Raw genomic sequence first — 55070 nt, 5'->3', positions numbered from 1 at the left:
CGGCCGGTGCCGGCCTCTCCGCGGAGCAGGCCCGCTCCGCCCTCGGGGCGGTGCACCGACTCTCCCCGCACGGGCTCGTCCGGGAGCCGCTCACCGACCCGGCTCCGGTCGTCGGGGTGTCGCCCGGCACCGGTGGCGTCTTCTTCGGCCGGGTGGCTCTCGGCACCCGCCGCATCCCTGTTCCGGGCCATGGTCAGGCTCCCCTCGGGTGGCTCTTGCCGAACATCCCCGGCTTGCCGGACGACCGGTGCCGGGTGTCGTCGCCCGTCCCGGTGGCGATGTCGGAGCGGTGGCCGGTCGCCGGGGCGGAGTCGTTCATCAGGTCGTCGAAGAGGGCACGCGCGTCCATCAGTGCGGTGCGCAGCTCCTCGGTCCCGGCGGCGGACTCGCCCGCCCCGCCCGGGCCGGCCTGGCTCACCCGGTGCACCCGCCGGTAGCCCTCGACGTGTTGGGCGTGGTGCACGGACAGCGCGGCGAGCTGCTCCTCGTAGCGCCCGCCCTCCGGGTAGCCGCGGAAGGCGGCGAGATCCGACAGCAGCCGGTCGGCCTCGGCCACCGCCTCTCGGGGCGCCTCGACGAACCGCTCCTGCACGGCCGTCCAGCGAGCGCCGTACTGTTCGCGCTCGGCGGGCTCCAGGGGGCGTTCACGCAGCTTGCCGTGGCGCTCCAGACGCTCGGTCAGCTCGCGCTCGGCGGCCTTGGTGTCGCCGTCGTGCCGGGCCACGGTCCGCTGGTACTCGGGCCCGAAGCGCCGCTTCAGGTCCGGTCCGCCCTGCCGGCCGCGGCCGCGCGTTATCAGGATGGCGGCGAGGACCAGGGCCGCCACGACCACGATCACAGCGATGATCATGCCTGTTGACATGGTTGCCTTCCGGAATCGGACCGGCCCCGCTGGCCGGCTCTCCTTTCGTGTGACCCGGAAGTCGGCCCACAAACGGTGGCCCACCGGCGAAGCGGCGCACGCATATCCGGTTGCGCCCGCCACCCGCCGGCGGCGCACAATCCCCGGCATGACGTGGACGATCGCCCCGGAACCGTACGACTCCCCGGCCGCCGCCGCCCTGTGGCGGGCGTACTACACGGAGGTCAGCGACCGCTGGTACCTGCTGCACGAGGGACGCCGCACCGCGCCGGAGGAGCTGGAACGGGAGATCGCGGCCCGTACCGGCGCCGAACTGGCCTTGCCCACCGGGCGGTTGCTGCTCGGCCGGTACGACGGCGAGCCGGCCGGTTCGGCGGGCGTACGGCTGCTCGGCCCGGACACCGCCGAACTCACCCGGGTGTTCGTCGTCGAGGGCATGCGCGGCCGGGGCGGGGCGGCGCTCCTGGTCGCCGCCGCCGAGGAGGCCGCCCGCGCCCTCGGCGCCACGGCGCTGGTCCTCGACACCCGCGGCGACCTCGTCGAGGCACGTGCCCTGTACGCCCGGCTCGGCTACACGGAGACGGCACCCCACAACGACGACCCGTACGCCGAGCACTGGTTCCGCAAGGAGCTGCTGGAACCCGTCAACCGGCCTTGATCACCGTGCCGTTGTGCGGCCGCTCGCGTTCCGAGCCGCACAGTTCGCCGGTCAGCTCCTTCACCAGCCGGGTGAGGTCGGTGGACCGGCCGGGGCCCCACCAGTCGCCGAGCAGTTCGGCCAGGGACTCCTCGCGGGCCGTGGCGAGCCGTTCGGCCACCTCGCGGCCGGACGCGGTCAGCACCAGGTCCAGACCCTCCCGCTCGGCCAGGCGCCGCTCCTCGACCTGGCGGGCGGCGGCCAGGACGGCCTGCAGCGGCACCGGACAGCGCTCGGCGAGCACACCGGGCTCCACCGAGCCGTACCGGCGGATGCGCAGCAGCAGCCAGCTCGCGGCGGGCAGCAGGTCGTACCCGGCCCGCTCGGTGATGTCCCGGTAGATCTCGCGGCGCCCCTCGCGGGTGCCGAGCACGGACAGCGCGCGGCTCACCTCGTCGTGGGAGGAGCGTTCGACCGGGTTCGGCGGGATGGTCTCGGAGACGTCCGGCGCGGTGACCGAGCCGCGCAGCCGGTCCTCCTTCAGGAACCAGGCCAGGACGAAACCCAGGAGGGCGACCGGGGCGGCGTACAGGAACACGTCGGTGATGGCGGACGCGTACGCGTGCAGCGCCGCCGGGCGCAGCGGGGGCGGCAGGGCGGCGATGCCGCGCGGGTCGGCCTTCAGGGCGTCGGGCGAGGCGCCGGGCGGCAGCCGGAAGCCGCGGAAGGCGTCGGTGAGCTTGTCGGCCAGGCGGCCGGCGAAGACGGTGCCGAAGATGGCGACGCCGAAGGAGGCGCCGATGGAGCGGAAGAAGGTGACGCCGGAGGTGGCGACGCCCAGGTCCTCGTACGTCACCGCGTTCTGCACGATGAGGACCAGGACCTGCATGACCAGGCCGAGGCCCAGGCCGAAGACGAAGAAGTAGGCGCTCATCTCGGCGGTCGGGCTGTGCTCGTCGAGCCGGTGCAGCAGAAGCAGGCCGATGCCGGTCACGGCGGTGCCGGCGATCGGGAACACCTTCCAGCGGCCGGTGCGGCTGACGATCTGCCCGGAGACGGTGGAGGACAGCAGCAGGCCGATCACCATCGGCAGCATGTGGACACCGGACATGGTCGGGGAGATCCCGTGCACGACCTGGAGGAAGGTCGGCAGGTAGGTCATCGCGCCGAACATGGCGAAGCCGACGATGAAGCTGATGACGGCGGCCAGGGTGAAGGTGCGCAGGCGGAACAGCTTGAGCGGCAGGACCGGTTCGGCGGCCCGGCGTTCCACCACGACGAAGGCGACGGCGAGCACGGCACCGAGCACGGCGAGCCCGATGATCTGCGGCGAAGCCCAGTCCCATGTCGTGCCGCCGAGGGAGGCGACCAGCACCAGGCAGGTGGCGACCGAGGCGATCAGGACGGTGCCGAGGTAGTCGATGACGTGGTGGGCGGCCCGGCGCGGGATGTGCAGGGCGGTGGCGATCACGGCGAGGGCGACGACGCCGACGGGCAGGTTGACGTAGAACACCCAGCGCCAGCTCAGGTGCTCCGTGAACAGGCCGCCGAGCAGCGGCCCGAGCACGCTCGTGGCGCCGAACACCGCGCCGAACAGGCCCTGGTACCGCCCGCGTTCCCGGGGCGGCACGATGTCGCCGACGATCGCCATCGACAGCACCATCAATCCGCCGCCGCCCAGCCCCTGCAGCGCCCGGAACCCGATCAGCTGCGGCATGTTCTGCGCCATTCCGCACAGCGCGGATCCGATGAGGAAGATGACGATCGCGGCCTGGAACAGCTTCTTGCGCCCGTACTGGTCGCCGAGTTTGCCCCACAGCGGGGTCGCGGCGGTGGAGGCCAGCAGGTAGGCGGTGACGACCCAGGAAAGGTGCTCGAGCCCGCCCAGGTCACTGACGATCGTGGGCAGCGCGGTCGCCACGATGGTCTGGTCGAGTGCGGCCAGCAGGAGCCCGAGCAGCAGGGCGCCGATCGAGACCAGCGCGTTTGCGGATACGTGCTCGGCCGCCGTCGCGTCCTTCGCCGCGCCGTGCGTGTCCAGGGCCATGGAGACCTCCCGGGGCTCGATGCGCCTCTTCCATCCTGAGTGGTGTCACCACTTATGGCCCGTTGAGTCCCGCGGTTGTCCATTGAGTCCCTTGAGTCCCTGCGGTTGTGAAGGAAGTCTGCATATCCTCTGAAGTTCGCGAGGGGACGGGGCGAGAACATGACGGAGTCGAGCGGCCACACCTGCCCGGAGTGCGGCGCCCCCAGGGGGCCGGACAACACGCCGTCGTGCGACTGCACGCGGCGGGCGTCCGAGGCGCTGCGCGAGACGCGCACGGCCGAGGCGGCCGCGGCGGAGGACTTCGACCCGCTGCGCATACGGCCGTACGTGGAGGTGGGGGGCCGGGACGGGGACGGCCCGGCGGAGAAGGCGCCGGCCGAGGAGACGGCCCGGCCGGGCGAGGAGGCCTCGGCGGTCAGGGCGGCCCTCGCGGACGAAACGGCCGCGGCGGAGGCCATCCGGGTGAGCGGGCCTGCGGCGCGGGGCGCCGCTTCGCACGGGCCCGGCACGAGGGGCTTACAGCCGTTCGGGGATTCCGGCGCGGAGCCGTTCCCGGCGCCTTCGAGACCCGTCGGCCGGATCCGCCGACGCCGTACCGCCCTGCTGTGCGTGGCGGGCGCCGGTGTGGTGGTGGCCGCCGTGGGCCTCGCGAGCGGGGTGTTCTCCTACCAGGAACCGTCCCGGGCCCGGTCGGCGCCGGAAGTGCGGGAGAGCGTGCCGGACGAGGCGCCGGCATCGCCGGGCTCCGCCTTCTCGTCCGGGCCCGCGTCCCCGTCGGCCGCCCGTCTGCCGGCGCCCGCACCCTCCTCGCATGTGACGACGACCCCCTCGGCGTCCGTCAGCGCCTCCCCTCCGGCCCCCTCGGAAACGGCGTCGGGCAGTCCCGGCCCGACCGCCACGGCGCTGGTCCTGCGCCGCGGCGACCAGGGCCTGGAGGTCATCGACCTGCAGACCCGGCTGAGCGCGCTGAACCTCTACCCCGACCACATCGACGGCGTGTACACGCGCCCGGTCGAGGACGCCGTACGCACGTACCAACTGGCCCGCGGCATCCGCGGCGACACACTCGGGGTCTACGGCACGGCGACCCGCGCGAAGCTGGAGTCGGAGACGTGGTAGCCGCGGCCCCTTGAGGCGGCCGCGTCCACAAGGGGGCGCCTCGGGTCGTGGGTGGCTCGGGTCAGGGGTGGCTGCTCGGAGCCGGGGCGGCTCGGAGCGGGCACGGCTGGGAACAGCGATGGCTCGGAGCGGGCACGGCTAGGGGCAGCGGTGGCTCGAACAGGCTCGCTCGGAGCGGGTGCGGCTCAGCCCAGGTGCAGCCGGATCGTTCCGTCCCCGGTGGGTTCCACCCGCACTCCGGTCAGATCCGGCACCACGACGTCGGGCCCGTGCGAAGCGGCCCGCGTCCCCACGCCGACGACCCGCATCCCCGCGGCCCGTCCGGCCGCGATACCGGCCCCGGAGTCCTCGAAGACGACGCAGTCCGCCGGGTCCACGCCCAGCTCCGCCGCGCCCTTGAGGAACCCCTCGGGGTCGGGCTTGCTCGCCCCCACCGACTCGGCGGTGACGCGCACCTCGGGCAGCGGCAGCCCCGCGGCGGCCATACGGGCGGTGGACAGGGCGACATCGGCGGAGGTCACCAGGGCGTGCGGGACGCCGTGCAGCGAGGCGAGGAAGGCGGCGGCGCCGGGCACCTCGACCACGCCGTCCATGTCGGCGGTCTCCTCGGCGAGCATGCGGGCGTTGTCGGCGAGGTTCCGCTCCACCGGCCGCTCGGGCAGCAGCACCGCCATCGAGGCGTGGCCCTGCCTCCCGTGCACGACCTTCATCACCTCGTCGCCGTCCAGCCCGTGCCGCCCGGCCCAGCGCCGCCAGATGCGCTCGACCACGGCGTCGGAGTCGACGAGGGTGCCGTCCATGTCGAGCAGGAGGGCACGGGCGGTGAGGACGGTGGGCGTGGCGGTGGCCGGCATCGGCGGCTCCTCCTTGGGGCTCCCCGGGGACGGGCGTGAAGGGGCGGGGCTGGGTGGAGTGGGGCTGGAGACAAAACGGCCCCGCCCGCCGGTCAGGGGAAACGGGCGGGAGCCACTTTGTTTCTCCACGGTACAAAACATGTCGCGGTACCGCCACCACCACCGGCGAGGGTTCACCGTCCGTTCGCTCAGCCGGCGATGGCCTCGTACAGGCTCCACACGCCCAGACCCAGCATCAGCAGCGCCGCGATCTGGGTGATCAGCCGCAGCGGCACCCGCTTCATCAGGGCCTTTCCGCCGACGATGCCGAGCCCGGCCACGGCCCACAGACCGAGGACCGCGCCGAGGCCGACGGAGACCGGGTCGTCGTAGCGGGCGGCGAGGTTGGCGGTCATGATCTGGGTGAGGTCGCCGAACTCGGCGACCAGGATGAGCATGAAGCCGGTGCCGGCGACCTTCCAGAAGGACTGGTCGGCGGGCTTCTTGATCTCCTCCTCGCCCTCGTCCTTCTTCAGCAGCAGCACCGCCGCGCCGCCGAGGAAGAGCACACCGGTGAGCGCGTGCACGATCTGCTGCGGGAGCAGGGTCAGCACGCTGCCGGCCGCGACGGCGAGCACGACGTGGAGCAGGAAGGCGGCGGCGACGCCCGCGAAGACGTACGAGGCGCGGTAGCGGGTGCCGAGGACGAGGCCGGCGAGCGCGGTCTTGTCCGGCAGTTCGGCGAGGAAGACGACGCCGAAGACGATCGCCGTCACGGTGATGCTGATCAAGGTCCCTCAATCGGTCGGGGCTGCCCCACCGAGAGCGTTGTACCTCACAAAGGACACCTCGGCACGGCAGCGCACTAGGCGCCCGCGCCTGTGGGGCACGGGCGTGCACTGCTTGCCGAAGGTCTCGCTGGGCGGTCCGCACGGGATCCGCCTCCGGGCGCCGGCTCAGGCTCGCTGAGCAGTATGTCGACGGTCCGGCGAAGAGCTACTCCCCTTCTGCGCCACCCATCCTACGTGACCGAAAGTTCGGCTCTGAACCTTGTCGTGTCATGCACACGACACTAACTTCTAACCGAGCGCTCACCAACCGGCAATACGGCAGCGCGAGCATTCCCACGCCCGCGCTCCAACACCCCCACCCCACAAGGGAGTTCGCATGTCCCGGTTCTACGCGCGTCGACGACTGAGCATACTCGCCACCCTCAGCGCACTGGTAGCCTCCGTCGCCCTATTCAACGCCCCGAGCGCCTCCGCCGCCCTGCCCACGCCGGTCAGCGGCGCCACCGCCCGCGGCTACCTCTCCCAGCTGACCGTGGCCACCGAGAACCGCACCGGCTACAGCCGCGACCTGTTCCCGCTCTGGATCACCATCAGCGGTGCCTGCAACACCCGCGAGACGGTCCTGAAGCGGGACGGCTCGAACGTCGTCACCGACTCCGCCTGCGCCGCCACCAGCGGCAGCTGGTACTCGCAGTACGACGGCGCCACCTGGACCGCCGCCTCCGACCTCGACATCGACCACCTCGTGCCGCTGGCCGAGGCCTGGGACTCCGGCGCGAGCAAGTGGACCACCGCCCAACGGCAGGCCTTCGCCAACGACCTGACCCGCCCGCAGCTCATCGCCGTCACCGACAACGTCAACCAGGCCAAGGGCGACCAGGACCCGGCCACCTGGATGCCGTCCCGCACCGCGTACCGCTGCACGTACGTCCGTGCCTGGGTGCAGGTGAAGTACTACTACAACCTGTCGGTCGACACGGCGGAGAAGTCCGCGCTGACGAACTACCTGGCGAGCTGCTGACCGCCCTCCCCCCACAGCCCTCTCCGGCCGCCGCGAACAGGCGTCCGGGGAGGGCGGCGCCGTACCCGGACCGGGACCGCGCGACCCCGCGCCAGGACCGCTACGCCGGCCGCCGCCGCACCAGGAACCCGGCCGCCGCACCCGCGCCGACCAGTGCGGCCACCGAGACGCCGGTGGCCAGCCAGGTGGCGCCCAGCCAGCGGGCACCGAAGTAGCCGAGGGCGACGCTGTAGGCGGCCCAGGACAGGCCGGCCAGCGCGGACCAGGGCACGAAGTCACGGGCCCGGCGGTGCGCCGCGCCCGCGCAGAAGGAGACCACCGAGCGGCCCGCCGGTGCGAACCGGGCCAGCACCACCAGGGCCCCGCCACCCCGGGACAGCGCCTCGCCGAGACGTTCCTGCGCGACGGTCAGCCGACGGGAGCGGCCTATCGCCCGGTCCAGACGCTCCCCGCCCCGCCAGGCCAGCCGGTAGGCGGCGAAGTCACCGAGGAGCGAGGCGGTCGCGGCGGAGAGGATCAGCGCGAGGATGTCCGGCACCTCGTGCGGGACCTGTCCCGTGGCGGCACCCGAGCCGGCGGCCGCCGCCGTGGCCGCCGTGATGACGAGGACACCGCTCGGCAGCACCGGCAGAAAGACGTCGAGCAGCACCGACAGGGCCACCATGACGTAGATCCATGGGCCGGCGGCCAACGACCCCAGGCTCTCCCACACGACTACTCCCCGTTCCCCCGTGACTCCCCCCGATGACAGCCATACAGCGTACGCCGCGGGTGTGACAGGAGGTTCTCAGGGGGCGCACGTGATCGTCACCCCGTTTTTCACGCCCTCCACACCGAGCGGGCCCGACAGCGCCCCACCCCGCGCGAGAGCGGGATGGGGCGCCGTGTCCGTATGCCCGGGGCGAGGCACCTTGATGCAGTGCCCCGGTGAGCGGGTCAGACCGCGATCGGAGCCTGCTCGGCGGAGGGCTGCCGCGTCGCGGCCGTACGCCGGGTGACCAGCCGGTCCAGGCCGAAGGCGCCGGAACCGGTGAAGACGAGCAGCAGGAACGACCAGCAGAACAGGACCGGCAGCTCGCCGCCGTTCTGGATGGGCCACAGCGCGGCCTGCTGGTGGACGTCGAAGTACGCGAACGCCATCGAGCCCGAGGCGATCAGCGCGGCGCCACGGGTGCCGAGGCCGAGCAGGACGAGGCCGCCGGCGACGAGCTGGATCACCGCCGCGTACCAGCCGGGCCAGGTGCCGGCCTCGATCGTCCCGCCGTGGGTGCCCATGGCACCGCCGAGGACGCCGAACAGCGAGGCGGCGCCGTGCACGGTGAACAACAGGCCGACGACCACGCGGAACAGCCCGATGACGTACGGCTGAGCGGAGTTGAGGCGTGCGGACATGAGGGGGTCTCCTCTTCGGTTCGGTCGGGCCGGCCGGGGACGGGCCGGTCGTGGGGGCGGCGGTACCGAATGGAGACCCAGGTTAGGTGCACCTAAGCAATGCTTGCAAGTTCAACATTTAGCCATGGTTCCGTGTCCGCTCGCGGCGCCCTTCCGGGCGCGAGCGCACGTGGCGGGGCCCGCGCCGCCGCGACGCGGGCCGAAAGTGTGACCGAATCCACTCCCTGCACAACTACCCGCCACCGCCACTCGGCGCACGCCGGTCACTGGCGAACTCGACGACAACTGCCGCACGAACAACGACATGTGACTGCCCATCGAGGTTTCGCTTCCGGCAGGATCCGGCTTCCGATGCGGGCAGCGCCACGCACCCGAGCGGCGGCCGACCTGCCGCCCGGGACACCCTGGCGCTCGGGACACCCTGGCGCTCGGGAGAGCGCCCTACTCCGCCGCCGTCCGCACGGCCCGCCCCCGTACCTCCAGCCCCCCGAGCAGCTCCGCCGTGGCCTGCGCCACGGCCTCCACGGCCCGTTCGAACACCTCGCGGTTGTGAGCGGCGGGCGCCCGGAACCCCGAGACCTTCCGCACGTACTGCAGTGCGGCGGCGTGGATGTCGTCCTCGGTGGCCTCGTCGGGCAGCACGGGCGGACGCAGCGTCTTGATACTCCGGCACATGCCCCCAGTCTCACGCACCGCTCACATCCCTGCGAGGATCACGCCGAAGGCGGCCACCGACCCACGGGGCCGACCGGCGAGAGGAACTCCCTCATGACGACGAAGCAGACCGGAAGGGCCGGACAGGCCGAGAAGACGGAGCGGACGAGGCGGACCGTGGCCGTGCTGGGCCCCGGCGGCGTCGGCGGTCTCCTCGCCGCGCTACTGTCCCGCTCCGGCCACCGCGTCATCTGCCTGGCCCGCGAGGACACGGCCGACGCCCTGCGCACCGGCGGAATCCAGGTCCGAAGCCGCCAGTTCGGCGACTTCACCGCACCCGTGGAGGCCGACACCGAGCTGCGCGAACCGGTGGACGCCTGCCTCATCACCGTCAAGCACACCGGCCTGGACGACGCCCTCACCCGCGTCCCGCCCGCCGCGCTCGGCGACGCCCTCCTCGTACCGCTCCTCAACGGCGTCGAACACCCCGCGGCCCTGCGCACCCGTTACCGCCCCGCTCTCGTGGCCCCGGCGGTGATCCGGGTGGAGACGACCCGGACCGCGCCGGGCGTGCTCGAGCACGACAGCCCCTTCACGGAGATCGACCTGGCGAGCGACACCGCACCCCGGCCGCGCCTGGACGCGCTCGCCGCGGCCCTGGCCGGCGCCGGCCCCGCCACCCGGGTCGTCGAGGACGAGACGGCGGCGCTGTGGGCCAAGATGGCGTTCCTCGCCCCCCTCGCCCTGCTCACCACGCGGTACGGCCTCCCCCTCGGCGAGGTGCGCACCCGGCACGACGAGGAACTGCGGTCGCTGGTCGCCGAGACGGCCGCGGTCAGCCGCGCCTGCGGCGCCCCCGCCGACCCGGCCGGGGCCCTCGCCCGGTACGCCGCCTTCCCGGCCGCCACCAAGTCCTCCATGCAACGCGACGCCGAGGCCGGGCGCCCGCTCGAACTCGACGCCATCGGCGGGGCGCTGCTGCGCGCGGCGGACCGGCACGGGGTACCGGTGCCGGTGGCGGCCCGCCTCGTCGGGGAGCTGCGCGAGAGCGGCCACTGAGCCGATCACCCGTTCGACTGAACCTCGCGAATCACCTCGCTACTCGAAATCGAACAGACGTATCATTGCCGCGTGGGTACGTCCTATGACTTTCCGAGTGACCTGCTCGCCGGTCAGGAGGAGCTGCACCAGATACGGGCCGAGCTGTCGGCCCTGCTCAGGCGGCTCCCCTGGTCGGTCGAGCCGCTGGACGGCTTCAGCGACGACAGCGGGTGGCGCAGGACCGAGCGGTCCGCGTCCCCCGGGTGGACGGAGGACGAACAGGCGGAGGTGGAGAAGCTGCGGCAGCGCGAGCACGAGCTCGCGGTGTTCGTCAGCACCCACCGCTACTGGTCGGATCTCACCGGCCCGGACCGTGTGGACGCCCGCAGCAGGCTGAAGCACGCACCCGAGACGCCCGAGAAGGAGCGGACGGAGCAGGGCTGACACGCGCCCCGGGCAGCGGGTGCGCACGGGAGGAACCCGGCGGTCGTACCGCCGGGTTCCTCTCGTCCCATGCCCGGGAAGGGCCGGAGCCGCACCGGCTCCGCCGGGCCTGCACGGGCGTCGGCGGGTGCCTAGACGAACACGACCAGATAGCCGTTGCCGCCATTGCCGCCACTGGTGCCCGCGCTGCTCGCCGGGACACCGCCGTTGCCGCCGTCGCCGCCGCTGCCGTCCCTCGCGGGGGGCGCGACGATGCCGTCCACCGCGGCCCCGCCCGCACCGCCGGCCGCACCGGAGCCGGGCTGCCCGTTCGCGCCGGTCCGGTTCACCGCGACGGCGCTGGTGCAGTAACCAGTGCCGCCGGGACCTCCGGCACCCGGTGTGCCGGGGGCGGTGGTGGCGGCCCCGCCCGCACCGCCGCCGCCACCGCCGGTGGCGGTGAGCAGGGTGGTGTGACTCGGGGACGTGAAGGTCGTCGCACCGCCGGCGGCGCCGTTGGTGCCGTTCTGGGTGGCGCCGCCCCCGTAGCCGCGTGCACCACCGGCACCCAGGGTCACCCGGTACTGCTGGCCGGGGGTGACGTTGAGGACGCACCAGGTGAAGCCGCCGGCACCGCCTCCTCCGCCACCGCCACCGTCCCGCGTCCTGCCGGCACCGCCGCCGCCACCGCCGCCACCGCCGGCCCCCCAGGCCTGGACATGGATCTGGGTCACCCCGCGGGGCGGGGTGAAGGTGCCGTTCGCGGTGTACTCCCGCACCCCGTGGATGACCTCGGGCAGCACCGGCCCGGCACTCGGCGTCGGCCCGCCGGCCGCGTGCGCGACGGGCGAGAGGGCCAGCATCTGACCGGTGAGCGCGGCCGCCAGCGCGGCGGAGCCGAAAAGGACCCGGCGCCGTACACAGGACCGCCGGGCAATGACGTTCCGACCGTTCACGTGTTGTGTTCCTTCCCCGCGGCGGGCCCCACAGCTGTCGCGAAGCATGAGAGGGGAGAACTGGTAGGCACTACAGAACGGCCCGCAGGCCCATCGCACTTCCCCCGGGCAGCCCCCGCACCCCGGCAGGGCGCCGATTGACCCGCGCAGGTGATCACCGAGGTCCGGCCGGGCGACAGACCCGCCCCGAAGCAGAAGGCCCAGCCCCCCGGCGGGGGCTGGGCCTTCTCACGTCCTCATGGTGGGCGCGGACGGTTTCGAACCGCCGACATCCTGCTTGTAAGGCAGGCGCTCTACCCCTGAGCTACGCACCCTGGAACAGGTCGACAGCCTACATTGTCCCCGCCTCGGCCCTGCAAGCCCGAGCGGGAGTACGGGCGGGCGAGCCGGGCTTTCCGACCGGTGTGCGTTCCGGGTGCGGTCGGTTAAAGTCCCGCACCCCGCGGCGAACTGATCGGCTCGTGTGTTCGTCTTCAACAGGTGGGAGAATGACACCAGGCAGGGCGGATCACAGCACGGGAGAGGGATGTGAGGGCGACACCGGGCACGCCATCCACGCAGTCGTACCCGCCGTCGCCGACCGTACGGACCCGGCGTGGGTCCGCGGGGGTGCGTGACGTCCTGACGCTGATGAGCGTGCCGTTGGTGGTGGCACTGGTGCTGCCGGCCGCCTTCGCCGGGGGCGGTACCCGGCGGTGGTTCGGCGGGCGTGCGGAGGGTCAGCGGGCCGAGGCGCAGGCGGCGAAGGACGCCGCGGCCGCCGCGTTCTACGAACTGGACACCGCCCAGCGGGATCTGCGGATCTCGGTGGAGACCATCACGGCCGTCGACGACTCCCCCGCCGCCCGGCGCGCGGTCGCCGACTTCGAGGCGCTGGGCGCGCGCATCGACGAGGTCAGTCAGCGGTACATCCAGGCCGTCGACGCCCATGACCTCGACCGCGACGGTCTGGAGGCCGCCACGGCCGCCCGGGCGCGGAGCGAGCTGACCGCCGCCAAGGACGAGCTGGTCGGGGTCAAGCAGGAGCTGGACCGTTTCGGCAGCTCGCTGGGGCCGTTGCTGGGCAAGGCCGAGACCCAGCTGGCCCGGCTCGCGCCGGCCGTGGAGCGGGCCCGGCAGGCGCTGCTGGGGGCGAGCAACGCGCTGGACGCCGTGCGGGGGAAGGGTCTGGCGGCGGACGACCTCGCCGCCCGGCTCGCCGCGCTGTCTCCGGAGCTGACGAGGCTGAACCAGGGTGCCGGGCAGCACGGGGTGCCGCAGACGCTGGAGCGGGCCGAGCGGGTGCAGCGGGAGGCCGCCGCGATCCGGGCCGAGGCCGAGCGGTTGCCGGAGCGGGCCGCGGAGATCGATCACCGGCTGGTCAGTCTGCGCACCCGCGCACAGGCGCTGACCACCCGGGCGGGGCAGGTCGACCCGGTGCTGAGTGAGCTGCGGCGGCGGTTCACGGCGGCGTGCTGGCAGGATCTGCAGCAGGTGCCGGCGCAGGCCGCGGAGAACGTACGGCAGGCCGAGCTGAAGCTGCGTGAGGCGCAGGCGGCGCGGGAGGCGCAGCGGTGGCCGGACGCCACGTCGCTGCTGTCGACAGTGCGGGCACTGCTGAACAGCACCGACGAGGCCGTGTCGGCCGCCGGTGACCGGCTCGCCCGGCTGAACGCCGTGCAGAAGGATCCGCACGCGGAGACGGAGCGGACCCGGTTCGCGATCCGGGATGCGCAGCGGCTGGCCATGACGGGGCGTACGACGCCCGATCCGCGGCATGCGCGTCCGCTGGACGACGCGGTGGGCCGGCTGGAGCGGGCGGTCGGGTCGCTGGAGGGGCGGCACCCGGACTACTGGCACTTCCTGACGGAGACGGAGGCGGTGCGGCAGGCGGTGGCCGGTGTGGTGTCGCGGATCCGCGAGGAGCGCGGGGGCGGCGCGGGCCGCTGAGCCGCCGGGGGCCCCGGTGTGGTTCCGGGGGGCCGATGCGTGTGGTGGCGGTTCGGGGTGGGCGGGCGGATGCTGGATGGACGGATGGCCTCCGCTAGCGCCCGACAGGAGGCGGACATGGCCACACACTCAGTGCATACGAGGCCTGGACGGCAGATCCAGTTCGACAAGCATCTGCCCGTCGACCACCGGCTGAACACGGTCTACCGCATCGGGGCCGGCCTGATCGGCGCGTTTTTGCTCGTCTTCGGAATTCTGGGTCTGATCGACCAGATCGGTTTCTTCAACACCGGCGGTGACAGGGTCATCGGGCTGAACACCAACGGCACGCTGAGTGTGCTGTCCATCGTCGTCGGGGTGATCCTGCTGGCGGGCATGGTGATCGGCGGGAACGTGGCGTCCACGCTGAACATGGTGTTCGGGGTGCTGTTCCTGCTGAACGGTTTCCTGAACCTGGCTCTGCTGGACGGCGACTACAACTTCCTGGCGTTCCGGATCCAGAACGTGATCTTCAGCTTCATCGTGGGTCTGCTGCTGATGACGTTCGGCATGTACGGCCGGGTCGGTTCGACCCTGCCGCCCGACAATCCGTACTACCGGGCCCGTCATCCCGGTCCGGCCGCCGAACCTCCGGGCCGTGAGCACGAGACCGGTACTCCACCGGTGACGATGCCGCTGCCGGGCAAGGAGGAGGGCGGCTCCGGCCGTCCCGGTCTGCGGTGAGTCGGGAGCGGGTGCCGGTTACTCTGGGCCCATGCCTCGCTATGAGTACCGTTGCCGCACCTGCGGTGACACTTTCGAACTGAGCCGTCCGATGGCGGAGTCCGCCGCCCCCGCCGCCTGCCCGGCGGGCCATGACGACACGGTGAAGCTGCTGTCGACGGTGGCCGTGGGCGGTACGGCCGGCGCCCCGGCCGCCGCACCGGGCGCGGGCGGCGGTGGCGGCGGCTGCTGCGGCGGGGGCTGCTGCGGCTGATCAGCGGGACGGGCCGGCCGGTGTTTCGCCCCGGGCGGCCCGCAGGAACTCCCGGGTGATCCGTTCGCCGGCGAGCACGCCCCGCTCGGGCAGGGCGGTGATGGCCGGTGCGGTCCACTGGCTGTCGGCCAGTTCGCCGTGTCCGGGCCGCCAGCCCCGGTCGGCGGCGAGGAGGAGGTCGGCGTCGAGGAGGGAGTCCCCGGCGGCCAGGGTCAGCTCCGCTCCGGTGCGGCGGGCGACCTCGTGTACGGCCGCGCTCTTGGTGAGCGGCTTGGGGACGGCGTAGATCTTGCGGCCCTGGAGGGAGACCGTCCAGCCGCGGGGCTCCGCCCAGGCCGCCAGTTCCTTCATCCAGTCGTCGGGGAGCAGTTCGCGCTCGACGACGAGGTAGGCGAAGAGGTCCTCGGCGATCCGGTGCTTGCGGACCCAGACGGGGTCGGCGGTCCGCATCAGGTGCTCGCGGATCTCGTCCAGCGGCGCGCACTCGTCGGCGAGGCGTGCCAGTACGCGCGCGTGCCAGTCGTGGTCGGTGGCCCCGTCGACCAGCAGGTGTCCGCCGTTGGCGCAGATCGCGTAGGCCGGCTGGGGGCCGGGCAGGTTGATGCGCTGGTACTGCTTGCGGGTCCGGGTCGTGGTGGGCACGAAGACGGCCGCGTCGCCGAGGTCGGTGAGCAGCTGGGCCGCCGTCTCGGTCATGTAGGACAGGGGTCTGCTCTCGTGGACCTCGACGCAGAGCAGGCGGGGGGCCCGTGCGTCGGGCATGGTCAGGGCCAGGGCGGCGGCGGAGTAGATCAGGGTGCGGTCGAGGTCGCTCGCCACGAGTACCGGCATCAGACGTTCACCGCCCGGCCGTCGGCGCCGGTGGCGCCCCGGGTGTACTGGGGGTGGATGAGGCCGACGCAGGTGTAGGGCAGTTCGCCGACCTCCTCGACCGGTACGCCGCGTTGTTCGGCGAGCAGGCGTACGTGGTCGAGGTCTGGGCCGGCGCCGGCCTTGGCGAGGATCTTCCAGGGCACGCGGCGCAGCAGTACCCGGGTGGTCTCGCCGACGCCGGGCTTGACGAGGTTGACGTCGTGGATGCCGTACTCCTCGCTGATCCGCTCGACGGCCCGCCAGCCGGCCCAGGTGGGGGTGCGGTCCCCGGTCATGAGTTCCTTGACGGCGCTGTCGACGGTGCCGGTGACCTCCTGGAAGCGGGCGCCGACGGCGTCCAGGAAGATCATGGAGAGGTCGGCGCCGGCGAGTTCGCGGTAGAACTTCGCGCCGTGGAAGTCGCCGGGGCCGACCAGGTCGGCGCGCAGGACGGTGCGGGAGATCAGGCCGGAGACGGTGGAGTTGAGGCAGGCGGAGGGGATGAGGAAGTCCTCGCGGGTGCCGTAGGTGCGTACGCAGGAGCCGGGGTCGGCGAGTACGGCGATCTCCGGGTCGAAGCCGGTGATGCCCTCGGTTTTCTCGAACTCCTCTATCGCCTGGGTGAGTTCGCGGGTGATGGCGCCCTTGCCGGTCCAGCCGTCGACGAAGACGACGTCCCGGGGGTCGTGGTGGCCGGCCAGCCAGCGCAGCGCGTTGGCGTCGATGCCGCGGCCGCGGACGATGGAGACGGCGTAGTGCGGGAGGTCAAGGCCGTGCCGGAACTGGGCCCAGCGGCGCATCAGGATGCCGACGGGGGTGCCGGCGCGGGCGAGCGACACCAGTACGGGGCGGGGTGAGCCCTCGTTGAGGACGGTCTCGGTGACGACTCCGACGGCGTGTGCGATCCGGGCCGCCGAGGCGTCCAGGGCGGCGTGGAACAGCTGCTGGTACTGCTCGCTGGGCTGGTATTCCACGGGGAGTGATTCGGCGTAGTGGGCCCCGCCGCTCTGGATGGCCTCCTCCCGCTCCTCGGTCGGCGCCTCGAGGGTGACGTCCGAGAGGTCCCGCAGCAGCCAGCCGACCTCGTCGGGCGGGTACGAGGAGAAGGCGGGGCCGCGGAGGGGCTCGGACAGCATGGCCGGCCTTTCGGGGGTGGTGGAGGGGGGCGTGGGGACGTGGGAGGGGACGACGGCGAGCAGGACGTGCGGGGTGTGGGCGGCGAGGCGGGCCGGCAGGCCGTCGCGGGCGTGCAGTGCGGGGGTGTCGGCGACCGAGTCGACCACGGCGACGACGGCGTCGAAGCCGGCGCCCGCGACGTTGTAGGCGTATCGCTCGCCGGGGCCGTCGGCTGGGTCGTCGTGGGCGGGGAAGACCAGGCGGGTGCGGATCGCGTAGCCGGGGTCGTCGACGGCGAGGACGGGTGAGCGGGTGGTGGTGGAGAAGCGCACCTCGGTGTCCGGGACGATCTGCTCCAGTTCGCGGGCGAGGCGCAGCGGGGCGTACATCAGCTCCTCGAAGCCGAGCACGAGGACGTGCCGGGCGCCGGTGGGCAGTGCTTCGGCGATCCGGGCCGCCATGGCGGGCAGGGCGGCTTCCAGGCGGGCGCGGTGCGCGGGTGTGAAGCCGTGCCGGCCGCCGTCGGGCAGGCCGTGGGGCCAGCGCAGGTCGACGCGGGTGATCCGGCCGCGGGGCGGTTCGGGTGTCTCGTCGGGCCGGGCGGTCTCGTGCTGTGCGACGAGCTCGCGGCCCCGGTCGAGGACGTCGTCGGGCAGCCGTACGGTGCCGGAGGCGGCGGCGATCAGGTCGACGCGGGCGCCGATGCCGTCCGCGAACCGGTGCAGGCGTGCGGTGTCCTCGGGTGAGCGCATGTCGACCAGGGCGACCACCACGTACCGCTCGCGCGGGTGGCGGGCGTGCAGGTCGCGGATGGTGTTGAGGACCGTGTTGCCGGTGGAGAACTCGTCGTCGACCAGGACCAGCGGGCCGTCGCCGGCCAGCAGGGCGGGGTCCTCGGGGAGCAGCAGGTGGGAGGTGGCGTGGCTGTGGGACTCCTCGAAGCCGCCGGCGGGGGCGATGCCGGTCACGGGGCGGCGGGTGGAGTGCAGGTACGGGGCGAGGCCCAGGCCGTCGGCGACCGCGTGGCCGAGGCCGGTGGCGGTCTCCGCGTAGCCGAGGACTACGGCGGAGGCGGCCGCCGTATCGCCGAGCAGCGCGCGGACCCGGCGGCCCAGCCGGAATCCGTGGCCGTACACCACGGACGGCGACTGGGGTACGTGTTTGCCGAGCACGTTGGAGACCAGCAGGTGGGCCCGCTTGGGGTTGCGGCGCAGCGCGAGTCCGAGCAGGTCCGGCAGCTCGTCGTCGCCCTCCAGTCCGACTCCGAGTCGTTCGGCGACCCAGGTGCCGGACCAGACCCCGTCGTTCACTGCGTTGTTCATGCGTTCCTTGGGTTGGGAGGGGTCAGCCGGGTATTCCGGCGGTGAGCAGTTCGACGAAGCCGACGTCCTCGCCGGCCACGCCGAACACCTCGGCGCGCAGCAGGGTGCGTTCGGCCCAGGCGCGGTGCGGTTTCACTTCGTTCATCTTGTTCGTGTATGCCGACCGGAGTACACCCCCGCCGCCGCGTTCCGGCCGGAGGATGTCCGCCGCGTCGCTGAACTCCTCGTGGCTGACCACGGACAGCGCGTGCACGGGCAGGACGTGGGAGGGGTGGATGCAGGTCTTGCCGAGCAGGCCGTTGGCCTGGTCGAGGGAGATCTCCCGGAGCAGTCCGTCCATGGCGTGCTCGATGAGCTTCTCGCGCAGGTCGACGGCCTGCACCTCGAGGAAGGGGCTCTGCCGCAGCTGTGGCTTGAACATGCGCTCGGGGACCCGGAAGTACTCCCAGACGGGGCCGGTGACGGTGAATCCGCTGCCGTCGGCGCGGCCGAGCATGTTGACGACGTCGGCGATCACGGAGGCGACGATCTGGACGTCGTAGGCGGTCATGTCGGGGGCTCGGCGCAGGCCGTAGGAGGAGCAGAAGTCGGTGACGCCGAGGCGCAGGGCGAGAACCCGGTCGCGGTACTTGCCGACGGCGCGGGCGATGCCCTCCAGGGTGTCCACGCGGCTCTCACGGTAGAGCAGCTCGGGCGATTCGAGGACGGGCATGGCGAAGAGCCGGCGTCCGCTCTCGGCCTCGGCGAGGGCGAGGGCCTCGAGGAAGGGGTTGCCGCGTTCCTCGGTGAACTTGGGCAGGACGAAGCCGGACAGCAGCCGTACGGAGTCTCCGAGGCGCCGGACGAGGTCGGGGATCTGTTCGGGGATCCGTACCCGGATGAACAGCAGGGGCGGTTCGGCGCCCGTGCGGGAGTGGAGGTCGGCGAACTGCCGGACGAGGTTCTCCTCGCCCTCGGCGACGTCCGCGTCGCTGATGGAGTCCTCCAGGCACAGCACCATCGAGACCACGCCGTTGCCGGCCTGTTTGACGATGTCGTCGGCCAGTTGCGGCCGGGTGGCCGGGCTGTACAGCGTGGCGCCCAGGGCCGCGGAGAGCAGCCGGGCCGGGGAGTCGGCGGTGAACTCGCACGGCTCCTGATGGAAGAGACGCCTCCGCACCTCGGGGGCGATGTGCCCGAAATGACGCATACGGCTCCTTAGGGGTCCGGGTCGGACCTCTGGATTCGGTAAAGGGTGGCCGGTAATAGTACGTAGGGATCCATGTCGGAGGTTCCCTCCGGGCATGAACTTCCGGTAACCGGCCCGCGTCGGCGCCACCACACCCCGCATTGTCGTGGCCAGGACCCAGAAGGCAGGATGACGGCATGACGCACGCGATGCTGAAGGGGTCCAACGTCCCGCTCGAGGCCACCACGGTGCGCGCCGTGCTGCGCTGGACGCCCGGGCAGGGGGTTCCGGACGTGGACGCCTCGGCGCTGCTGCTGGGCCAGGACGGCCGTGTGCGCTCCGACGAGGACTTCGTGTTCTACAACCAGCCCCGGCACCCCTCGGGGAAGGTCTGGCGGCTGGGCAAGAAGCGGGCCCCGGAGGGCCTGACGGACACGATCCAGTCCGACCTCGCGGGTGTGGAGCCCGGTGTGGGCCGTGTTCTGCTGGTCGCCTCGGCGGACGGGGTCTCCTTCGACCAGGTCCCGGCCCTGTGCATCCTGCTGTACGACGCCGACGTCGCCGACGGGGAGCCGCTGGCCCGTTTCGAGATCAAGCCGGAGACGGGTGCGGAGACCGCCCTGATCTGCGGTGAGCTGTACCGGCGCGGTGAGGGCTGGAAGTTCCGCGCGCTGGGTGAGGGCTATTCGAACGGTCTGCGGGGCCTGGCCACCGACTTCGGTATCTCGGTGGACGAGTCGGAGGTGGAGGAGCCGCGGCAGGCCCCGCCGGAGACGACGTCCCAGCCCCTTCCGCCGGAGCAGCCGACGACGGCGGTGCCGGCCCAGCCTGCGTACGGCTATCCGCAGACGGCGTCGCCCCGGCAGCCGGCGTACGGCTATCCGCAGCAGGCCTCGGGGCTGCCCGCCTACGGCCATCCCGAGCCCCAGCCGCAGCCGGCCCTGGCGGCTGCGCTGGACCCGGACTTCCGGCTGCCGCCCCAGGGGCCGCAGTTCATCGGCCGGTAGGGGTTACTGCTCCACCTTCGACTTGTAGCCCCGCCCCCAGGTCAGTCCCCATCCGTACAGCCGGTCCAGTTCGCCCTGGAAGCCGTAGACGAACTTCACCTCGCGCCGGACGACCAGTTCCCCCTTCACGTTCTCGATCATCACGACCGCGCAGGACCGGGCCTGGGGGTGGCGTTCGTCCAGGCCTATCTCGATGCGGGGCCCGTTGCTGGGGTAGAGCGTGACGATGGCGTGGGTGCGGTCGAAGGCCGGTGTGCGGTCGTAGATGTACACGAACACCAGCAGCCGCTTGATGGCGTCCCGGTGGTCCAGGTTGACGTACATGGTCTCGCCGGACGCCGAGCCGAACCGGTCGTCGCCGCTGAGCTTGATGTACGGCGGCGCGTTGACGTCGCCGAGGTAGCCGCCGAGGGGCTGGACGACCCCCTTGGTGCCGTCTGTGAGCTCGTACAGGCAGCCCAGGTCGAGGTCGACGTTGACCATGCTCTCCCCGTGGCCGAGCACCTCCGGTGGTTTCAGTGCCCGGAAGGGGTGCCGGAAGAGGCTGGTGCGCTGGGTGACGTCGAAGTCGGAGGTCCGCATCCGCCAGGCCAGGTTGACGCGCAGGTGGCCGGTGGCCGCGTCCTGTTTGGTGAGGGACACCTGCTGGTGCCGCCGGGTCAGTTCGATCGCGTTGCTCGCGGCGCTGCCCGAGTCGAACTCGGCGGCGCGTCCGCCGCGCAGCCCGTCGAAGAATCCCATTCCCGCCCCCAGGTACTCGTCTCGAACGCCGTCGGGGCGGCCGACCACGTCGGCCGCCCCGATCAGAGCGTTCCTCACGGCGCGGGGCGTCACACCCCGTCCCGTCCCTGATCTTGCCCCTAGGGCCTCCCGCCGGTCCGATCCGGACGACGGGGCCCCGTGGGCTCATCAGGGCTGTCAGACCCCGGAGGAGACCTCCGCCTTCTCGTCGGAGCCCTCGCCCGCGGCCGCGAGGGCGCGGTTGCGGCGGACGGAGGACCAGAAGGACCAGGCGATCAGGACGACGCCGACGAGACCGGTGATGACCTCGTTGATCTCGTACCGGATGGTGACCATGAGGATCACGGCCAGGGCGCCGATGGCGTAGTGGGCGCCGTGCTCGAGGTAGACGTAGTCGTCGAGGGTGCCCTGGCGGACCAGGTACACGGTCAGGGACCGGACGTACATCGCGCCGATGCCGAGGCCGAGCGCCATGAGGACGATGTCGTTGGTGATGGCGAAGGCGCCGATCACACCGTCGAAGGAGAAGGACGCGTCCAGGACCTCGAGGTAGAGGAACATGAAGAACGCGGCCTGGCCGGCCAGGACGACCGGCGAGCGCTTCTTGCCGGTGCGCTCGGCCTCTTCCTCCTCCTCGTGCTCGCGCTCCTCCTGCTCCTCGAGGCGGTCCTCGAAGAAGCCGGAGAGACCGCCGACGACCATGTAGGTGATCAGACCGGCGATGCCGGCGATCAGGACCGTCTGCGCCTTGTCGACGTGGGCGCCGCCGTGCTGGTGGGCGTGGGTGGCGAAGGTGAAGGCGGTGATGAGCAGGACGATCAGCGCGATGCAGACCGACAGCATGTCGACCTTGCCGAGCTTGGCGAGCGGCCGCTCGATCCAGCGCAGCCACTGGATGTCCCGGTCCTCGAAGATGAAGTCGAGGAAGATCATCAGCAGGAACATGCCACCGAACGCGGCGATCGCCGGGTGGGCGTCGGTGACGAGTTCCTGGTAGCGGTCCTTGTTGTTGAGCGCGAGGTCGACGGCCTCGATCGGGCCCATGTGGGCGGTGACCGCGACGATGACGACGGGGAAGACCAGCCGCATACCGAAGACCGCGATGAGGACGCCGACGGTGAGGAAGATCTTCTGCCAGAAGGCGTTCATCTTCTTCAGGATTCCGGCGTTGACCACCGCGTTGTCGAACGACAGCGAGATCTCGAGGACGGCGAGGATCGCCACGATCCCGAAGGCGGTCCACCCCCCGTAGAACGCGGCCGCGACCAGGCCGAGCGCGGTGACCGCGAACGACCAGCCGAAGGTTTTCAGAAGCACTGGCTACCCCATCATGTTGTGGGGGCACCTCCCAGACGATGTCTGGGGGGAGAGTTTCCCCCGCGCCGTACTCGGCTTTGCTAAATGTTGACCACGAGTCTAGAGGGGCGCTCCGCCGAAAGGGGCGGGGAGGGGACCTCCGTCACAACGCCGCAGGTCCCCGCCTCGTACCGGCAGCCCGCCTCGGCCTCTCGACGGTCACGGGGACGGGAGAGGCGGACCCGGAGCCCTCGTTCGCACACGCCGTGTCCGGCTTCAGGAGACGTTGACTCCGAAATCCAGGGCGATGCCCCGCAGTCCCGACGCGTACCCCTGTCCGACGGCCCGGAACTTCCACTCGCTCTGGTAGCGGTACAGCTCGCCGAAGATCATGGCGGTCTCGGTGGAGGCGTCCTCGCTCAGGTCGTAGCGGGCCAGTTCCTGACCGTCGGCCTGGTTGACCACGCGGATGAAGGCGTTGGAGACCTGGCCGAAGGTCTGGCCGCGTTCGTCGGCGGCGTGGATCGAGACGGGGAAGATGATCTTCTCGCACTGGAGGGGGACCTTGGTCAGGTCCACCAGGATCGACTCGTCGTCACCCTCGCCCTCACCGGTGAGGTTGTCGCCGGTGTGCTCGACCGAGCCGTCGGGGCTCGTGAGCTGGTTGTAGAACACGAACCAGTCGTCGCCCAGCACCCGGTTCCCGGCGCCGCACAGCAGGGCACTGGCGTCCAGGTCGAAGGGGGCGCCCGTGGTGGAGCGCGCGTCCCAGCCGAGCCCGATCATGACGTTGGTGAGGTTCGGTGCGGCCTTGGAGAGGGAGACGTTGCCTCCCTTGGCGAGCGTGACGCCCATGATGCTGGTCCTCCCCTAGTGGTGCTTGTTTGGTTGTCCTGCACGTCCGGCGCCGCCCGTAAACGGTGCGGCGCCGGAAGCTGGTGCTGTCGTACGCGTCAGACGTTGACGCCGAAGTCCTGGGCGATGCCGCGCAGCCCCGAGGCGTACCCCTGGCCGATGGCGCGGAACTTCCACTCCGTGCCGTGCCGGTACAGCTCGCCGAAGACCATGGCGGTCTCGGTGGAGGCGTCCTCGCTGAGGTCGTAGCGCGCGATCTCCTGCTCGCCCGCCTGGTTCACCACGCGGATGAACGCGTTGCGGACCTGACCGAAGGACTGCTGGCGGTTCTCGGCGTCGTAGATCGACACCGGGAAGACGATCTTCTCGACGTCGGCCGGGACGCCGACCAGGTTGATCTTGATCTGTTCGTCGTCGCCCTCGCCCTCACCGGTGATGTTGTCACCGGTGTGCTCGACCGAGCCGTCGGGGCTCTTGAGGTTGTTGAAGAAGACGAAGTGCTGGTCGCTCGCGACCTTGCCGGAGTTGTTCAGCAGCAGCGCGCTGGCGTCGAGGTCGAAGTCGGTGCCGGTCGTGGTGCGCACGTCCCACCCCAGACCGACGATGACGGCGGTCAGGCCCGGGGCCTCCTTCGTCAGCGATACGTTGCCGCCCTTGCTGAGGCTGACTCCCACGGGTCCTCCATGTGGTGTTCAGGGGCGGGAAGCCCCGTCGTGCTTCGGATATGGGATCAACGTGCCGATCCTAGTGACGGGTTCCCGCTCTCCGCAGGCCCTGACCCCGGAGGATCACAGGGTGTCGAGCGCCTTCACGTACTCGTTCAGGTCCCGGGCGTCCGGAAGTCCGTTGACCACGGTCCACCGCACGACGCCCTCCTTGTCGATGACGAAGGTGCCCCGGACGGCGCAGCCCTTGTCCTCGTCGAAGACGCCGTAGGCGCGCGAGACGTTGCCGTGCGGCCAGAAGTCGCTCAGCAGCGGGTACTCCAGGCCCTCCTGCTCGGCGAAGACGCGCAGGGTGTGGATGGAGTCGTTGGAGACGGCGAGGAGCTGGGTGTCGCGGTCGGCGAACCTCGGCAGGTTGTCGCGCAGCTCGCACAGCTCGCCGGTGCACACGCCGGTGAAGGCGAAGGGGTAGAAGAGCAGCACCACGTTCTTCTCGCCGCGGAAGTCGGCGAGATTCACGGTGCGGCCGTGGTTGTCCTTGAGTTCGAAATCGGGCGCCTTGTCGCCGACCTGGATCGCCATCGTCGTGCATCCCTTCGGTGGGCTGTTCGGGTCAGAGCGCGGCAAGCGCTCGGCTCCACCCTACGCAGCGATCACCGGGGGGCCCGCGGCGGCCGGACCGGACCCTCGGGCCCGGTCCGGCGGCGGTCACTTCTTCGACTTGGCGGCCTTCGGCGTCGCCAGGCGGCTGCCGCTCCAGTCCTTGCCGACGCTGACGCTCTTGGACGCGGTCAGGCCGGCGGTGGTGGCGGCCTCCGAGATGTCACTCGGCTCCACGTACCCGCTGCGGCCGGTCTTCGGCGTGAGCAGCAGGATGGCGCCACCCTCCTCGATGTACGTCGTGGCATCGACGAGCGCGTCGGTGAGATCACCGTCCTCGTCGCGATGCCACAGCACGACGGCGTCGGCCACGTCGTCATATTCCTCGTCCATCAGGTCGCCCTCGATGGCTTCCTCGATGGCCTCGCGGAGCTCCTGATCGACGTCGTCGTCGTAGCCGATCTCCTGGACCACCTGCCCGGGCTGGAACCCCAGCCTGGCGGCAGGGTTCGTCCGCTCCTCCGCGTGGTCCGCGGTCGCGCTCACGGTTTGCCTCCTGATCAGTCTTGGTGAATATCTCAGCCACGCGCGTGCGCGAAGCATTGGCCGTAGTCCACACGGGCGGGACGGATCGCGCAAGTACCCGGCCGTCCGGACCGCCGAAACGGTGACGATCCGGGCCGTGTCGGCGCAACTCCTGGCACCGTATCCCGATTCATCGTGACCCACATCACGCGCTTGTGCCCGCTTTATTCCATTCGGAATCATCCAGTCAAACGACTCTCGAACAAGTTTGGCAAGCCTGTCACACCCCGGGCGTATCGTTGCGTTTTGACCGACCCTGTGTGCTGGTTACCCCACGGTAAAGATGACGTACGCCTTCCCGAGGTACACGATGGGGAACGGTGTAGGCACGAGTGAAGAAGTGGCCCTCCGACAGGTAAGGAACAGCGTGGCTTCCGGATCCGATCGCAATCCGATCATCATTGGCGGCCTTCCGAGTCAGGTGCCTGACTTCGATCCCGAAGAGACCCAGGAGTGGCTCGACTCCCTCGACGCCGCGGTCGACGAGCGCGGCCGGGAGCGGGCCCGGTATCTCATGCTCCGCCTGATCGAGCGGGCCCGCGAGCGGCGCGTGGCCGTGCCCGAGATGCGCAGCACGGACTACGTCAACACGATCCCCACCCGGGCCGAGCCGTTCTTCCCGGGCAACGAGGAGATCGAGCGCAGGATCCTCAACGCGACCCGCTGGAACGCGGCCGTGATGGTCTCGCGGGCCCAGCGCCCCGGCATCGGCGTCGGCGGTCACATCGCCACCTTCGCCTCCTCCGCCTCGCTGTACGACGTGGGCTTCAACCACTTCTTCCGCGGCAAGGACGAGGGCGACGGCGGCGATCAGGTCTTCTTCCAGGGCCACGCCTCCCCCGGCATCTACGCGCGCGCGTACCTGCTCGACCGCCTCAGCGAGAAGCAGCTGGACGGCTTCCGGCAGGAGAAGTCGAAGTACCCCGACGGCCTGTCCAGCTATCCGCACCCGCGCTCCATGCCGGACTTCTGGGAGTTCCCGACCGTCTCCATGGGCCTCGGCCCGCTCGGCGCGATCTTCCAGGCGCGGATGAACCGCTACATGGAGGCGCGCGGCATCGCCGACACCTCCAAGTCGCACGTGTGGGCGTTCCTCGGCGACGGCGAGATGGACGAGCCGGAGTCGCTCGGCCAGCTGAGCATCGCCGCGCGCGAGGGCCTGGACAACCTGACCTTCGTGGTCAACTGCAACCTGCAGCGCCTGGACGGCCCGGTGCGCGGCAACGGGAAGATCATCCAGGAGCTGGAGTCGGTCTTCCGGGGCGCCGGCTGGAACGTGATCAAGCTGATCTGGGACCGCTCCTGGGACCCGCTGCTCGCGCAGGACCGGGACGGCGTGCTGGTCAACAGGATGAACACCACGCCGGACGGCCAGTTCCAGACGTACGCGACCGAGACCGGCGCGTACATCCGCGATCACTTCTTCGGTGACGACCACCGGCTGCGCGCGATGGTCGAGAACATGAGCGACCACCAGATCCTGATGCTGGGCCGCGGCGGTCACGACCACCGGAAGATCTACGCGGCCTTCAAGGCCGCCGTGGAGCACAAGGGCCAGCCGACGGTCATCCTGGCCAAGACGGTCAAGGGGTGGACGCTGGGCCCGAACTTCGAGGGCCGCAACGCCACGCACCAGATGAAGAAGCTGACGGTCGACGACCTCAAGCGCTTCCGCGACCGGCTGCACCTGCCGATCTCCGACAAGGAGCTGGAGTCCGGCGCGCCGCCGTACTACCACCCGGGCCGGAACTCCGAGGAGATCCAGTACATGCACGACCGGCGCCAACAGTGCGGCGGGTACGTGCCGACCCGGGTCGTCCGCTCGAAGCCGCTGGCGCTGCCGGACGACAAGACGTACGCGACCGTGAAGAAGGGCACCGGTCAGCAGTCCATCGCCACGACCATGGCGTTCGTGCGGCTGCTGAAGGACCTCATGCGGGACAAGGAGCTCGGCAGGCGGTTCGTGCTGATCGCGCCGGACGAGTACCGCACGTTCGGCATGGACTCGTTCTTCCCGAGCGCGAAGATCTACAACCCGCTCGGCCAGCAGTACGAGGCGGTCGACCGTGAGCTGCTGCTCGCGTACAAGGAGTCGCCGACCGGCCAGATGCTGCACGACGGCATCTCCGAGGCGGGCTGCACGGCCTCGCTGGTCGCGGCCGGCTCCGCCTACGCCACGCACGGCGAGCCGCTGATCCCGGTGTACGTCTTCTACTCGATGTTCGGTTTCCAGCGCACCGGCGACCAGTTCTGGCAGATGGCCGACCAGCTCGCGCGCGGATTCGTACTGGGCGCGACCGCCGGGCGTACCACCCTGACCGGTGAGGGCCTGCAGCACGCGGACGGCCACTCGCAGCTCCTCGCCTCGACCAACCCGGCGTGCGTGGCCTACGACCCGGCGTACGCCTACGAGATCGCGCACATCGTGCAGGACGGTCTGCGCCGGATGTACGGCAGTGACGCCGAGCACCCGCACGGCGAGGACGTCTTCTACTACCTCACCGTCTACAACGAGCCCATCCGGCACCCGGCCGAGCCGGCGAACGTGGACGTCGAGGGCATCGTCAAGGGCGTGTACAAGCTGAGCGAGGGCACCGGCGGCTCGATCCCGGCGCAGATCATGGCGTCCGGTGTCGCGGTGCCCTGGGCGCTGGAGGCCCAGCGGCTCCTCGCCGAGGAGTGGAACGTCAAGGCGGACGTGTGGTCGGCGACCTCGTGGAACGAGCTGCGGCGTGAGGCCGTGGCCTGCGAGCAGCACAACCTGCTGCACCCCGAGGAGGAGCAGCGGGTGCCGTACGTGACGCGGAAGCTCAGCGGCTCCGAGGGGCCGTTCGTGGCCGTGTCCGACTGGATGCGGTCGGTGCCGGACCAGATCGCGCGCTGGGTGCCGGGGACGTACCAGTCCCTCGGCGCCGACGGCTTCGGCTTCGCCGACACCCGGGGCGCGGCGCGGCGGTTCTTCCACATCGACGCGCAGTCGATCGTGGTGGGGGTGCTGACCGAGCTGGCCCGGGAGGGCAAGGTCGACCGGTCCGTGCTGAAGCAGGCCATCGACCGGTACCAGCTGCTGGACGTGTCGGCGGCGGATCCGGGGGCGGCGGGCGGCGACGCGTAGCGCCGCGCGGCCCGCGACCGGGCACTGGGCGTGAGGGCGGCGGAGCCGGAGTCTCCGCCGCCCTCACGTCTGTCTTCCCTACGATGCGGCCATGGAGACGAATGCGGCGCAGGCGCGGTGGGAACGGCTCAGCCAACGGCCCCTGCTGGCGCTGGCCGTGGCGTTCGCCGTCGCGTACGCCGTGCCCATCGTGGACGGCTCGGCGGGGCACTCGCTGACGGCCCTGTGCACGGGCGTGGAGTGGGTGGTGTGGGGCGCCTTCGCCGTGGACTACCTCATGCGGCTGGCGCTCGCGCCCCGGCGCGGGGAGTTCGTGCGCCGGCACTGGCCCGATCTGTGCGCGGTGGTGCTGCCGGTGCTGCAGCCGCTCAGGCTGCTGCGGCTGGTGTCGACGCTGCTGCTGGTGGGGCGGCGGGCGCGGATGGCTCCGCAGATCCGGCTGACGACGTATGTCGTGGGGTCGGTGATCGGGCTGCTGATGTTCGGGTCGCTGGCGGTGCTGTCGGTGGAGCGGGAGTCGCCCGACGGGAACATCCGGACGCTGGGTGACGCCGTGTGGTGGTCCTTCACGACGATGACGACGGTGGGGTACGGGGATCACGCGCCGACCACCGGGCTGGGACGCATGATCGCGGTCGGGCTGATGCTGTCCGGGATCGCGTTGCTGGGTGTGGTGACGGCGAACATCGCGGCGTGGTTCATCTCGCGGTTCGAGAAGGACGACGTGGAGGAGCGGCGGCAGACGGAGGCGATCGCCGCTCTGGCGGAGGAGGTGCGGTTGCTGCGTGCGGAGGTGGCCCGGCTGGCCGGGGAGCGGGAGGGGCAGCGGCGGTGAGGGGTGGCTCCGCCGGTTGGCCGGGGGTTGGCTTGGCTGCGGTGCCGTTGGCTTTGGCTGAGCCGGGTTCACTGGTTGCCCCGTGCCGAGGCGGGCGTAGCGCTTGGCTGAGCCGGGATTCGCTGGTTGCCCCGTGCCTCGGTGAGCGTCACGGTGCTTCGCTTGCCCGCGCCTGCGGGGTGCCGCTGCGCCCACCCGTGCCGCCCCTAGCGGCACTATGCCCGCAGCTACAGGGGCACGGTTGCCCGCTGCTGGGTGGGCGCCGCCCCTAGCGGCACACGCATGCCCGCAGCTACGGGGGTGCGGTTGCCCGCTGCTGGGTGGGCGCCGACTCTGGCGGCACGCATGCCCGTAGCTACGGCGGGGCCGGTGCCCGCAGCTAGGCGGCCACGATTGCCCGCGCGGCCGCGCGGGGTTCGTTGCCCACAGCTAGGCGGGTGTGGGCACACAAGTGCCCGCAGCTCCGGGCGCGGGGCCTGGAGTTGCGGGCATTGGGGGTGGGGCCGGGGTCAGAGGAGGCCGTGGCCCCAAGTGGCCGCGCCGGCCAGGGCGATCAGGGACAGCAGTGTGTCGATCGCGCCCAGGACCAGGGCGACCACGGCCGGGATGTTGCGGTCGGTGGACCATTTGCGGCCCATGGACTGCCAGCCGCAGAACATCGCCACCGGGCCGAGGATGATGCCCAGTGCGAAGAATCCGGCGACCGCGCAGACGGTTCCGATGATCCCGAGCGTCGCGCGGTCCGGCCCGGTCCGCTGCCACGAACGGCCGCGTGACCGGGGGTACCCGCGCGTTCCGTGCCCGAAGCCAGCCATCATCAACTCCCTGGTGGTCATGGACAGTTCGGCCTCAAAGGGCGGGTACCCCGGTTTTCCCCGGACAGACCTGCGCGCGCTGCCCCCCTCCAGCAGCGCGCGCCGCGGCCCGGCGGTCCCCGCATGCCCTGCGGAGGACCTGACCCACTGTGACCTGCGGCGCGCGCCCGGAGCGAGGGATCTTGAGCGGAGTCACCCTGATGAGCGAACTCCGCCGGGAAGAGGCATGAAACGCGGCGTCAGATGTGACCGACGCCCGCGCCCGCCTCCGCGTTCTCGCCCCGCTTGGTGAGGAACGCGACCAGCACCGCGACCGCCGCCACGCCCGCCGCGACCAGGGAGGCGAGGCTCATGCCGGAGATGAAGGTGTCGTGGGCGACCGTGGTGATCTTCGCGACGAGAGCCTCCGGCATACCCTTGGTCACCGGCGCCACGCCCACCTGGACCGCCTCGGAGGCCTGGTCCAGCTGCTCCGGGGGCAGCTTCGGCAGCCCCGCGCCGGCCCAGTTGTCCGGCAGCTCGCTGTCGACCCTGGAGGCCATCACGGCGCCCAGCACCGCCGTACCGAGGCTGCCGCCGATCTGCATGGCCGCCTGCTGCAGGCCGCCGGCCACACCGGACAGCTCCATGGGCGCGTTGCCCACGATCACCTCGGTGGCGCCGACCATGACCGGCGCGAGGCCGAAGCCCAGCAGGGCGAACCAGACCGACATCAGACCGCTGCCGGTGTCGGCCTTCAGGGTCGACATGCCGTACATGGCGATGGCGGTCGCCGCCATGCCGCCGGCCAGCGGGATGCGCGGGCCGAGCTTGGTGATCGCGGCGCCCGCGAGCGGGGAGCCGACGATCATCATGCCGGTCAGCGGAAGCAGGTGCAGGCCCGCGTCGATGGGGCTCATGCCGTGGACGTTCTGGAGGTAGAACGTCACGAAGAACAGGCCGCCCATGAAGGCGATCGCCATCAGGACCATCAGGACGACACCCGCGGACAGCGGGATCGAGCGGAACATCCCCAGCGGGATCAGCGGCTCGGCGACCCTCGTCTCCCAGACCGCGAACAGGACGAACAGCAGCGCCGAGGCGCCGATGAAGCCCCAGGTCTTGACGTCGCCCCAGCCCCAGGTCGGCGCCTTGATGAGCGCCCACACCAGGCAGAACATCGCGCCGGACAGCAGCACGATGCCCGGCAGGTCGAAGGAGCGCGGCGCGTTCTCGGCGCGGTGGTCCAGCAGGATCAGCAGGCCCAGCAGCAGGGCGAGGACGCCGACCGGCACGTTGATGAAGAACACCGACTGCCAGTTGACGTGCTCGACGAGGACGCCGCCGAGGATCGGGCCGCCCGCGGTGGAGGCGCCGATGACCATGCCCCAGATGCCGATCGCCATGTTCAGCTTCTCGGCCGGGAAGGCGGCCCGCAGCAGGCCGAGCGCGGCCGGCATCAGCAGCGCGCCGAACAGGCCCTGGAAGACGCGGAAGGTGACGACCGCGGCGATGCTGTTCGACAGGCCGATGGCCCCCGAGGCGGCGGCGAAGCCGGTCACGCCGATCAGGAAGGTCTGCCGGTGGCCGAAGCGGTCACCCAGCTTGCCCGCGGTGATCAGGCAGACCGCGAGGGCGAGGAAGTAGCCGTTGGTGATCCACTGGACGTCGGCGAAGCTCGCGCCGAGGTCCTTCTGGATGGCCGGGTTGGCGATGGCCACGATGGTGCCGTCGAGGGCCACCATCATCACCCCTACGGCGACGGTGATGAGGGTGAGCCACGGGTGGCCGCGCAGCCCCGCGGCCGGGGTCGGCCCCGACGGGTCGGTCGACGCCCGGTCCCCCGGTCCCGTCGTGTCGATGGTGGTCTGACTAGTCATACCTTCGAGGTTAGTGTCAGTCGCTGACAGTTGACAAACCAATTCACAAGTCGGTAACTGACACGACACCAGCGCATAGCCTGAGCTGGAGCGACATTTCACGGGAGAGGCCAATGGAGACGCTGCGCGACCGCAAGAAGCGGCGTACTCGGGAGGCGCTGCTACGGGCCGCTCTCGAACTTTTCACCACACAGGGCTACGAGCGCACCACCGTCGACGAGATCGCCGAGGCCGTCGACGTCTCGCAGCGCACCTTCTTCCGCTACTTCGCCGGCAAGGAGGAGGTGGCCTTCGCCGTGCAGGACATGACGGAGGCGCTGTTCGTGGAGGCCGTACGGGCACGGCCGGCCCACGAGGCGCCGATGGAGGCGCTGCGACAGGCGATCCTGGAGGGGTGGGAGGCGATACGCGAGACCGTCGACTCGGCCGTCCCGGTGGAGCTGTACCTGCGCATGTACCGGACCATCGAGTCGACGCCCGCGCTGCTCGCCGCCCATCTGCGGCGCTCCGTGACCACCGAGGAGACGATCGCGCGGCTGCTCGCCGCGCGGGAGGGCGTCGACGTGGAGACGGATCCGCGGCCACGGCTGGCCGTGGCCGTGTTCGGCGGGGTGATCAGGGTCACCGAACGGCAGTGGTGCACGGGTGACGACTTCAGTCTGGAGGCGATGAGGCGTCTGACGGCGTCGTATCTGGACCAGTTGGGCTCGGCGCTCACCGGGAACTGGCGGAACGGCTGAGGACGTCCCGGGAGCGTTCGGCATTTACCGAAACGTGATACCCATCACTCGGTTACCCCGAGACCCTCCCGTTCTCCTAGTGTGTCCTCCCAGTGACTTCCTTCGACACCTCCCCGCCCCTCAACGTCTGGCGCGCCATGCTCGCGCTGTCCGTGGTGTTCGTGATGCTCGCGACCACCGGCTGGACCGCCATGCGCACCCACCGGGAGCCGACCGCGCTGCAGCACTCACTCGACAAGTGGGAGCACGGCACGCTGCGGGGCCTGCACCTGCCGGACTCCGAGGCGGCACCCGCGCGCCTCACCCGGTTCTTCGCCTCGCTCACGTCGCACGAGCGCGACCGGCTGGCCCACCGCTACTCCCTGGCGGTCGGCAACATGAACGGCGCCCCCGCCAAGCTGCGCTACCGCGCCAACCGCATCGCGCTGGGCCAGGCGCGTGAGGTCGAGCGCGAGCGCATGCACGACAACCGGATCAGCAGGGCCGGACAGCAGGACGCGGGCCAGCGGATGGAGCGCTACGAGGCGCTGATGCGTCCCGGCCGGCACATCCTCGCCTTCGATCCCGCGGGCTCGGGCCGGGTCGCGGAGGTGTTCGGCAACCTCACCAAGGCCGACCGGATCTCCGTCGTCGTCCCCGGTGTCGACACCGATCTGCTCACCTTCCAGCGGACGTACCGCAAGTACAGCGCCCCGGTCGGGATGGCCAAGGCCCTGTACGCGGCCGAGCGGGCGGAACGTCCCTCGACGCGCACGGCCGTGATCGCCTGGGCCGACTACACCGCACCGGACGGACTCGGCGTGGACGCGGCCACCGGACTGCGCGCCGAGGAGGGCGCCGTCCGGCTGAACGCGCTGCTGCACGGTCTGCCCGGCCGGGCGCCGGTGTCGATGTTCTGCCACAGCTACGGCTCGGTGGTGTGCGGGGTCGCCGCGCACGGCATGCCGGGCCGGGTGTCCGACCTGGCGGTGGCCGCGAGCCCCGGCATGCGCGCCGCGAGCGCCTCCCGCCTGGGCACCTCGGCCCGGGTGTGGGCGATGCGGGACGCCAGCGACTGGGTGCAGGACGTGCCGTATCTGGAACTCGGCGGGCTGGGCCACGGCGCCGACCCGGTGTCCTCGGCGTTCGGCGCGCGGGTCCTGTCGGCCCATGACGCGCAGGGCCACAGCGGCTACTTCCAGCCGGGCACGGACAGCCTGCGCAACCTCGCGCACGTCGGCGTCGGCGCGTACGACGCGGTGACGTGCGCACGCGAAGACGATGCCTGCCGGGCGGATCTGCCCCGCACGACGACGGCCGGACGCGCGTAGAAACAGCAGGAAGTGCGGTCTGCGCGGGTGGCGACGGAGGAGCACGTGCCGCATACGATGAGCCGCATGGGTGACGTACTGGCGGGTTTTCATGCCGTCTGGGAGTTCGAGTCCGACTCCGTGCTCATCCGTTACGAACGGGGGATTCGGACACCCAGACTGTTCCAGGCGCTGGGCGAGCGGCGCATTCCGCTGGCCGCGGTCGAGGAGGTGACCCTCACGCCCGGCAAGCGCGGCTCCGTCGTCCTGCGGCTGCGGCCGCGCCCCGGCGCCGATCCGCTGATGGACGCGGCGGCCGGGCAGCTGCGGGAGGGCTCCGACCCGTATCGGCTGGTGCTGCCGGCCGAGCGGGCGACCCTCGCCGAGTACTACGCCGACGAGCTGAGACCGCTGCTGACCGAGTCCGGGCCGGAGCCCGCCGAGCGCTGCCTGGTGGCCGCCCCCGAGGCCCCGCTGCACTTCAAGGCGTACGACGGGAAGGCGTCCTTCGACGGGACCTCCGTGCAGTTCCGCTGGTCCTGGACGGGTGCGTCCTCGGCGAAGTGGAAGGCCGGGGACCAGAGTTGGCCGGTCGCCGACCTCAGCGGAGTGGAGTGGCGCTCGCCGGAGGTCTTCGAGGGGCATCTGCGCCTGGTACCCCGCGAGAACGGCTCCACCCGTCCCGCGCAGCCCGACCAGGATCCCGCGGCCGTCGTCTTCGGTCTCGGCTACGGGCCGGTGCACGAGTCCCTGCCGTTCGCCGCCGCCGTCCTCGCGGCGCTGCGGACCCGGGGGCCGGTACCGGTGGCGCCGGCCCCGTCCCGGCGGGACCCGGCCGACATCGCCGAGCGCATCCGGCACCTCGGGGAACTGCACCGGGCGGGTCTGGTCACCGACGAGGAGTTCTCCTCGAAGAAGGCCGAGCTGCTGGCCGAGCTGTAGCGCTCCCGCGCGGCCGGTGTCAGCGCTCCGTGGCGTAGAAGCTGATCTTCCGGTCCAGTACCGCCAGGGTGTCGTGCAGTTCCGCGATCCGGGCCAGGACGTCCCGGCGGGTCGACTCGAGCAGTTCCTGGCGCTCGGCGTAGGTGCTCTCCCCCTCCCGCACCAACTCCGCGTACCGGACCATGTCGGCCACCGGCATGCCGGTCAGCCGGAGCTTGTTCACGAACTCCAGCCAGTCCAGGTCCCGGTTGCTGTAGCGGCGCTGACCGGTGTGCGAACGGTCGACGTGGGGCATGAGGCCGATCCGCTCGTACCAGCGCAGCGTGTGCGCGGTCAGACCGGTGAAGGCGACGACCTCACTGATCGTGTAGCGGTCCTGGCCGTCGGGGCGGGGGTGGGGCCGGGGCGGGGCGGAGCAGATGTCGGCGGGGGTGGCTTGTTCGGCGGCCGCTGGCGTGGTCTGCATCACCGTCATGCCCCAACGCTATGGCCTTCGAGTGCACTCCAGGCAAGCGGCTCCGGTGAGAAAAGGGAGAGACGGCTCTCGGGTCCGGTGATTAGCGTGCGCGGCATGACTCTCGTACGCCGGGCCGAGCCCGAGGACGCCGCGGAAGTGCTGCGGCTGCGCCAGGTCATGATCGACTCGATGGCCCACACCGACCGGTCCACCGACTGGCACACCGAGTCCCTCCCCACCCTGCGGGCGAGGCTCGCGGAGCCGGAGGGGGACTTCGTGGCCTTCGTCGTGGACCATCCGGAGCGGCCGGGGACGCTCGCCGCGCTGGTGGCGGGCACGCTCGACTACCGGATCGGCCGGGCGGCCAACCCGCTCGGCACCGTCGGGTACGTCTTCAGCGTCGCCACCGACCCGGACGCCCGCCGGCGCGGGTACGCGCGCGCGTGCATGGACACGCTCCTCGGCTGGTTCCGCGAGCGCGGCGCCGACCGGGTGCAGCTCACCACGTCCACCGAGGGCGCGCCGCTGTACACCTCACTGGGCTTCCGGCCCAAGCCCGACCCGTTGCTGGAGCTGTGGCTCTGAGCGCATAGGCTCGGCCTCATGTCGTTGAACAGCCTGGCGTCGATCGAGAACTGGCCCGTCCCCACCGCCGCGGCGGGCGTGGTCCGCGCGGACGGCACGGTCGTGGGCACCCACGGCCCGGACGGACACCGGTTCCCCCTCGCCTCGGTCACCAAGCCGCTGGCGGCCTACGCCGTGCTCGTCGCCTACGAGGAGGGCGCGATCGAGCTGGACGAGCCGGCCGGCCCGCCCGGCGCCACGGTCCGCCATCTGCTCGCGCACACCTCCGGGCTGGCCTTCGACGAGCACCGGGTGATGGCTCCCGCCGGGGAGCGGCGGCTGTACTCCAACGCGGGGTTCGAGCAGCTCGGCGACCATGTCGCCAAGGCGACGGAGATCCCGTTCGGCGAGTATCTGCGGCAGGCGGTGCTGGAGCCGCTGGGCATGACGTCGACGACCCTGGACGGCTCCCCGGCGAAGGACGGGGTGTCCACGGTCGGGGACCTGCTGCTTTTCGCCGCCGAGATCCAGGCGCCGCGGCTGCTGGATCCGCGTACCGTCGCGGAGGCGATGACGGTGCAGTACCCGGGCACGAAGGGCGTCCTGCCGGGGTACGGGCACCAGAACCCGAACGACTGGGGGCTGGGGTTCGAGATCCGGGACTCCAAGTCGCCGCACTGGACGGGGTCTTCGTCCTCGCCGCGGACGTTCGGGCACTTCGGGCAGTCCGGTACGTTCCTGTGGATCGACCCGGACGCGGAGGCGGCCTGCGTGGCCCTCACCGACCGCGCCTTCGGGCCCTGGGCGGTCGAGGCGTGGCCGGTGTTCACGGACGCGGTGCTGGCGGAGCTGCGGGGCTGAGGCCGGCCTGGACCGGACCGGCGCGCGAGGGCGCCGCCATGCCCGTTCAACCGGCGGTCATCTCCCACATCAGCAGTTCCGCCGGCGTCAGCGCCACGGCGTCCAGCCCCTCGGCGTCCGTGATGCGGGCCGAGTCGCCCTCGCCCAGGGCCTCCTCCGCCAGCGTGATCCCGCCCCGGACCACGTGGACGTACACATGGGGGGCGTCCGGTACCGCCGTGCGCTCCCCCGCCGTCAGGCGGCGGACGTGGAGCATCGCGCCGGCGGCCGGGAGGGCGTAGGGGGTGGAGTCGGCGATGCCGGGGATGATCTCGTAGGACGGGTCGCCGCCCGGCTCCAGCGGGGCCAGCCACATCTGGACGAAGGTCAGCGGGGTGTCCGCCTCGTTGCGTTCCACGTGGCGGACGCCCGCCGCCGCGGCGAGGTGCTGGACGTCGCCGGGGCGTACCTTCGTCTCGTGGCCCGTGGAGTCGCGGTGGGTCAGTTCCCCCTCGGCCACCCACGTCACGATCTCGGTGTGGCTGTGCGGGTGCTCGTCGAAGCCGGCGCCGGGGGCGAGCCGCTCCTCGTTGCAGGCGATCACCGCGCCGAAGCGCAGGTTGCCGGGGTCGTAGTGCGGGCCGAAGGAGAAGGCGTGGCGGGATTCGATCCCCGCCTGCGGATCCCCTCCGCGGTAGCGCTCGCCGGCGCGCCGTACGTCCATCACAGGCACCACCGTAGACCGCGCACGGCACCCCGCCGACGCACGGTCCCGTCCCGATAAGGCAGTCTTGTCCCCGTGCCCGAACCCGAAACCCGTAGCGGCGAACCCGCAGCGCACGCCGTCCACCAGCACTCCGCGACCCTGAAGCGGCTGGAGAAGTCCTCGGGGAGTCTCGCCGCGCAGGCCATCGCGCGCATGGACGAGACCCTGTCGTGGTACCGGGCCATGCCGCCGGAGAACCGTTCCTGGATCGGGCTCGTGGCGCAGGCGGGCATCGCCGCGTTCACCGAGTGGTTCCGGCACCCGGACGCGCCGCAGGCCATTTCCACGGACGTCTTCGGGACGGCGCCCCGCGAGCTGACCAGGGCCATCACGCTGCGGCAGACCGTGGAGATGGTGCGGACCACCATCGAGGTGATGGAGTCCGCCATCGACGAGGTGGCGGCCCCCGGGGACGAGAGCGTGCTGCGCGAGGCGCTGCTCGTGTACGCCCGGGAGATCGCGTTCGCCACCGCCCAGGTGTACGCCCAGGCCGCCGAGGCACGCGGTGCCTGGGACGCGCGGCTGGAGTCGCTGGTGGTCAACGCCGTGCTCAGCGGGGAGGCCGACGAGGGCGCCGTCAGCCGGGCCGCCGCGCTCGGCTGGAACTCGCCGGACCATGTGTGCGTCGTGCTCGGCACCGCGCCCGACGGGGACAGCGAGCTGACCGTCGAGGCCATACGGCGGGCCGCGCGCCACGCCAAGCTGCAGGTGCTCACGGGGGTGCTCGGGGACCGGCTGGTGGTGATCGCCGGGGGCAGCCCCAATCCGCTCGCCGTCGCCAAGTCGCTGATCGGGCCGTACGCCGCCGGTCCGGTCGTCGCCGGGCCCGTCGTACCCGACCTGCTGGCCGCCACCCGGTCCGCGCAGGCCGCCGCGGCGGGGCTGAAGGCGTGTTTCGCCTGGCAGGACGCGCCGCGGCCGGTGCTGGCGGACGATCTTCTGCCGGAGCGGGCCATCGCGGGTGATCCGGGCGCGCGCGAGCAGTTGGTGGAGGAGATCTACAGACCACTGGAGGAGGCGGGGTCGGCACTCCTGGAGACCTTGAGTGTCTACCTGGAGCAGGCGAGCAGCCTGGAGGGCGCGGCGAGGATGCTGTTCGTTCACCCGAACACCGTGCGCTACCGGCTCCGACGTGTGACAGACGTCACCGGATGGTCCCCCTCGGATGTACGATCCGCGTTCACGCTGCGGATCGCGCTGATCCTGGGGCGTCTGGCCGACGGTGAACCCCAGGCCTAGGGTTTTGTGGGGGGCCCACAAAACCCCTACGTGTTCTTCGTCCCTGTCCCCACGGGCGGCTTCGGCCGTCTCCAAGAGAGAGTGTGAGAGTGCTCGTACTCGTCGCTCCCGGCCAGGGCGCCCAGACGCCCGGCTTCCTGACCCCCTGGCTCGAACTCCCCGGTGCCGCGGACCGCGTCGCCGCGTGGTCGGACGCCATCGGCCTCGACCTGGTCCACTACGGCACCCAGGCCGACGCCGACGCCATCCGCGACACCGCGGTGGCCCAGCCGCTGCTGGTCGCCGCCGGGATCCTGTCCGCCATGGCACTGGGTGACATGCCGGAGATCGCGCCCGGCGCGGTCGCCGGCCACAGCGTGGGCGAGATCACCGCCGCCGCCTTCGCGGGCGTCCTCGACGACACCGCGGCGCTCGGCCTCGTCCGCCGTCGTGGGCTCGCGATGGCCGAGGCCGCCGCGATCACCGAGACCGGTATGTCGGCGCTGCTCGGCGGTGACCCCGAGACCTCCGTCGCGCACCTGGAGAAGCTGGGTCTGACGCCGGCGAACATCAACGGCGCGGGCCAGATCGTCGCCGCGGGCACGCTGGAGCAGCTCGCCGCGCTGGCCGAGGACAAGCCCGAGGGTGTCCGCAAGGTCGTCCCGCTGAAGGTGGCCGGCGCCTTCCACACGCGCCACATGGCCCCCGCCGTCGAGGCGCTGGCCGAGGCCGCGGCACGGCTGGCGCCCGCCGACCCGAAGGTCCCCTACGTCTCCAACAAGGACGGCCGCCAGGTCGCCTCCGGCGCCGAGGTGCTGGACCGGCTGGTCGGCCAGGTCGCCAACCCGGTGCGCTGGGACCTGTGCATGGAGACGTTCAAGGAGCTGGGCGTCACCGGCCTCATCGAGGTGTGCCCCGGCGGCACGCTGACCGGTCTGGCCAAGCGCGCGCTGCCCGGTGTGCGCACGCTCGCCCTGAAGACCCCCGACGACCTCGACGCGGCCCGCGCGCTCATCGCCGAGACTGCGACACCTGCCGCTGACGCGGCGAGCGCCTGACAAGGAGCCCAACACCCATGTCGAAGATCAAGCCCAGCAAGGGCGCCCCGTACGCGCGCATCCTCGGCGTCGGCGGCTACCGGCCGACCCGTGTGGTGCCCAACGAGGTGATCCTGGAGAGGATCGACTCGTCCGACGAGTGGATCCGTTCGCGCTCCGGCATCGAGACCCGGCACTGGGCGGGCCCCGAGGAGACGGTCGCCGCCATGTCCGTCGAGGCGGCCGGCAAGGCGATCGCCGACTCCGGCATCGACGCCGAGCAGATCGGCGCCGTGGTCGTCTCGACCGTCTCGCACTTCAGCCAGACCCCGGCCGTCGCCACCGAGATCGCCGACAAGCTCGGCACGAACAAGGCCGCTGCCTTCGACATCTCGGCCGGCTGCGCGGGCTTCGGCTACGGCCTGACCCTCGCCAAGGGCATGGTGGTGGAAGGTTCCGCCGAGTACGTGCTCGTCATCGGTGTGGAGCGGCTCAGCGACCTCACCGACCTGGAGGACCGGGCCACGGCCTTCCTGTTCGGCGACGGCGCCGGCGCGGTCGTCGTCGGCCCCTCGCAGGAGCCGGCCATCGGCCCGACCGTGTGGGGCTCCGAGGGCGACAAGTCCGGCACCATCAAGCAGACGGTCTCCTGGGACCGTTTCCGGGTCGGCGACCTCGCCGAACTGCCCCTCGACAGCGAGGGCAACGTCAAGTTCCCCGCGATCACGCAGGAAGGCCAGGCGGTGTTCCGCTGGGCCGTGTTCGAGATGGCGAAGGTCGCCCAGCAGGCGCTGGACGCGGCCGGGATCAGCCCGGACGACCTGGACGTCTTCATTCCGCACCAGGCCAACGTGCGGATCATCGACTCGATGGTGAAGACACTGAAGCTGCCGGAGCACGTCACGGTCGCCCGTGACATCCGCACCACCGGCAACACCTCGGCCGCCTCGATCCCGCTCGCGATGGAGCGGCTCCTGGCGACCGGGGAGGCGAAGAGCGGCGACACCGCGCTCGTCATCGGATTCGGGGCGGGTCTCGTCTACGCCGCCACGGTCGTTACCCTCCCCTAGGCACTCCGTGCCGGATCTCGCATCCGGCACGGTGCAAACTGCCACAAACCGTCTGGATTATCGAAGAAGGAGCGCCTGACATGGCCGCCACTCAGGAAGAGATCGTCGCCGGTCTCGCCGAGATCGTGAACGAGATCGCCGGGATCCCCACCGAGGACGTCCAGCTGGACAAGTCCTTCACCGACGACCTGGACGTCGACTCGCTGTCCATGGTCGAGGTCGTCGTCGCCGCCGAGGAGCGCTTCGACGTGAAGATCCCGGACGAGGACGTCAAGAACCTCAAGACCGTTGGTGACGCCACCAACTACATCCTCAAGCACCAGGCCTGAGTCACCCCTTAGGCCGTCAGGCTGCTAGGCCCCGCCACCCGGCGGTGGCGCCGTCGAATCCCGTTTTCCGTTGGAGAAAGAATTCCCGTGAGCCCGACCAATCGCACCGTGGTCGTCACCGGTATCGGCGCAACCACACCGCTGGGTGGCGACGCAGCCTCGTTCTGGGAGGCCCTGGTCGCCGGCAAGTCCGGTGTCGGCCCGCTCGAGCAGGAGTGGGCGGCCCAGCTGCCGGTCCGCATCGCCGCGCAGATCGCCGTCGAGCCCGGCGAGATCATCCCCCGCCCGCAGGCCCGCAAGCTGGACCGGTCCGCGCAGTTCGCGCTGATCGCCGCTCAGGAGGCCTGGAAGGACGCCGGTTTCACCGCCAAGGCCGGTGAGGACGCGTCCGTCAACCCCGACCGTCTCGGTGCGGTCATCGCCTCCGGCATCGGCGGCGTGACGACCCTCCTGGACCAGTACGACGTGCTCAAGGAGAAGGGCGTACGCCGCGTCTCCCCGCACACCGTGCCGATGCTGATGCCCAACTCCCCGGCGGCCAACGTCGGTATCGAGCTGGGTGCCCGTGCCGGTGTGCACACCCCCGTGTCGGCCTGCGCCTCCGGCGCGGAGGCCATCGGGTACGCGATCGAGATGATCCGCACCGGGCGTGCGGACGTGGTCGTGGCCGGTGGTACCGAGGCCGCCATCCACCCGCTTCCCATCGCCGCCTTCGGCAACATGATGGCGATGTCCAAGAACAACGACGACCCCGAGGGCGCGTCGCGTCCCTACGACGCGGGCCGCGACGGCTTCGTGCTCGGCGAGGGCGCCGGTGTGATCATCCTGGAGTCCGAGGAGCACGCGAAGGCCCGCGGCGCCCGGATCTACGTCGAGGCGGTCGGCCAGGGCATCTCCGCCGACAGCCACCACATCACGCAGCCCGAGCCGTCCGGCAACGGCATCGCGCACGCGCTGCAGAACCTGCTCGACAACACGGACCTGAAGCCGGCCGAGATCGTGCACGTGAACGCGCACGCCACCTCGACGCCGCAGGGCGACGTCGCCGAGATCAAGGCGCTGCGGAAGGTGTTCGGCGACGACGTCGACCACATGGCGATCTCCGCCACCAAGTCGATGACGGGTCACCTGCTCGGCGGCGCGGGCGGTATCGAGACCGTGGCGTCGATCCTGGCGCTGGTGAACCGTACGGCTCCGCCGACCATCAACGTGTCGAACCTCGACCCCGAGGTCAACGCGGACGTGGTGACCGGTGAGGCCCGCGAGCTGCCCGAGGGGCGGATCGCCGTGCTGAACGACTCGTTCGGCTTCGGCGGGCACAACGTGGTCCTGGCCTTCCGGACCGTCTGAGCGCACACGAAGGAGCCCCCACCGGCCGGTGGGGGCTCCTTCGTGTGTCCCGCGGGTTCCTCCGCGTGTCGGGCCGCGTGTCGGAGGTCCCGCGCCGGTCCGGAGGGCTCAGACCACCTGGTGCAGCCAGCGCACCGGTGCTCCCTCACCCGCGTAGCGGAACGGCTCGAGTTCGTCGTCCCAGGGCTTTCCGAGGAGCTTGGCGATCTCCGCCTCCAGGTCGGTCTCCTGGCGCTGGGAGCGCGTCAGCGCCGCGCGCAGCCGGTCCTCGGGGATGAGGATGTCGCCGTGGATGCCGGTGACCGCGTGGAAGATGCCGAGGTCGGGGGTGCAGCTGTAGCGCTCGCCCTCGGCGGTGGCGCAGGGTTCGGCGGTGACCTCGAAGCGCAGCAGGTGCCAGCCGCGCAGGGCGGAGGCGAGCTTGGAGGCGGTACCGGCCTCGCCCTGCCAGGAGAACTCCGAGCGCCAGGTGCCGGGCGCCGCGGGCTGCCGGATCCAGTCGAGGCTGACGCGCGTGCCGAGCACCCCGGCGACGGCCCACTCGACGTGCGGGCACAGCGCGCGCGGCGCGGAGTGCACGTACAGAACTCCACGTGTCGTCACCGGAACCTCCGGGCAGAGCGGGACATCTTGCGGACTGGCGGGGCGGCCAGGCGCGACGGCCGCGTTGATGGCGAGGCTACCCTGCGGCGGGGCAAGGAGTGTGACGTACCGTCGGTCCCGGTGCCAGGAAACCCGTGCCATTCACCCAGGGGGACGCTTGTACGGGGGTGCGGCGTTCCCGGGTCCCCGGTCCGGGAACCCTCGCGCGTTGTCATGGGAGGGAGCACCGCACCGCCGAGCGAGGGGAGCAGCCAAGATGCGCGAGCCAGGCCACCGGGCGCGGGGCGCCGTCGCCGTCCTGACGGCGGCCGTCCTGACCCTGACGGGGTGTGACGCCTTCGGGGGCGGCGGCGCCGAGGGCAAGAAGGACTCCGGCGCGCCCGCCTCCCGGACCCCGGCCCGGCCGGCACCGGTGTGGGACCGCAGCCCGGACTCGATCGCCGCGGTCGGCGACTCCATCACCCGCGGCTTCGACGCGTGCGCCGTGCTCTCCGACTGCCCCGAGGTGTCGTGGGCGACGGGCAGCGACGCCGGGGTCGACAGCCTGGCGGTGCGGCTGCTGGGGGTGCGGGGGGCGGCGGAGCACAGCCGCAACTACGCGGTGACCGGCGCGCGGATGTCGGACCTGCCGCGGCAGATGGCCGGCGCGATCGCCGGGCGGCCCGAGCTGGTGACGGTGATGATCGGCGCGAACGACGCCTGCCGGGCGTCGGTGTCGGCGATGACCCCGGTGAAGGACTTCCGGGCGGACTTCGAGGCGTCGCTGGCCAAGCTGCGTACGGCGCTGCCCAGGACGCAGGTGTACGTGGCGAGCGTGCCGAACCTGCTGCGGCTGTGGTCCCAGGGCCGGACGAACCCGCTGGGCAAGCAGGTGTGGAAGCTGGGCATCTGCCCGTCGATGCTGGCCGACGCCGACGACCTGACCGGCGTGGCCACGGAGCGCCGGGAGGAGGTGCAGCGGCGGGTGGAGGACTACAACGCGGCGCTGCGGGCCGTGTGCGCCAAGGACCGCCGCTGCCGCTTCGACGGGAACGCGGTGTTCGACTTCCGCTTCGGCACCGACCAGCTCAGCCGCTGGGACTGGTTCCACCCGAGCCGCGACGGGCAGGCACGGCTTGCCGAGATCGCGTACCGCACTGTCACCGCGCAAAGACCCTGACTAGGGTTTCCCACATGAGCGAACTTTTCTGCACACTTCCCGACGGCACGCCGGTGCACCGCTGGACGCTGGAGCGGGCCGGGGTGCGGGTGCGGGTGCTGTCGTACGGCGGGATCGTGCAGTCGGTCGAGGTTCCCGACCGGGACGGGCGTACGGCGGACGTGGTGCTGGGATTCCCCGGGGTGGAGGGCTATCTGGAGCATCCGGAGCCCTATCTCGGCGCCCTGGTGGGGCGGTACGCCAACCGGATCGCGGGCGGGCGCTTCGCGCTGGACGGCCGTGCGTACGCGCTGCCGGTGAACGACGGGCCCAACTGTCTGCACGGCGGGGAGCGCGGGTTCGACAAGCGGGTGTGGGAGGCGGAGCCGGCCGGGGACGGCGTCCGGCTGCGCCGGGTGAGCCCGGACGGCGAGGAGGGCTTCCCGGGCCGGCTGGAGGTGTCCGTGACGTACACGCTGGACGACGCCGGGTCGCTGCGGATCGCCTACGAGGCCGCGACGGACGCGCCGACCGTCCTCAACCTCACCAACCACTCGTACTGGAACCTGGGCGGTTCCGGTCCAACGGGCGGTCACGAACTGCGGCTCGCCGCCTCCCGGTTCACCCCGGTGGACGCGGACCTGATCCCCACCGGGGCGCTGGAGGACGTGACCGGCTCCCGCTTCGACTTCCGCGCGGTCCGCGAGGTCGGGTCCGGCTACGACCACAACTTCGTGCTGGACAAGGGGGTGACGGACGCCGCCGAGGAGGTGGCCGAGCTGCACGACCCGGTGTCCGGGCGGGTGCTCACGGTGGCCACGACCGAGCCCGGGCTCCAGTTCTACACCGCCGACCACCTGGCCGCGCCCTTCGCCCCCGGCGAGGGGGTCGCCCTGGAGACCCAGCACTTCCCCGACTCCCCCAACCACCCCGGCTTCCCGGGCACCGTGCTCCGGCCGGGCGAGACGTTCCGGTCCGAGACGGTGTACGGCTTCTCGGCGCGCTGATACGAGGGACGAGCCCCGGTCGGTCAGGTTTCCGGCCCGGGGCTGCCCACGGGGGACTTGTCCCGGTCCCGACGTTAATCGCCGCGCCCACCCCGGGACCCGCGAGAACCCCCTTCACGGCGATCCCGTACGAACCCTTCACAAACGGCGGTGCCTCGGCGGCATCGCGCTCCCGGCGCGCGGGTGAGCGCGCGGACGGGGTTCAGGAAGAGACCGGCTCGTTCGCCTCGGAGGGGGTGTGGCCGGTGGATTCCTCACCCAGGAGGTCGCGGGCCAGGAGGGTGGCGCCGGCCACCGCGCCCGGCATCAGGAAGACCGCGACGAACGGGAGCAGGAAGGACAGGCCGAGCGGGGTGCCGAAGCCCCAGACCAGGGTCTTGCGGGAGCGCAGCAGGGCGAGACGGGCGCGCAGGTCCACACCGCGGCGCTGGAGGGCGATGGCGGTCAGTTCCTCGGTGAGGAAGAAGCCGGTGACGAAGAAGCCGATCACCGGGACGACCGTCTGGCCGACGAGGGGCAGGAAGCCGGCGGCGAAGAGCAGCACGCCCCACAGCAGGGCCCGGACCAGGATCCGCAGGCTGTCCCGGGCCGAGATGCACAGCTCGCGCCAGAGCGGGAGGCCCGACTCGGGTGCCGTGCCGTCGGGCGAGACGTCCTCGTCGACCTTCTGCGACAGGCTGTCGTAGAAGGGCTGGCCGATCAGCAGGGTGAGGGCCGTGAAGGTGAGGACGGCCAGCAGCAGGCCCAGGGCGAACAGTACGGCCGTCAGGAAGCCGCGGAAGAGGCCCTGCCAGGGGCTCCCCCAGTCGTCCGCGAACGGGGTGGCCCAGGCGACCCCGTCCTCGCCCCACACGGCGAGCACGATCAGCGCCGCCGCGTAGAGCACCAGCGTGATCAGGCCCGGCAGCAGACCGAAGCCGTACTGGCGGCCGTGCCGGGCGACCCAGCGCTGGCCCGCCACGAGATAACCGAAACCCACCCCGAGATCGCGCATGGCGAAGACTTTACTAAGTCTCAGGCGTCCAGCATCCGCCGCAGCAGGTCCCGCAGGGACCGCCGCTCCTCGGCGGAGAGCCCGGCGAGGGGCTCACGCGCGAAGCGCAGGCCCTCGCGCAGGTCCCGGGCGACCCTGCGGCCCTCGTCGGTGGCGGCGGCCAGCTTCACCCGGCGGTCCGTGGGGTCGGGGCGGCGCTCCGCCAGGCCCCGGGACTCCAGACGGTCGACTATCCCGGTCACGTTCGACGGCTCGCACTTCAGCTTGTGCGCGAGCTTGCGCATCGGCAGCGGCTCCAGCGACAGCAGGCTGAGCAGGCGTGCCTGGGGGCCGGTCAGCGCGTGGGCGGCCGCCGCCTCCTCGTAGTCCGCGTAGAAGCGGGCCACGACGTCCCCGATCAGCTCGACGACCTCCATGGTCAGCTCGTCGGGGCGGCGGGTATTCGGTGGTGTGGCCATGTCGTCCAGAATACCGGGTTACTTGACATCATGAAATATTCAGGCTCATTGTTGTTTCAGGTACTGAAGTAAATGAAAGGCGACCCTCCCATGATCAACCGCGAGTGGCACCTCCTCAGCCGTCCGGTCGGCTGGCCGAAGCCCGAGGACTTCGCCCTGGTCGAGACGCCCGTCCCGACGCCCGGCGAGGGCCAGGTACTGGTGCGGAACGAGTACCTCTCCGTGGACCCCTACATGCGCGGCAGGATGTCGGCGGCCAAGTCGTACGCCGCCCCGTTCGAGCTGGACAAGGTCATGCAGGGCGGCGCGGTCGGCGAGGTCGTCGCCTCCAACGCCGAGGGCATCGCGGTCGGCGACCACGTCCTGCACTTCTTCGGCTGGCGCGAGTACGCGGCCGTGGACGCGAAGAACGCCGTCAAGGTCGACCCCCAGGCCGCCCCGCTGTCGACGTACCTCGGCGTCCTCGGCATGACGGGCCTGACCGCGTACGCGGGCCTGCTGCGCACCGCCTCCCTCAAGGAGGGCGACGTCGTCTTCGTGTCCGGCGCGGCGGGCGCGGTCGGCAGCCAGGTCGGGCAGATCGCGAAGCTCAAGGGCGCCTCGCGAGTCATCGGCTCGGCCGGCTCCGACGAGAAGGTCCGGCTGCTGACGGAGGAGTACGGCTTCGACGCCGCCTTCAACTACAAGAACGGCCCGGTGGGCGAGCAGCTGCGCGCGGCCGCCCCCGACGGGATCGACGTCTACTTCGACAACGTCGGCGGCGACCACCTGGAGGCCGCCATCGGGTCGCTGAACCTGGGCGGCCGGATCGCCGTCTGCGGCATGATCTCCGTCTACAACAACACCGAGCCGGCCCCCGGCCCGCGCAACCTGGCCCGTCTCATCCAGACCCGCGGCCGTATCGAGGGCTTCCTGGTCGGTGACCACTACGACCTGCAGCCGCAGTTCGTCCAGGAGGTCGGCCCCTGGGTCGCCTCGGGCGCGCTGAAGTACCGCGAGACCGTGGTCGAGGGCATCGAGAACAACCTGGAGGCGTTCCTCGGGGTCCTGCGCGGCGACAACACCGGGAAGATGATCGTCAAGATCTGACCCTGGCCGGAGCTTTCCGGGATGCGGTAACTTCATTCCGAAATCCGCCGTCGATCGTGGGCGCGAGTCACGGCGGACCGAGGAGGAAGACAACCGCATGCCCATTCAGCAGTCCGACGTCCTGTACACGGCCGTCGCCACCGCCGAGAACGGCCGCGACGGCCGCGTCGTCACCGACGACGGGAAGCTCGACGTCGTCGTGAACCCGCCGAAGGAGATGGGCGGCAGCGGCGCCGGCACCAACCCGGAGCAGTTGTTCGCCGCCGGGTACAGCGCCTGTTTCCAGGGCGCGCTCGGCGTGGTCGCCCGGCAGGAGGGCGCCGACGTCTCCGGTTCGACCGTCACCGCCAGGGTCGGGATCGGCCGGAACGAGGACGGCTTCGGGATCGTCGTGGAGATCTCCGCGGACATCCCGCACGTCGACGGGGCCACCGCGCGGGAACTGATCGAGAAGGCGCACCAGGTGTGCCCCTACTCGAAGGCGACGCGCGGCGACGTCACCGTGACGCCGGCCCGGTAACGATCGTTGCGCACGACGGCGGCCGCATCCTTGGACGTGGGATGCGGCCGCCGTCGTACGCCCGTGTCATCCGGCCGCGAGCGCCGCCCGGTGGACGGCCGCCGCCAGCCGGCCGTTCTCCGCGGCCGAGCCGCCCGGGAACGCGAACCGGCGCCTGGTGTAGCCGTAGGCGAGGCCGCTGCGCGGATCGGCGAAGGCCTGGGAGCCGGCGGCGCCGCTGTGGCCGATCGCGCCGGCGCCCAGGAAGGGGTGCCAGGTGTCGGCGGTGTCCTGGAAGCCGAGGCCGTACGACTTGTGGGCCCGGGCCACCAGGTCGTACCCGGTGGAGTGCGGCTGGCCGAACTCCGCGACCGTGTCCTGCTTCAGCAGCGGGGCCTTGCCGTCCACCTCGCTGATCATCGCCGCGTACATCCCGGCCAGACCGCGCGCCGACGCGACACCGCCCACCGACGCCGGACCCTGGGCGCGTACCGCGCGCTCGTTCGGCAGCGACTCCAGGTCGGTCGGGTCGGCCGGGTGCCGGTTGAAGGCGATCGAGCCGAGGGTGTGCGGCCCGCTCGGCAGCGCGTCGAGCACCGCCTGCTCCTCGGGGGTGAGCAGCATGGGCAGGGTGGTGCGGAACCGGGCCTCGCGGGAGGCCGGCAGGCCCAGGTGGAAGTCCAGCCCGTAGGGGGCTCGCACCCGCTCCTCGTACACCTCCTGGAGCGTACGGCCGGTGGCGCGGCGGACGACCTCGCCGGTGAGCGCGCCGATCACCAGGGCGTGGTAGCCGAAGGCCGTGCCCGGCCGCCAGAACGGCCGCTGGTCGGCGAGGCGTTCGGCCAGTGCCCGGTCGTCGGCCAGCTCGGCCGTGGTGAACCCGGTGTCGGTGCCGATCAGGCCGGCCCGGTGCGCGAGCAGCTCGCGAAGGGTCAGCGCGCCCTTGCCCTCGGCCCCGAACTCCGGCCAGTAGTAGGTCACCCTGCGGTCCAGCTCCAGCGTGCCGTCCTGCACCAGCAGGGCCACGACGAGGTGCGCGGCGCCCTTGGTGGACGAGAACACGCCGTACAGCGAGTCACCGTCGGCACCCTCGCCCGCCCACAGGTCGACCACCCGCCGGCCGTGCACATGGGCGCACAACTGGCCCTCGTAGTCTTCCCGTTCCTCCGTCACGAAGGCGGCGAACTCCTCGCGCACCGCCTCGTAGCCCTCGGCGACCGTGCCGTGCACGGTGATTCCCCGCGTCATCCGCCCTCCTCGACCGAGCCGCTCGCGCGTCGCTCCCTCTTGTGCCAAACGCCCGCATCACCACCGGGCGTTCCCCGGATCGGTACGGCGGGGTGCACCCGTTCGACTCAACCGTGTCCAGCGCGGACCGGGTTCACGGGTCCTAGGTGCACCACCACAGGAAGCGGTCGCACGTCCTCGTCGGGGACGCGGTGGGGGTCGGGTCCGAGGTCGTCGGGCCGGCCGTCGGGGTGGCGGTGGGCTGGGACGAGGGCTGGGCCGGCGGGGCCGCGGTCGTGGTACCCGAGCCCGAGGTGGCGGACTGCTCCGCGTTGTCACCGGCGGCGGGGGACTTGGAGGACTTGTCCTTCGGGGACTCGGACGCGGAGGCGGAGGCCGAGGCCGACGGGCCGGAGGACGACGAGGCGCTCGGCGCCGTCGTACGGACGGAGGTGCCGTCGGCGGGAGCCGCCGTGCGGCCCGGGGACGCGGAGGCGCTGCCGCCGTCGGCCGAGGTGTCCCCGGCCGTCGTCGAGGTGTCACCGCTGAAGGGCGCGAAGGTGGCGTCCGTGCCGAGTTCGGCGATGCTCAGCCCGCCGGCGGCCAGCACGAACCCGGTGGCGATCAGCACCGTCCGGCGTCTGCGCCGCCGGTGTGCGGCGGCCTTGCGGTCCCGGCGGCTGGCGTCCGCGACGGCGGGCCCATCGGCGTCCTCGCCGCCCGCGGCTCCCCCGCGGCCCCTGCCCCGGCTCCGCGACTGACGCCGGGCGGCACGGCCCACGGGCTCGTCGCGTGCTTCCGGGTCCTCGTGCTCGTCCCGGTCGTGGGCCTCGTCGTCGCCGGCGTGGCCGTCGTGGGCGTCGCCGTGGTCCGCGTGGTCCTCGTGGTCCTCGTGGGGTCCGTACGCGTCGCCCCGGCCGGCGTGCGCGCCGTGCCCGCCCGTGGTCACCTGGCCGCCGGAGCCCGCGTGGTGCCCGGCCGCGCCCTCGTACGTGTAGGCGTCCGGGACCGCCGCGGCGCCGAACTGCTGCGGTACGCGCACGTCCTGCGCCGCCGGGTGGGTGAAACCGCCGGAGTGCCCGGGTGCGTGCGTCGCGGGCTGGCCGCCGTGGCCGGCGTACGCGTGCCCCGCCGGGGCGCCGGTGTGGGCCTCCTGGCCGTACGGACCCGCCACCGCGCCCGCGTGTCCGGGCGCGACGTACGCGTCCGCGCGCGGGGCGGAAGGCCGGGCCGGTGCGCCACATCCCGGGCAGGCCAGGGCGCCGTTGAGGTGCCGTTGGCACGGGTGGCAGAAGTCCATGACGCCGGAAGACTAGATTCCCCGCCGGTCACGTAACCAGGCACCTCTGTGAAGGTTTCGTGCGAACCGAAAAGGTTCTCGAAAGTCATGTCGAAACTGTTACCTGTTCGACCCATTGACACCCCTGCCACGCCATCCTTACTGTCACGCCAGCATTTCGAACGAGTGACGAAATCTCGAACAGCTGAGGGGCAACTGCCGTGCGCATCACCGGAATCAGCACGCACGTGGTCGGGACACCATGGCGCAACCTGACCTACGTCCAGGTGCACACCGACGAGGGGATCACGGGAGTCGGCGAGACCCGGATGCTCGGCCACACCGACGCGCTGATCGGCTATCTGCGCGAGGCCGAGGCCAACCACATTCTCGGATCGGACCCGTTCGCTGTCGAGGACCTCGTGCGGCGGATGAAGTACGGCGACTACGGGCGGGCCGGCGAGATCGTCATGTCCGGCATCGCGGTCGTCGAGATGGCCTGCTGGGACATCAAGGGCAAGGCGCTCGGCGTGCCGGTGTGGCAGCTGCTGGGCGGGAAGGTCACCGACCGGGTCAAGGCGTACGCCAACGGCTGGTACACCACCGAGCGGACGCCGGAGGCTTACCACAAGGCCGCCCAGGGGGTCATGGAGCGCGGCTACAAGGCGCTGAAGATCGACCCTTTCGGCACCGGGCACTTCGAACTGGACCACGAGCAGAGCCTGTACGCGGTCTCCCTCATCGAGGCCGTACGGGACGCCATCGGACCGGACGCCGAGCTGATGCTGGAGATGCACGGCCGCTTCTCCCCCGCCACCGCCGTCCGGCTGGCGAAGGAGATGGCGCCCTTCAAGCCGGCCTGGCTGGAGGAGCCGTGCCCGCCGGAGAACCTGAAGGCGCTGGAGAAGGTGGCCGCCAAGGTGGACATCCCGGTCGCCACCGGTGAACGCATCCACGACCGCATCGAGTTCCGCGAGCTCTTCGACAGCCAGTGCGTCGACATCATCCAGCCCGACGTCGGCCACATCGGCGGCATCTGGGAGACCCGGAAGCTGGCCGCCACCGCCGAGACCCACTACATGCTCGTCGCCCCGCACAACGTGGGCGGGCCCGTGCTGACCGCCGCCTCGCTCCAGGTCGGCTTCACCTCGCCGAACTTCAAGATCCTGGAGCACTTCAACGACTTCGCCGACGCCGACATCAAGAAGGTGGTCAAGGGGGCCCCGGAGGTCGTGGACGGCTACTTCCACCTCTCCGACCGGCCCGGTCTCGGCGTAGAGCTGGACACCGACGCGGCCGCCGAGTTCCCGCAGCAGCAGGCCCGGTTCGACCTGTGGGCCGAGGGCTGGGAGCAGCGCAGGCCGAAGGACACGAAGTGACCTCGCCGGGTTCGCAGGTCCTCGTCGAGGCACCGGGCGTCCACCGGGTCGAGGAGCACACGCCCCGGCAGCCCGGTCCCGGCGAGGCGCTGGTCGCGGTGCACGCGGTGGGCATCTGCGGCAGCGACCGCGAGGTGTACCAGGGCAACCGGCCTGCGGGGTACGTCCGTTACCCGCTCACGCCCGGCCACGAGTGGTCCGGGACCGTGCGCGCGGTGGGCGCCGGGGTGCCGGACGGCCTGGTCGGCCGCAAGGTCGTCGGCGAGGGCTTCCGCAACTGCCAGGTGTGCGACCGCTGTCACGCGGGCGAGACCACGCTGTGCACGGCCGGGTACGAGGAGACCGGGTTCACCCGGCCGGGCGCCATGGCGGCCACCCTCACCCTGCCGGCCCGGCTGCTGCACCCGCTGCCGGACGAGGCCGACCTCACCGCCGCCGCCCTGCTGGAGCCGGCCGCCTGCGTCGCGGCCGCCGCGCTGAAGACCCGGGCCCTGCCGGGCGAGCGGGTCGCGGTGGTCGGCACGGGCACGCTCGGGATGTTCGCGGTGCAGTTCCTGAAGGCGCTCTCGCCTGCGGAACTGCTGGTCGTGGGCACCGGATACGACCGGGAGGCACTGTCCCGGCGGTTCGGGGCGAGCGACTTCCGGCTCAAGGACCAGCCGTTGCCCGGCGACTTCGACGTCGTGATCGAGACCGCCGGGTCCGCGTCCGCCGCGCGCACCGCGGCCGCGCTGCTCAGGCGCGGCGGGCGGCTGGTGCTGACGGGCATCCCGGCGCCGGGCGCGGACGGGCTCGACCCGACCGACCTGGTCGTACGGCAACTGGAGGTGCACACCGTCTTCGGGGCGCCGCCGGGCGCCTGGGCGCATGCCGTGCGGGTCTTCGGCGCCGGGCTGCTCGACCCGCTGCCCCTGGTCACCCACGAGCTGCCGCTGACCGAGTTCCCGCAGGCCATCGAGCTGGTGGGGGCCGGTGATCCGAAGGTGGGCAAGGTGCTGCTCCGTCCCTGACCGTGCGCCGGCCGGGACGTGACCTGACGGCGCCCCGGCCGGCGCACCAAGGCCTTTTCCATACCCAGAGCCGCGAACCTTGTCCGAAATACCGAACACGAAGGACAGCTAGTGACCGACGCTTCCGCTCCGGCAGCCCGCAGGCCCGGCGAGCAGGTGCTCGCCGCACTGGGCCTGGACGCGCCCGCCCTCGACCCCGCCGACACCTCCGCCCACGGCTTCCCGGGCGGCGGCCGCTGGCGCACCGAGATTCCCTCGTGCGAGGGTCCCGAAGCGCTGGCGGTCGTACTGAAGGAGGCCTCGCGCCTCGATGTGCCGATCCACCGGATCAGCCAGGGCAGCGGCGTGTGGATGCTCACCGACGCCGAGATCACCGAGATGGTCGAGGCGGCCGCCGAACGGGACATCGAACTCTGTCTGTTCACCGGCCCGCGCGGCACCTGGGACATCGGCGGCTCGGTGCGCTCCGACTCGCGGGGGGCCGGACTGCGCGCCCGGGGCCACGACGCCGTCGCCGGCTGTGTCGAGGACGCCGTCCGCGCCACCGAACTGGGCGTCAAGTGCCTGCTGGTGGCCGACGAGGGCGTGCTGTGGACCCTGCACCGGGCGCGCACGGCCGGGATCATCCCGGCCGACACCACCCTGAAGGTCTCCGCGCTGATCGGCCCGGTCAACCCGGCCTCCTACGCGGTCTACGAGCGGCTCGGCGCCGACTCCGTCAACGTGCCCAGCGATCTGACGCTAGACCATCTCACCGAGATCCGCCGGGTCTCCGGCGCCCCCATGGACATGTACATCGAGGCCCCCGACGACCTCGGCGGCTATGTGCGGATGTACGAGGTCGCCGAGCTGATCCGGCGCGGCGCACCGCTCTACCTGAAGTTCGGCCTGTCCAAGGCTCCCGGCATCTACCCGTGGGGCACCCATCTGCGGGACGTGACCCTGGACACCGCCCGGGAGCGGGTGCGGCGCGGCCGGCTCGCCCTGGACCTGCTCGCCCGGCACGGCGCGGACGGCGACATGGCGCCGATCGGCTCCCGGCTGCCCGGGACGCTGCACCGTTTCCCGACCACCGCGTGACCCCTCTCAACTACGAGAAGAACAAGGACGGATCACCATGCTCAACCGCAGAGCCGCACTCGCCGCGATGGCCACGGCCGCCTCGCTCACCCTCACCCTGACCGCCTGCGGCCAGAACAGCGAGGGCGGCAGCGACGACAAGGGCGGGGACGCCAAGGGCGGCACGATCGGCATCGCGATGCCGACCAAGTCCTCCGAGCGCTGGATCGCCGACGGCAAGAACGTCGAGAAGAACCTCCAGGCCAAGGGCTACAAGACCAAGCTGGTCTACGGCGAGGACAACCCGGAGACCCAGGTCTCGCAGATCGAGAACCTGATCACGCAGGGCGTGAAGGGCCTGATCGTCGCGGCGATCGACAACAAGTCCCTGAACAACGTCCTCCAGGAGGCCGCGGACGCGGACATCCCGGTCATCGCCTACGACCGTCTGATCCTCGGCACCAAGAACGTCGACTACTACGCCTCGTTCGACAACGAGAAGGTCGGCAAGCTGCAGGGCCAGTACATCGTCGACCAGCTCGGGCTGAGCAAGGGCAAGAAGGGCCCCTTCAACCTCGAACTGTTCGCCGGCTCCAACGACGACAACAACACCAAGTACTTCTTCGGCGGCGCGATGAGCGTCCTCCAGCCGTACATCGACAAGAAGCAGCTGGTCGTCAAGTCCGGGCAGACCAAGATCAACCAGGTCGTCACCCTGCGCTGGGACGGCACCACCGCGCAGAAGCGCATGGAGGACATCCTCACCTCGTCCTACAAGAGCGGCCGGGTCGACGCGGTCCTCTCGCCCTACGACGGCATCTCCATCGGCATCCTGTCCGCGCTGAAGTCGGACGGCTACGGCTCCGGCAGCAAGGCGCTGCCCGTCATCACCGGCCAGGACGCCGAGCTGGCCTCGGTGAAGTCGATCATCTCCGGCCAGCAGACGCAGACCGTCTACAAGGACACCCGGCAGCTCGCCAAGGTCGCGGCCACCATGGTCGACGACGTCCTGCAGGGCAAGAAGCCGCAGGTCAACGACTCCAAGACCTACGACAACGGCAGCAAGGTCATACCCGCCTACCTGCTCCAGCCGGTCAGCGTCGACAAGTCCAACTACCAGCAGGTCCTGGTCGACGGCGGCTACTACACCGAGTCCGAGCTGAAGTAACCCGCCCGCTACCTACGGATTGGAAGGCACGACCATGGCGGGACCC

Annotated in this window: 57 protein-coding genes and 1 tRNA gene (2 of these 58 cut by a window edge); 30 read left to right on the top strand and 28 right to left on the bottom strand. The window is 71.5% G+C overall.

What is annotated here, in order from left to right:
- On the bottom strand, positions 1–191 hold the 5' end (the start) of the coding sequence (locus tag ABZ478_RS03275) for a hypothetical protein (protein ID WP_359544849.1). Its footprint begins 745 nt before the window's first position; only the first 191 of its 936 coding nucleotides appear in the window; the start codon lies at positions 189–191; its stop codon lies beyond the left edge, outside the window.
- Positions 192–193: 2 nt separating this feature from the next.
- Positions 194–862 carry a hypothetical protein gene (locus ABZ478_RS03270; protein WP_359544848.1) on the bottom strand — a complete coding sequence of 223 codons (669 nt, stop codon included), beginning with the start codon at positions 860–862 and terminating at the stop codon, positions 194–196.
- A 148-nt stretch (positions 863–1010) separates the two neighbouring features.
- Here ABZ478_RS03270 and ABZ478_RS03265 point away from each other — a divergent pair, with 148 nt between their 5' ends.
- The gene (locus ABZ478_RS03265; protein ID WP_359544846.1) at positions 1011–1520 is read left to right on the top strand and encodes a GNAT family N-acetyltransferase; all 510 of its coding nucleotides are present in this window, start codon (positions 1011–1013) and stop codon (positions 1518–1520) included.
- Here the strand turns inward: ABZ478_RS03265 and ABZ478_RS03260 are convergent.
- The gene (locus tag ABZ478_RS03260; protein ID WP_359544844.1) at positions 1507–3546 is read right to left on the bottom strand and encodes an MDR family MFS transporter; all 2040 of its coding nucleotides are present in this window, start codon (positions 3544–3546) and stop codon (positions 1507–1509) included. The genes ABZ478_RS03265 and ABZ478_RS03260 overlap by 14 nt on opposite strands.
- A gap of 159 nt (positions 3547–3705) precedes the next feature.
- Between ABZ478_RS03260 and ABZ478_RS03255 the strand changes: the two genes are divergently transcribed.
- The gene (locus tag ABZ478_RS03255; RefSeq protein WP_359544842.1) at positions 3706–4665 is read left to right on the top strand and encodes a peptidoglycan-binding protein; all 960 of its coding nucleotides are present in this window, start codon (positions 3706–3708) and stop codon (positions 4663–4665) included.
- Between the two features lie 185 nt (positions 4666–4850).
- Here ABZ478_RS03255 and ABZ478_RS03250 read toward each other — a convergent pair whose 3' ends face one another.
- Entirely contained in the window at positions 4851–5519 is a 669-nt protein-coding gene (locus ABZ478_RS03250) for an HAD-IA family hydrolase (protein WP_359544840.1), read from the bottom strand.
- 188 nt (positions 5520–5707) lie between these two features.
- The gene (locus tag ABZ478_RS03245; RefSeq protein ID WP_359544838.1) at positions 5708–6289 is read right to left on the bottom strand and encodes a TMEM165/GDT1 family protein; all 582 of its coding nucleotides are present in this window, start codon (positions 6287–6289) and stop codon (positions 5708–5710) included.
- A gap of 376 nt (positions 6290–6665) precedes the next feature.
- Between ABZ478_RS03245 and ABZ478_RS03240 the strand changes: the two genes are divergently transcribed.
- Complete coding sequence (locus ABZ478_RS03240) at positions 6666–7310, top strand: HNH endonuclease family protein (protein WP_359544836.1); 645 nt, start codon at positions 6666–6668, stop codon at positions 7308–7310.
- A 100-nt stretch (positions 7311–7410) separates the two neighbouring features.
- Here ABZ478_RS03240 and ABZ478_RS03235 read toward each other — a convergent pair whose 3' ends face one another.
- The 3 genes from ABZ478_RS03235 to ABZ478_RS03225 form a co-directional block, all read right to left on the bottom strand.
- A complete protein-coding gene (locus ABZ478_RS03235) occupies positions 7411–7974 on the bottom strand; it encodes a VTT domain-containing protein (RefSeq protein ID WP_359545017.1) in 564 nt (187 codons plus the stop codon).
- A gap of 272 nt (positions 7975–8246) precedes the next feature.
- Positions 8247–8702 carry a DoxX family protein gene (locus tag ABZ478_RS03230; protein WP_359544834.1) on the bottom strand — a complete coding sequence of 152 codons (456 nt, stop codon included), beginning with the start codon at positions 8700–8702 and terminating at the stop codon, positions 8247–8249.
- A gap of 441 nt (positions 8703–9143) precedes the next feature.
- Positions 9144–9377 carry a DUF2277 domain-containing protein gene (locus ABZ478_RS03225; protein ID WP_358927178.1) on the bottom strand — a complete coding sequence of 78 codons (234 nt, stop codon included), beginning with the start codon at positions 9375–9377 and terminating at the stop codon, positions 9144–9146.
- 93 nt (positions 9378–9470) lie between these two features.
- Between ABZ478_RS03225 and ABZ478_RS03220 the strand changes: the two genes are divergently transcribed.
- A complete protein-coding gene (locus ABZ478_RS03220; RefSeq protein WP_359544832.1) occupies positions 9471–10415 on the top strand; it encodes a 2-dehydropantoate 2-reductase in 945 nt (314 codons plus the stop codon).
- Positions 10416–10487: 72 nt separating this feature from the next.
- The gene (locus ABZ478_RS03215; RefSeq protein ID WP_359544830.1) at positions 10488–10841 is read left to right on the top strand and encodes a hypothetical protein; all 354 of its coding nucleotides are present in this window, start codon (positions 10488–10490) and stop codon (positions 10839–10841) included.
- A gap of 131 nt (positions 10842–10972) precedes the next feature.
- Here the strand turns inward: ABZ478_RS03215 and ABZ478_RS03210 are convergent, their stop codons facing one another.
- Both ABZ478_RS03210 and ABZ478_RS03205 read right to left on the bottom strand, forming a co-directional pair.
- Positions 10973–11776, bottom strand: a complete 804-nt coding sequence (locus ABZ478_RS03210; protein WP_359544828.1) for a hypothetical protein — start codon at positions 11774–11776, stop codon at positions 10973–10975.
- A 239-nt stretch (positions 11777–12015) separates the two neighbouring features.
- Positions 12016–12090 (bottom strand) — tRNA-Val (locus ABZ478_RS03205).
- 316 nt (positions 12091–12406) lie between these two features.
- Between ABZ478_RS03205 and ABZ478_RS03200 the strand changes: the two genes are divergently transcribed.
- The 3 genes from ABZ478_RS03200 (at position 12407) to ABZ478_RS03190 (ending at position 14681) form a co-directional block, all read left to right on the top strand.
- Positions 12407–13705 carry a hypothetical protein gene (locus ABZ478_RS03200; protein ID WP_359544826.1) on the top strand — a complete coding sequence of 433 codons (1299 nt, stop codon included), beginning with the start codon at positions 12407–12409 and terminating at the stop codon, positions 13703–13705.
- Between the two features lie 117 nt (positions 13706–13822).
- Entirely contained in the window at positions 13823–14428 is a 606-nt protein-coding gene (locus ABZ478_RS03195; RefSeq protein WP_359544824.1) for a DUF4383 domain-containing protein, read from the top strand.
- 31 nt (positions 14429–14459) lie between these two features.
- Entirely contained in the window at positions 14460–14681 is a 222-nt protein-coding gene (locus ABZ478_RS03190; RefSeq protein WP_250402736.1) for a zinc ribbon domain-containing protein, read from the top strand.
- On the opposite strand, the gene ABZ478_RS03185 is transcribed toward ABZ478_RS03190, so the two are convergent.
- The 3 genes from ABZ478_RS03185 to ABZ478_RS03175 are packed head-to-tail and all read right to left on the bottom strand — an operon-like array spanning position 14682 to position 19160.
- Complete coding sequence (locus ABZ478_RS03185) at positions 14682–15512, bottom strand: HAD family hydrolase (protein WP_359544822.1); 831 nt, start codon at positions 15510–15512, stop codon at positions 14682–14684.
- The gene (locus tag ABZ478_RS03180; protein ID WP_359544820.1) at positions 15512–17971 is read right to left on the bottom strand and encodes a phosphoribosyltransferase; all 2460 of its coding nucleotides are present in this window, start codon (positions 17969–17971) and stop codon (positions 15512–15514) included. The genes ABZ478_RS03185 and ABZ478_RS03180 overlap by 1 nt, the downstream gene beginning before the upstream one ends.
- A gap of 22 nt (positions 17972–17993) precedes the next feature.
- Positions 17994–19160, bottom strand: a complete 1167-nt coding sequence (locus ABZ478_RS03175; protein WP_359544818.1) for an HpcH/HpaI aldolase/citrate lyase family protein — start codon at positions 19158–19160, stop codon at positions 17994–17996.
- A gap of 176 nt (positions 19161–19336) precedes the next feature.
- Here ABZ478_RS03175 and ABZ478_RS03170 point away from each other — a divergent pair, with 176 nt between their 5' ends.
- On the top strand, positions 19337–20146 hold the full coding sequence (locus ABZ478_RS03170; protein ID WP_359544816.1) for a TerD family protein: 810 nt from the start codon (positions 19337–19339) through the stop codon (positions 20144–20146).
- Positions 20147–20149: 3 nt separating this feature from the next.
- Here the strand turns inward: ABZ478_RS03170 and ABZ478_RS03165 are convergent, their stop codons facing one another.
- From ABZ478_RS03165 to ABZ478_RS03140, 6 genes are all read right to left on the bottom strand, one after another.
- A complete protein-coding gene (locus ABZ478_RS03165; RefSeq protein WP_359545016.1) occupies positions 20150–20887 on the bottom strand; it encodes a Tellurium resistance in 738 nt (245 codons plus the stop codon).
- Between the two features lie 177 nt (positions 20888–21064).
- Positions 21065–22204 carry a DUF475 domain-containing protein gene (locus ABZ478_RS03160; protein WP_359544814.1) on the bottom strand — a complete coding sequence of 380 codons (1140 nt, stop codon included), beginning with the start codon at positions 22202–22204 and terminating at the stop codon, positions 21065–21067.
- Positions 22205–22459: 255 nt separating this feature from the next.
- Entirely contained in the window at positions 22460–23038 is a 579-nt protein-coding gene (locus ABZ478_RS03155) for a TerD family protein (protein WP_358927190.1), read from the bottom strand.
- A gap of 98 nt (positions 23039–23136) precedes the next feature.
- The gene (locus ABZ478_RS03150) at positions 23137–23712 is read right to left on the bottom strand and encodes a calcium homeostasis/redox stress adaptation protein (RefSeq protein ID WP_359544812.1); all 576 of its coding nucleotides are present in this window, start codon (positions 23710–23712) and stop codon (positions 23137–23139) included.
- Between the two features lie 114 nt (positions 23713–23826).
- A complete protein-coding gene (locus ABZ478_RS03145; protein WP_359544811.1) occupies positions 23827–24285 on the bottom strand; it encodes a peroxiredoxin in 459 nt (152 codons plus the stop codon).
- A 126-nt stretch (positions 24286–24411) separates the two neighbouring features.
- A complete protein-coding gene (locus ABZ478_RS03140; RefSeq protein WP_358927193.1) occupies positions 24412–24849 on the bottom strand; it encodes a DUF3052 domain-containing protein in 438 nt (145 codons plus the stop codon).
- Between the two features lie 406 nt (positions 24850–25255).
- Here ABZ478_RS03140 and aceE point away from each other — a divergent pair, with 406 nt between their 5' ends.
- Together aceE and ABZ478_RS03130 are read left to right on the top strand one after the other, a co-directional pair.
- Positions 25256–28003: a pyruvate dehydrogenase (acetyl-transferring), homodimeric type gene (aceE, locus tag ABZ478_RS03135; protein ID WP_359544809.1), complete on the top strand. Its 2748-nt coding sequence runs from the start codon at positions 25256–25258 to the stop codon at positions 28001–28003.
- A gap of 91 nt (positions 28004–28094) precedes the next feature.
- Complete coding sequence (locus ABZ478_RS03130; RefSeq protein WP_359544807.1) at positions 28095–28838, top strand: potassium channel family protein; 744 nt, start codon at positions 28095–28097, stop codon at positions 28836–28838.
- A gap of 509 nt (positions 28839–29347) precedes the next feature.
- Here ABZ478_RS03130 and ABZ478_RS03125 read toward each other — a convergent pair.
- Both ABZ478_RS03125 and ABZ478_RS03120 read right to left on the bottom strand, forming a co-directional pair.
- Positions 29348–29656, bottom strand: coding sequence for a small hydrophobic protein (locus ABZ478_RS03125; protein ID WP_174266320.1), 309 nt, complete (start codon positions 29654–29656; stop codon positions 29348–29350).
- Positions 29657–29892: 236 nt separating this feature from the next.
- Complete coding sequence (locus ABZ478_RS03120; RefSeq protein ID WP_359544805.1) at positions 29893–31512, bottom strand: MFS transporter; 1620 nt, start codon at positions 31510–31512, stop codon at positions 29893–29895.
- A gap of 113 nt (positions 31513–31625) precedes the next feature.
- Here ABZ478_RS03120 and ABZ478_RS03115 point away from each other — a divergent pair, with 113 nt between their 5' ends.
- The 3 genes from ABZ478_RS03115 to ABZ478_RS03105 all read left to right on the top strand — a co-directional run bounded on the left by ABZ478_RS03115 (position 31626) and on the right by ABZ478_RS03105 (position 34483).
- Entirely contained in the window at positions 31626–32252 is a 627-nt protein-coding gene (locus ABZ478_RS03115; protein ID WP_359544803.1) for a TetR family transcriptional regulator, read from the top strand.
- 92 nt (positions 32253–32344) lie between these two features.
- On the top strand, positions 32345–33562 hold the full coding sequence (locus ABZ478_RS03110) for an alpha/beta hydrolase (protein WP_359544801.1): 1218 nt from the start codon (positions 32345–32347) through the stop codon (positions 33560–33562).
- Between the two features lie 66 nt (positions 33563–33628).
- Complete coding sequence (locus ABZ478_RS03105; protein ID WP_359544799.1) at positions 33629–34483, top strand: DUF4429 domain-containing protein; 855 nt, start codon at positions 33629–33631, stop codon at positions 34481–34483.
- Positions 34484–34502: 19 nt separating this feature from the next.
- Here ABZ478_RS03105 and ABZ478_RS03100 read toward each other — a convergent pair whose 3' ends face one another.
- Positions 34503–34958, bottom strand: a complete 456-nt coding sequence (locus tag ABZ478_RS03100; RefSeq protein ID WP_359544797.1) for a MerR family transcriptional regulator — start codon at positions 34956–34958, stop codon at positions 34503–34505.
- Positions 34959–35054: 96 nt separating this feature from the next.
- On the opposite strand from ABZ478_RS03100, the gene ABZ478_RS03095 reads away from it, so the two are divergent.
- The gene (locus ABZ478_RS03095) at positions 35055–35525 is read left to right on the top strand and encodes a GNAT family N-acetyltransferase (RefSeq protein WP_359544795.1); all 471 of its coding nucleotides are present in this window, start codon (positions 35055–35057) and stop codon (positions 35523–35525) included.
- Positions 35526–35543: 18 nt separating this feature from the next.
- Complete coding sequence (locus tag ABZ478_RS03090; protein WP_359544793.1) at positions 35544–36365, top strand: serine hydrolase domain-containing protein; 822 nt, start codon at positions 35544–35546, stop codon at positions 36363–36365.
- Positions 36366–36411: 46 nt separating this feature from the next.
- On the opposite strand, the gene ABZ478_RS03085 is transcribed toward ABZ478_RS03090, so the two are convergent.
- Positions 36412–37068 carry a pirin family protein gene (locus tag ABZ478_RS03085; protein WP_359544791.1) on the bottom strand — a complete coding sequence of 219 codons (657 nt, stop codon included), beginning with the start codon at positions 37066–37068 and terminating at the stop codon, positions 36412–36414.
- Between the two features lie 75 nt (positions 37069–37143).
- On the opposite strand from ABZ478_RS03085, the gene ABZ478_RS03080 reads away from it, so the two are divergent.
- The 5 genes from ABZ478_RS03080 to fabF all read left to right on the top strand — a co-directional run bounded on the left by ABZ478_RS03080 (position 37144) and on the right by fabF (position 42114).
- Entirely contained in the window at positions 37144–38349 is a 1206-nt protein-coding gene (locus ABZ478_RS03080) for a helix-turn-helix domain-containing protein (RefSeq protein ID WP_359544789.1), read from the top strand.
- 89 nt (positions 38350–38438) lie between these two features.
- The gene (locus tag ABZ478_RS03075) at positions 38439–39386 is read left to right on the top strand and encodes an ACP S-malonyltransferase (RefSeq protein ID WP_359545014.1); all 948 of its coding nucleotides are present in this window, start codon (positions 38439–38441) and stop codon (positions 39384–39386) included.
- Between the two features lie 17 nt (positions 39387–39403).
- Positions 39404–40435, top strand: a complete 1032-nt coding sequence (locus ABZ478_RS03070; protein ID WP_359544787.1) for a ketoacyl-ACP synthase III — start codon at positions 39404–39406, stop codon at positions 40433–40435.
- 80 nt (positions 40436–40515) lie between these two features.
- Positions 40516–40764 carry an acyl carrier protein gene (locus tag ABZ478_RS03065; protein ID WP_133921367.1) on the top strand — a complete coding sequence of 83 codons (249 nt, stop codon included), beginning with the start codon at positions 40516–40518 and terminating at the stop codon, positions 40762–40764.
- 87 nt (positions 40765–40851) lie between these two features.
- Positions 40852–42114: a beta-ketoacyl-ACP synthase II gene (fabF, locus tag ABZ478_RS03060; RefSeq protein ID WP_358927207.1), complete on the top strand. Its 1263-nt coding sequence runs from the start codon at positions 40852–40854 to the stop codon at positions 42112–42114.
- Between the two features lie 108 nt (positions 42115–42222).
- Here fabF and ABZ478_RS03055 read toward each other — a convergent pair whose 3' ends face one another.
- Positions 42223–42717: a DUF3145 domain-containing protein gene (locus ABZ478_RS03055; protein WP_359544785.1), complete on the bottom strand. Its 495-nt coding sequence runs from the start codon at positions 42715–42717 to the stop codon at positions 42223–42225.
- A gap of 256 nt (positions 42718–42973) precedes the next feature.
- Between ABZ478_RS03055 and ABZ478_RS03050 the strand changes: the two genes are divergently transcribed.
- Both ABZ478_RS03050 and ABZ478_RS03045 read left to right on the top strand, forming a co-directional pair.
- Entirely contained in the window at positions 42974–43876 is a 903-nt protein-coding gene (locus tag ABZ478_RS03050; protein WP_359544782.1) for an SGNH/GDSL hydrolase family protein, read from the top strand.
- A 14-nt stretch (positions 43877–43890) separates the two neighbouring features.
- Entirely contained in the window at positions 43891–44862 is a 972-nt protein-coding gene (locus ABZ478_RS03045) for an aldose epimerase family protein (RefSeq protein WP_359544781.1), read from the top strand.
- 202 nt (positions 44863–45064) lie between these two features.
- Here ABZ478_RS03045 and ABZ478_RS03040 read toward each other — a convergent pair whose 3' ends face one another.
- On the bottom strand, positions 45065–45856 hold the full coding sequence (locus ABZ478_RS03040; protein ID WP_359544780.1) for an EI24 domain-containing protein: 792 nt from the start codon (positions 45854–45856) through the stop codon (positions 45065–45067).
- A gap of 20 nt (positions 45857–45876) precedes the next feature.
- Positions 45877–46314: a MarR family transcriptional regulator gene (locus tag ABZ478_RS03035; protein WP_359544778.1), complete on the bottom strand. Its 438-nt coding sequence runs from the start codon at positions 46312–46314 to the stop codon at positions 45877–45879.
- Positions 46315–46404: 90 nt separating this feature from the next.
- Here ABZ478_RS03035 and ABZ478_RS03030 point away from each other — a divergent pair, with 90 nt between their 5' ends.
- Both ABZ478_RS03030 and ABZ478_RS03025 read left to right on the top strand, forming a co-directional pair.
- Positions 46405–47403: an NADP-dependent oxidoreductase gene (locus ABZ478_RS03030; protein ID WP_359544776.1), complete on the top strand. Its 999-nt coding sequence runs from the start codon at positions 46405–46407 to the stop codon at positions 47401–47403.
- Between the two features lie 97 nt (positions 47404–47500).
- Positions 47501–47923, top strand: coding sequence for an organic hydroperoxide resistance protein (locus tag ABZ478_RS03025; protein WP_359544775.1), 423 nt, complete (start codon positions 47501–47503; stop codon positions 47921–47923).
- A 66-nt stretch (positions 47924–47989) separates the two neighbouring features.
- Here the strand turns inward: ABZ478_RS03025 and ABZ478_RS03020 are convergent, their stop codons facing one another.
- Together ABZ478_RS03020 and ABZ478_RS03015 are read right to left on the bottom strand one after the other, a co-directional pair.
- Positions 47990–49150, bottom strand: coding sequence for a serine hydrolase domain-containing protein (locus ABZ478_RS03020; protein WP_359544773.1), 1161 nt, complete (start codon positions 49148–49150; stop codon positions 47990–47992).
- Positions 49151–49292: 142 nt separating this feature from the next.
- Positions 49293–50429 carry a hypothetical protein gene (locus ABZ478_RS03015; RefSeq protein ID WP_359544771.1) on the bottom strand — a complete coding sequence of 379 codons (1137 nt, stop codon included), beginning with the start codon at positions 50427–50429 and terminating at the stop codon, positions 49293–49295.
- A 200-nt stretch (positions 50430–50629) separates the two neighbouring features.
- Here ABZ478_RS03015 and ABZ478_RS03010 point away from each other — a divergent pair, with 200 nt between their 5' ends.
- The 5 genes from ABZ478_RS03010 to mmsA all read left to right on the top strand — a co-directional run.
- On the top strand, positions 50630–51787 hold the full coding sequence (locus ABZ478_RS03010; RefSeq protein ID WP_359544769.1) for a mandelate racemase/muconate lactonizing enzyme family protein: 1158 nt from the start codon (positions 50630–50632) through the stop codon (positions 51785–51787).
- A complete protein-coding gene (locus ABZ478_RS03005; protein ID WP_359544767.1) occupies positions 51784–52797 on the top strand; it encodes an alcohol dehydrogenase catalytic domain-containing protein in 1014 nt (337 codons plus the stop codon). The genes ABZ478_RS03010 and ABZ478_RS03005 overlap by 4 nt, the downstream gene beginning before the upstream one ends.
- Before the next feature lie 111 nt (positions 52798–52908).
- Positions 52909–53877: a hypothetical protein gene (locus ABZ478_RS03000; RefSeq protein ID WP_359544765.1), complete on the top strand. Its 969-nt coding sequence runs from the start codon at positions 52909–52911 to the stop codon at positions 53875–53877.
- 37 nt (positions 53878–53914) lie between these two features.
- Complete coding sequence (gene chvE / locus ABZ478_RS02995; RefSeq protein ID WP_359544763.1) at positions 53915–55024, top strand: multiple monosaccharide ABC transporter substrate-binding protein; 1110 nt, start codon at positions 53915–53917, stop codon at positions 55022–55024.
- Positions 55025–55058: 34 nt separating this feature from the next.
- Positions 55059–55070 carry the start of a multiple monosaccharide ABC transporter ATP-binding protein gene (gene mmsA / locus ABZ478_RS02990; protein ID WP_359544761.1) on the top strand. It continues 1548 nt past the right edge of the window, so only the first 12 of its 1560 coding nucleotides appear in the window; its start codon is at positions 55059–55061; its stop codon lies off the right edge, out of view.

The sequence above is a fragment of the Streptomyces sp. NPDC005706 genome (assembly GCF_040631045.1).
Lineage (GTDB): Bacteria > Actinomycetota > Actinomycetes > Streptomycetales > Streptomycetaceae > Streptomyces.
The sequence above is the reverse complement of the archived record's forward strand: the minus strand, read 5'-3'. Positions and strand labels throughout refer to the sequence as shown.

Coding starts and splice junctions, on each gene's coding strand:
- ABZ478_RS03265 (WP_359544846.1), top strand. CDS start 1,011: ATGACGTGGACGATCGCCCCGGAACCGTACGACTCCCCGGCCGCCGCC.
- ABZ478_RS03185 (WP_359544822.1), bottom strand. CDS start 15,512: ATGCCGGTACTCGTGGCGAGCGACCTCGACCGCACCCTGATCTACTCC.
- ABZ478_RS03255 (WP_359544842.1), top strand. CDS start 3,706: ATGACGGAGTCGAGCGGCCACACCTGCCCGGAGTGCGGCGCCCCCAGG.
- ABZ478_RS03270 (WP_359544848.1), bottom strand. CDS start 862: ATGTCAACAGGCATGATCATCGCTGTGATCGTGGTCGTGGCGGCCCTG.
- ABZ478_RS03235 (WP_359545017.1), bottom strand. CDS start 7,974: ATGGTGGCCCTGTCGGTGCTGCTCGACGTCTTTCTGCCGGTGCTGCCG.
- ABZ478_RS03065 (WP_133921367.1), top strand. CDS start 40,516: ATGGCCGCCACTCAGGAAGAGATCGTCGCCGGTCTCGCCGAGATCGTG.
- ABZ478_RS03070 (WP_359544787.1), top strand. CDS start 39,404: ATGTCGAAGATCAAGCCCAGCAAGGGCGCCCCGTACGCGCGCATCCTC.
- ABZ478_RS03195 (WP_359544824.1), top strand. CDS start 13,823: ATGGCCACACACTCAGTGCATACGAGGCCTGGACGGCAGATCCAGTTC.
- ABZ478_RS03190 (WP_250402736.1), top strand. CDS start 14,460: ATGCCTCGCTATGAGTACCGTTGCCGCACCTGCGGTGACACTTTCGAA.
- ABZ478_RS03125 (WP_174266320.1), bottom strand. CDS start 29,656: ATGATGGCTGGCTTCGGGCACGGAACGCGCGGGTACCCCCGGTCACGC.
- ABZ478_RS03045 (WP_359544781.1), top strand. CDS start 43,891: ATGAGCGAACTTTTCTGCACACTTCCCGACGGCACGCCGGTGCACCGC.
- ABZ478_RS03095 (WP_359544795.1), top strand. CDS start 35,055: ATGACTCTCGTACGCCGGGCCGAGCCCGAGGACGCCGCGGAAGTGCTG.
- chvE (WP_359544763.1), top strand. CDS start 53,915: ATGCTCAACCGCAGAGCCGCACTCGCCGCGATGGCCACGGCCGCCTCG.
- ABZ478_RS03085 (WP_359544791.1), bottom strand. CDS start 37,068: ATGGACGTACGGCGCGCCGGCGAGCGCTACCGCGGAGGGGATCCGCAG.
- ABZ478_RS03145 (WP_359544811.1), bottom strand. CDS start 24,285: ATGGCGATCCAGGTCGGCGACAAGGCGCCCGATTTCGAACTCAAGGAC.
- ABZ478_RS03175 (WP_359544818.1), bottom strand. CDS start 19,160: ATGCGTCATTTCGGGCACATCGCCCCCGAGGTGCGGAGGCGTCTCTTC.
- ABZ478_RS03240 (WP_359544836.1), top strand. CDS start 6,666: ATGTCCCGGTTCTACGCGCGTCGACGACTGAGCATACTCGCCACCCTC.
- ABZ478_RS03015 (WP_359544771.1), bottom strand. CDS start 50,429: ATGGACTTCTGCCACCCGTGCCAACGGCACCTCAACGGCGCCCTGGCC.
- ABZ478_RS03225 (WP_358927178.1), bottom strand. CDS start 9,377: ATGTGCCGGAGTATCAAGACGCTGCGTCCGCCCGTGCTGCCCGACGAG.
- ABZ478_RS03115 (WP_359544803.1), top strand. CDS start 31,626: ATGGAGACGCTGCGCGACCGCAAGAAGCGGCGTACTCGGGAGGCGCTG.
- ABZ478_RS03155 (WP_358927190.1), bottom strand. CDS start 23,038: ATGGGCGTCACGCTCGCCAAGGGAGGCAACGTCTCCCTCTCCAAGGCC.
- ABZ478_RS03130 (WP_359544807.1), top strand. CDS start 28,095: ATGGAGACGAATGCGGCGCAGGCGCGGTGGGAACGGCTCAGCCAACGG.
- ABZ478_RS03105 (WP_359544799.1), top strand. CDS start 33,629: ATGGGTGACGTACTGGCGGGTTTTCATGCCGTCTGGGAGTTCGAGTCC.
- ABZ478_RS03050 (WP_359544782.1), top strand. CDS start 42,974: ATGCGCGAGCCAGGCCACCGGGCGCGGGGCGCCGTCGCCGTCCTGACG.
- ABZ478_RS03035 (WP_359544778.1), bottom strand. CDS start 46,314: ATGGCCACACCACCGAATACCCGCCGCCCCGACGAGCTGACCATGGAG.
- ABZ478_RS03090 (WP_359544793.1), top strand. CDS start 35,544: ATGTCGTTGAACAGCCTGGCGTCGATCGAGAACTGGCCCGTCCCCACC.
- ABZ478_RS03165 (WP_359545016.1), bottom strand. CDS start 20,887: ATGGGATTCTTCGACGGGCTGCGCGGCGGACGCGCCGCCGAGTTCGAC.
- ABZ478_RS03120 (WP_359544805.1), bottom strand. CDS start 31,512: ATGACTAGTCAGACCACCATCGACACGACGGGACCGGGGGACCGGGCG.
- ABZ478_RS03040 (WP_359544780.1), bottom strand. CDS start 45,856: ATGCGCGATCTCGGGGTGGGTTTCGGTTATCTCGTGGCGGGCCAGCGC.
- ABZ478_RS03020 (WP_359544773.1), bottom strand. CDS start 49,150: ATGACGCGGGGAATCACCGTGCACGGCACGGTCGCCGAGGGCTACGAG.
- ABZ478_RS03200 (WP_359544826.1), top strand. CDS start 12,407: ATGAGCGTGCCGTTGGTGGTGGCACTGGTGCTGCCGGCCGCCTTCGCC.
- ABZ478_RS03170 (WP_359544816.1), top strand. CDS start 19,337: ATGACGCACGCGATGCTGAAGGGGTCCAACGTCCCGCTCGAGGCCACC.
- ABZ478_RS03100 (WP_359544797.1), bottom strand. CDS start 34,958: ATGACGGTGATGCAGACCACGCCAGCGGCCGCCGAACAAGCCACCCCC.
- ABZ478_RS03250 (WP_359544840.1), bottom strand. CDS start 5,519: ATGCCGGCCACCGCCACGCCCACCGTCCTCACCGCCCGTGCCCTCCTG.
- ABZ478_RS03230 (WP_359544834.1), bottom strand. CDS start 8,702: ATGTCCGCACGCCTCAACTCCGCTCAGCCGTACGTCATCGGGCTGTTC.
- ABZ478_RS03030 (WP_359544776.1), top strand. CDS start 46,405: ATGATCAACCGCGAGTGGCACCTCCTCAGCCGTCCGGTCGGCTGGCCG.
- ABZ478_RS03220 (WP_359544832.1), top strand. CDS start 9,471: ATGACGACGAAGCAGACCGGAAGGGCCGGACAGGCCGAGAAGACGGAG.
- ABZ478_RS03025 (WP_359544775.1), top strand. CDS start 47,501: ATGCCCATTCAGCAGTCCGACGTCCTGTACACGGCCGTCGCCACCGCC.
- ABZ478_RS03260 (WP_359544844.1), bottom strand. CDS start 3,546: ATGGCCCTGGACACGCACGGCGCGGCGAAGGACGCGACGGCGGCCGAG.
- ABZ478_RS03180 (WP_359544820.1), bottom strand. CDS start 17,971: ATGAACAACGCAGTGAACGACGGGGTCTGGTCCGGCACCTGGGTCGCC.